General features: G+C 53.4%; 37 protein-coding genes (2 of these 37 cut by a window edge). 21 read left to right on the top strand and 16 right to left on the bottom strand.

Going from position 1 to position 57,671, the window contains the following annotated elements; genetic code table 11:
• The 5 genes from FH871_RS15045 to FH871_RS15025 form a co-directional block, all read left to right on the top strand.
• On the top strand, positions 1-2,226 hold the 3' portion of the coding sequence (locus FH871_RS15045; RefSeq protein WP_138992242.1) for a family 20 glycosylhydrolase. It extends 357 nt beyond the left edge of the window; the window shows 2,226 of its 2,583 coding nt (coding positions 358-2,583); its start codon lies off the left edge, out of view; its stop codon occupies positions 2,224-2,226.
• Positions 2,227-2,325: 99 nt separating this feature from the next.
• Positions 2,326-3,579, top strand: a complete 1,254-nt coding sequence (locus tag FH871_RS15040) for an MFS transporter (RefSeq protein ID WP_138992241.1) — start codon at positions 2,326-2,328, stop codon at positions 3,577-3,579.
• A 63-nt stretch (positions 3,580-3,642) separates the two neighbouring features.
• On the top strand, positions 3,643-4,806 hold the full coding sequence (locus tag FH871_RS15035) for a DNA-binding transcriptional regulator (RefSeq protein ID WP_138992240.1): 1,164 nt from the start codon (positions 3,643-3,645) through the stop codon (positions 4,804-4,806).
• Between the two features lie 104 nt (positions 4,807-4,910).
• Complete coding sequence (locus FH871_RS15030) at positions 4,911-5,363, top strand: DUF1440 domain-containing protein (RefSeq protein ID WP_138992239.1); 453 nt, start codon at positions 4,911-4,913, stop codon at positions 5,361-5,363.
• 32 nt (positions 5,364-5,395) lie between these two features.
• Positions 5,396-6,091, top strand: a complete 696-nt coding sequence (locus tag FH871_RS15025) for a DUF1080 domain-containing protein (RefSeq protein WP_138992238.1) — start codon at positions 5,396-5,398, stop codon at positions 6,089-6,091.
• 7 nt (positions 6,092-6,098) lie between these two features.
• Here the strand turns inward: FH871_RS15025 and FH871_RS15020 are convergent, their stop codons facing one another.
• Both FH871_RS15020 and FH871_RS15015 read right to left on the bottom strand, forming a co-directional pair.
• Entirely contained in the window at positions 6,099-8,417 is a 2,319-nt protein-coding gene (locus tag FH871_RS15020; RefSeq protein WP_229317306.1) for a hypothetical protein, read from the bottom strand.
• 63 nt (positions 8,418-8,480) lie between these two features.
• Positions 8,481-9,710, bottom strand: coding sequence for a DegT/DnrJ/EryC1/StrS aminotransferase family protein (locus FH871_RS15015; protein ID WP_138992236.1), 1,230 nt, complete (start codon positions 9,708-9,710; stop codon positions 8,481-8,483).
• Positions 9,711-9,920: 210 nt separating this feature from the next.
• Here FH871_RS15015 and FH871_RS15010 point away from each other — a divergent pair, with 210 nt between their 5' ends.
• A complete protein-coding gene (locus tag FH871_RS15010; protein ID WP_138992235.1) occupies positions 9,921-11,204 on the top strand; it encodes a hypothetical protein in 1,284 nt (427 codons plus the stop codon).
• A gap of 48 nt (positions 11,205-11,252) precedes the next feature.
• Positions 11,253-11,576: a hypothetical protein gene (locus FH871_RS15005; protein ID WP_138992234.1), complete on the top strand. Its 324-nt coding sequence runs from the start codon at positions 11,253-11,255 to the stop codon at positions 11,574-11,576.
• Positions 11,577-11,620: 44 nt separating this feature from the next.
• Here the strand turns inward: FH871_RS15005 and FH871_RS15000 are convergent, their stop codons facing one another.
• Entirely contained in the window at positions 11,621-12,631 is a 1,011-nt protein-coding gene (locus tag FH871_RS15000; protein ID WP_138992233.1) for an AraC family transcriptional regulator, read from the bottom strand.
• Between the two features lie 133 nt (positions 12,632-12,764).
• Between FH871_RS15000 and FH871_RS14995 the strand changes: the two genes are divergently transcribed.
• Genes FH871_RS14995 through FH871_RS14980 form a run of 4 tightly spaced genes read left to right on the top strand, consistent with a single transcriptional unit; the run spans position 12,765 to position 17,776 of the window.
• Positions 12,765-15,137 (top strand): TonB-dependent receptor, encoded by a 2,373-nt coding sequence (locus FH871_RS14995; protein WP_138992232.1) that lies wholly within the window; start codon positions 12,765-12,767, stop codon positions 15,135-15,137.
• 26 nt (positions 15,138-15,163) lie between these two features.
• Positions 15,164-16,366 (top strand): hypothetical protein, encoded by a 1,203-nt coding sequence (locus tag FH871_RS14990; RefSeq protein ID WP_138992231.1) that lies wholly within the window; start codon positions 15,164-15,166, stop codon positions 16,364-16,366.
• 20 nt (positions 16,367-16,386) lie between these two features.
• Positions 16,387-17,598: a PepSY domain-containing protein gene (locus FH871_RS14985; RefSeq protein ID WP_138992230.1), complete on the top strand. Its 1,212-nt coding sequence runs from the start codon at positions 16,387-16,389 to the stop codon at positions 17,596-17,598.
• Positions 17,588-17,776 carry a hypothetical protein gene (locus FH871_RS14980; protein WP_138992229.1) on the top strand — a complete coding sequence of 63 codons (189 nt, stop codon included), beginning with the start codon at positions 17,588-17,590 and terminating at the stop codon, positions 17,774-17,776. Before FH871_RS14985 ends, FH871_RS14980 begins: the two co-directional genes overlap by 11 nt.
• Before the next feature lie 84 nt (positions 17,777-17,860).
• On the opposite strand, the gene aac(6') is transcribed toward FH871_RS14980, so the two are convergent.
• From aac(6') to FH871_RS14920, 12 genes are all read right to left on the bottom strand, one after another.
• Positions 17,861-18,298, bottom strand: a complete 438-nt coding sequence (aac(6'), locus tag FH871_RS14975) for an aminoglycoside 6'-N-acetyltransferase (protein WP_138992228.1) — start codon at positions 18,296-18,298, stop codon at positions 17,861-17,863.
• Complete coding sequence (locus FH871_RS14970) at positions 18,295-19,095, bottom strand: glycerophosphodiester phosphodiesterase family protein (protein ID WP_138992227.1); 801 nt, start codon at positions 19,093-19,095, stop codon at positions 18,295-18,297. The genes aac(6') and FH871_RS14970 overlap by 4 nt, the downstream gene beginning before the upstream one ends.
• Positions 19,092-20,861, bottom strand: a complete 1,770-nt coding sequence (locus FH871_RS14965; protein WP_138992226.1) for a metallophosphoesterase family protein — start codon at positions 20,859-20,861, stop codon at positions 19,092-19,094. The genes FH871_RS14970 and FH871_RS14965 overlap by 4 nt, the downstream gene beginning before the upstream one ends.
• A 109-nt stretch (positions 20,862-20,970) precedes the next feature.
• The gene (locus tag FH871_RS14960) at positions 20,971-22,347 is read right to left on the bottom strand and encodes a PhoPQ-activated pathogenicity-related family protein (protein ID WP_138992225.1); all 1,377 of its coding nucleotides are present in this window, start codon (positions 22,345-22,347) and stop codon (positions 20,971-20,973) included.
• A gap of 37 nt (positions 22,348-22,384) precedes the next feature.
• Positions 22,385-23,647 carry a hypothetical protein gene (locus FH871_RS14955; RefSeq protein ID WP_138992224.1) on the bottom strand — a complete coding sequence of 421 codons (1,263 nt, stop codon included), beginning with the start codon at positions 23,645-23,647 and terminating at the stop codon, positions 22,385-22,387.
• A gap of 92 nt (positions 23,648-23,739) precedes the next feature.
• Positions 23,740-25,380, bottom strand: a complete 1,641-nt coding sequence (locus tag FH871_RS14950; RefSeq protein ID WP_138992223.1) for a SusD/RagB family nutrient-binding outer membrane lipoprotein — start codon at positions 25,378-25,380, stop codon at positions 23,740-23,742.
• A gap of 23 nt (positions 25,381-25,403) precedes the next feature.
• The gene (locus FH871_RS14945; protein WP_138992222.1) at positions 25,404-28,820 is read right to left on the bottom strand and encodes a SusC/RagA family TonB-linked outer membrane protein; all 3,417 of its coding nucleotides are present in this window, start codon (positions 28,818-28,820) and stop codon (positions 25,404-25,406) included.
• Between the two features lie 152 nt (positions 28,821-28,972).
• Positions 28,973-30,667: a SusD/RagB family nutrient-binding outer membrane lipoprotein gene (locus FH871_RS14940; protein WP_138992221.1), complete on the bottom strand. Its 1,695-nt coding sequence runs from the start codon at positions 30,665-30,667 to the stop codon at positions 28,973-28,975.
• A gap of 22 nt (positions 30,668-30,689) precedes the next feature.
• Entirely contained in the window at positions 30,690-34,286 is a 3,597-nt protein-coding gene (locus FH871_RS14935) for a SusC/RagA family TonB-linked outer membrane protein (RefSeq protein WP_138992220.1), read from the bottom strand.
• A 128-nt stretch (positions 34,287-34,414) separates the two neighbouring features.
• Positions 34,415-35,455 (bottom strand): FecR family protein, encoded by a 1,041-nt coding sequence (locus tag FH871_RS14930; protein WP_138992219.1) that lies wholly within the window; start codon positions 35,453-35,455, stop codon positions 34,415-34,417.
• Positions 35,456-35,635: 180 nt separating this feature from the next.
• Positions 35,636-36,175, bottom strand: a complete 540-nt coding sequence (locus tag FH871_RS14925; RefSeq protein ID WP_138992218.1) for an RNA polymerase sigma factor — start codon at positions 36,173-36,175, stop codon at positions 35,636-35,638.
• Positions 36,176-36,355: 180 nt separating this feature from the next.
• Complete coding sequence (locus FH871_RS14920) at positions 36,356-37,750, bottom strand: metallophosphoesterase family protein (protein WP_138992217.1); 1,395 nt, start codon at positions 37,748-37,750, stop codon at positions 36,356-36,358.
• A gap of 166 nt (positions 37,751-37,916) precedes the next feature.
• On the opposite strand from FH871_RS14920, the gene FH871_RS14915 reads away from it, so the two are divergent.
• From FH871_RS14915 to FH871_RS14895, 5 genes are all read left to right on the top strand, one after another.
• Positions 37,917-40,166: a regulator gene (locus FH871_RS14915; protein WP_138992216.1), complete on the top strand. Its 2,250-nt coding sequence runs from the start codon at positions 37,917-37,919 to the stop codon at positions 40,164-40,166.
• Between the two features lie 121 nt (positions 40,167-40,287).
• Entirely contained in the window at positions 40,288-41,343 is a 1,056-nt protein-coding gene (locus tag FH871_RS14910; RefSeq protein ID WP_138992215.1) for a polysaccharide deacetylase family protein, read from the top strand.
• 4 nt (positions 41,344-41,347) lie between these two features.
• The gene (locus FH871_RS14905) at positions 41,348-42,541 is read left to right on the top strand and encodes an exo-alpha-sialidase (protein ID WP_138992214.1); all 1,194 of its coding nucleotides are present in this window, start codon (positions 41,348-41,350) and stop codon (positions 42,539-42,541) included.
• Positions 42,542-42,567: 26 nt separating this feature from the next.
• Entirely contained in the window at positions 42,568-44,787 is a 2,220-nt protein-coding gene (locus FH871_RS14900) for a hypothetical protein (protein ID WP_138992213.1), read from the top strand.
• Positions 44,788-44,909: 122 nt separating this feature from the next.
• Positions 44,910-47,129, top strand: coding sequence for a hypothetical protein (locus FH871_RS14895; protein WP_138992212.1), 2,220 nt, complete (start codon positions 44,910-44,912; stop codon positions 47,127-47,129).
• 83 nt (positions 47,130-47,212) lie between these two features.
• On the opposite strand, the gene FH871_RS14890 is transcribed toward FH871_RS14895, so the two are convergent.
• On the bottom strand, positions 47,213-47,968 hold the full coding sequence (locus FH871_RS14890) for a DUF2490 domain-containing protein (RefSeq protein ID WP_138992211.1): 756 nt from the start codon (positions 47,966-47,968) through the stop codon (positions 47,213-47,215).
• A 580-nt stretch (positions 47,969-48,548) separates the two neighbouring features.
• On the opposite strand from FH871_RS14890, the gene FH871_RS14885 reads away from it, so the two are divergent.
• The 5 genes in view from FH871_RS14885 to FH871_RS14865 are tightly spaced (at most 17 nt apart) and all read left to right on the top strand, a layout consistent with a single transcriptional unit that may run on beyond the window.
• Positions 48,549-51,716 (top strand): WD40 repeat domain-containing protein, encoded by a 3,168-nt coding sequence (locus FH871_RS14885; RefSeq protein WP_138992210.1) that lies wholly within the window; start codon positions 48,549-48,551, stop codon positions 51,714-51,716.
• Between the two features lie 6 nt (positions 51,717-51,722).
• Complete coding sequence (locus FH871_RS14880; protein WP_138992209.1) at positions 51,723-54,386, top strand: TonB-dependent siderophore receptor; 2,664 nt, start codon at positions 51,723-51,725, stop codon at positions 54,384-54,386.
• Entirely contained in the window at positions 54,383-54,955 is a 573-nt protein-coding gene (locus tag FH871_RS14875; RefSeq protein ID WP_171062853.1) for a GNAT family N-acetyltransferase, read from the top strand. Before FH871_RS14880 ends, FH871_RS14875 begins: the two co-directional genes overlap by 4 nt.
• On the top strand, positions 54,930-57,488 hold the full coding sequence (locus FH871_RS14870) for a HEAT repeat domain-containing protein (RefSeq protein WP_171062852.1): 2,559 nt from the start codon (positions 54,930-54,932) through the stop codon (positions 57,486-57,488). Before FH871_RS14875 ends, FH871_RS14870 begins: the two co-directional genes overlap by 26 nt.
• Before the next feature lie 17 nt (positions 57,489-57,505).
• Positions 57,506-57,671 carry the 5' portion of a sensor histidine kinase gene (locus tag FH871_RS14865; protein ID WP_171062851.1) on the top strand. It continues 3,509 nt past the right edge of the window, so only the first 166 of its 3,675 coding nucleotides appear in the window; its start codon is at positions 57,506-57,508; its stop codon lies off the right edge, out of view.

The raw sequence follows: 57,671 nt of genomic DNA, 5'->3' as shown, positions 1-57,671 counted from the left end.
GAAGCAATCATTAAAAATACGGATTCTCCGCTCGGGCTGTATTTCGTTTTCTACGACCAGGACGGCAAGGAAGAAAACATCGTTCAGGTGACAGAATATACCGTGGTGCCTTTTGCCAAAAAAGAGCAGCAGTTGCGCGGGAAAAACGATTTGATGCCGCTTCAAACGGCGGCCAAACGGTATCAGGACAACCTGGCACTCAGCCTGATCGATGCGTCCCAATTGCAGAAAATCATTCCCTCGCCGGTTAAAATCACAGCGGGTACCGGAACATTTAGTCTCGATAATAAACTTTCCATTTATTACGGGGCCGGTCTGGAAAATGAAGCGAAGTTGCTGAGTCAGAAATTGAAAGTGCTGACCGGCACCGATTTTACGATCAAGAATACCGCGCCATCCGAAAAAGGCATTGTGCTCAAAACCGGGCCGGTTTCGGTGAACGGGATTGCCAAAGAAGCGTATAAACTAAGTATCGACGGCAACGGAATTGCCATCACCGGAAGCGATGCTGCCGGTGTGTTCTACGGCACACAGAGCCTGCTGGCTTTGATTCCAACGGCTACCTACCTGAAACCAGCGGCTGCGGTGGCCCTGAATTACGTTCAGGTGGAGGATGCCCCCCGGTTTCACTTCCGGAGTTTACACGTGGATGTGAGCCGGAATTTCCAGACCAAGGAAACCATTCTGCGCATCCTCGACCTGCTGGCGACCTACAAAGTCAACCATTTTCTGTTTTATACGACCGAAGACGAAGGCTGGCGGCTGGAAATCGACGGTTTGCCGGAGTTGACAAAAGTGGGCGCCCAGCGCGAACACACGACCGGGAAGGAAACTTCCGTGCTGCATCCGTCGTACGGATCGGGGCCGAAAGCGTATGAAGAGGGGAAATACGGCAGCGGTTTTTATACGAAAGCCGATTTCATCGAAATCCTGAAATACGCCAACGAACGACACATCAAGGTGATCCCGGAACTGAATTTTCCCGGACACGCGCGGGCGGCCATTAAGGCGATGGAAGCGCGGTATGAACGCTTGATGAAAGAAGGCAAGGAAGCCGAAGCGAACGAATACCGTCTGATCGATCCGGCTGACAAATCCGTGTATTTATCGGCGCAGGCTTACACCGATAACGTGGTTAGCGTGGCGAAGGAATCGACGTATCACTTCTACGAAAAAGTGGTGGACGAGATCACCAAAATGTACGCGGAAGCCGGTTTGAAACTGGATGTGTTCCATGCCGGGGGCGATGAAGTGGCCGAGGGAGCCTGGACCAAATCACCGCTGGCGGCTCAGTTGCTGAAGGAAAATCCGGCGATCAAAGACCCGAAAAACCTGCAAACGTACTTTTTTGGCCGATTGCTGAAACGGCTCGAAAAGCGGAACCTGGAAATTCACGGCTGGGAAGAAGTGGCCCTGAACAAGTCGGCGGATGGAAAATACATTCCGAATCCAGAGTTCGTGGGTCGCAAAGTGGTGCCATACATCTGGAACAATATTTATGATCTGGATCTGGGCAACCGGCTGGCGAATGCGGGCTATCCGGTGGTGTTGTGCAACGTGACCAACTTCTATTTCGACCTGGCCTACAACAACGATCCGCAGGAACCGGGCCTGTATTGGGGCGGTTTTGTCGACACCCGGGCCAACTGGGCTTTTGCGCCGTTCGACATGTTCAAAACCACCTACAAAACCTCCATGGGAAAACCGCTGGTATTCACCGGTTTGGAGAAGATGAAACCGGAAGCCCGTAAAAATGTCATCGGCCTCGAAGCGCAGCTCTGGAGCGAAACCGTGAAAGGGCGTGACATGCTCGAGTACTACACGCTACCGAAACTGCTCGGATTTGTGGAAAGTGCCTGGGCCGCCGAGCGTCCGTGGGAAACCATCGAAAACCGGGATGCCCGTGAAAAAGCCATCCAGTCGGGCTGGAATGTATTTGCCAACACCTTGGGACAAAAGGACTTGCCGCGTCTGGCAGTTCTGAATGGCGGGTACAATTACCGGATTCCGATGCCGGGAGCTATTCTGGAAAACGGAACACTGAAAGCGAATAGTGAATATCCGGGTCTGGCGATTCGCTACACGACCGACGGCTCCGAGCCAACGGCGCAATCGACTTTGTATACGGCACCGGTGGCGGTTTCGGGGTCCATAAAACTGAAGAGTTTCGATGCGGCTGGCCGGTCGAGCCGGACGGTTGTTGTGACTGTTGGGAAAACGGATTAAACGGATGGGACGGATTTTCTCCGATTAACATTAAAATCCGTTTTTTGATCCGTTCGTTACATCCGTTCAATCGGCGTTCCCATCCAAACCGCCCAGGCCATGAAGCACAACTCCCTGATTGTCATTCTGATTCTGCTGATCTTTTTCGTTATTTCGTTTCTGACCAATATCCTGGGGCCGCTGATCCCGGACATCATCAAAAGTTTTGAGTTGAGCATTGGTCTGGCCGGTTTTCTGCCGTTTGCGTTCTTCGTGGCCTACGGGGTGATGTCGATTCCGTCGGGCCTGCTGGTCGAAAAATACCGGGAAAAACCGGTGTTGCTGGGGGCTTTTTTTCTGGCTTTTGCGGGTGCCCTGCTCTTCGCGCTGATGCCCGGTTTTTCCATTGCCCTGTTCTCCCTATTTCTGATTGGTCTCGGCATGGCGATGTTGCAGGTGGTGATCAATCCGTTGCTGCGGGTGGCGGGTGGCGAAGCGCAGTTTGCGTTCAACTCCGTGCTGGCGCAGCTATTTTTTGGCGCGGCATCGTTTCTGAGTCCGCTGTTATACAGTTATTTAGTAAGCCATGTGCATTCCGGTACAGAATCTTCGTCGGTCATTGCCCTCCTGAATCAACTGGTGCCAGCGAATCTGCGGTGGGTGTCGCTGTATTGGGTTTTTGCCCTGACGGCCTTGCTGATGGTGGTCGTCATTTACTTCGTCCGGTTTCCCGAAGTAGAACTGAAAGAAGATGAAAAAATCGATACCGGCAAAGCGTTTAAAGACCTGCTCGGCAACAAAACCGTGTGGCTGTTTTTCTGCGGAATTTTCGCCTATGTTGGTACGGAACAGGGCATTGCCAACTGGACCTCCCAATTTCTCCAAACCTACCACGGCGTCGATCCGGCCACCACGGGAGCTTCCGTGATCGCGTATTTCTGGGGTTTGCTAACGGTCGGATGCCTGCTCGGCTTGTTGTTGCTCAAGATTTTCGACAGCCGCCGGGTGTTGATGCTGTTTGCCGCCGGGGCCATTCTTTCCCTGCTGGCGGGTTTGTTTGGCACCAGGGAACTGGCGATTTACGCTTTTCCACTTACCGGGTTTTTCGCGTCCGTCATGTGGTCGATCACGGTGTCACTGGCGCTTAATTCGGTGCCGCACCACCACGGGACGTTCTCGGGAATACTGTGTACGGGTATTGCGGGCGGAGCCGTCGTGCCGCTGATCATAGGCGGTCTGGGCGAGTTGATGGGCCTGCGGCTGGCGATGTTGTTTCTGTTGCTGACACTGGGCTATATTTTCAGCATCGGCATCTGGGCGCGGCCGTTGGTGAATAATGCAACGGTGAAGAGTTTTCGGGAATTATTTGAGTAAAAAGGGTTATTTCGCAGAGTTTAGCGGAGTAAATCAGCGAAAAAACTCTGCGAAACATATCTCATGTATAAAATCATCCTCCTGATCGACTTTGCCGAGGACTATAGCAAAAGTCTGTTGAAGGGCGTTACCAAATACTCCCGCGAACATGGCCCCTGGGTGTTTTGCCGAATGCCGCTTTTTTACCGTGAAACCATCGGGATAAAAGGCATTCTGCAATGGGCGCAGGAGTGGGGAGCCGACGGCATTATCGGACAGTTTTATAACGACAGAGAGATTTCAGAAATCATCAAGGCCGGTATTGCCGTTATTGCCCAGGATTTTAAAGAGCGGTTTGACGACATTCCGAACATCACCGGAGCCTACCACGAAGCCGGAGCGATGGCAGCCGATTACTTCCTGAAAAAAGGATTTACTCAGTTTGCGTTTTACGGTTTTAAAGATATTGTCTGGTCGCGGGAGCGGGCGGAAGGGTTTGAAAACCGGATCAAAAGTGCCGGGTATGGCGTCCATTCCTTCGAGCATACGAAGGCGCAATCCAGCGAATTGTGGTATTATAAACCCAGTGCGTTGAGCCATTGGCTGCAATCCTTACCCAAGCCCATTGCGATTATGGCCTGCGACGACCGTCAGGGTCAACACATTACGGAGACGTGTCGGCAAACCGGGATTCGCATTCCCGAAGAAGTCGCCGTGCTGGGCGTCGATAACGATGAAACGATCTGTGAGCTGTCTGATCCGCCCCTGTCGAGCATTGCGCTGGATGCGGAGAAGGGCGGCTACGATTCGGCCAAACTGCTCGACCACATGATCCGGACGGGGGTGACCGGTTTTTACGATATTGTGGTGAAACCGACGCAGGTGGTGACGCGCCACTCGACCGACATCTACGCCACCAACGACCATTACATTGCTTCCTCCCTGAAATACATTCACCAGAACATCGATAAAAACCTCCAGGTGGAAGAGGTTGTCAGACAGGTTCCGCTGTCGCGCCGGGCGCTGGAAAAGCGGTTTCTGACCATTACCGGTTATCCGATTTACAAGTATATCTTTAACCTGCGGATCGAAAAATTTACCCAGAAACTGCTGGAGACCGACATGACGGTGTTTGAAATTGCGCTTGACATGGGACTGACCGACAGCAAGAACATTGCCCGCCAGTTCCGGCAGGTGAAGGGCTGTTCGCCCAGTGAATTCCGGAATCAATACGTAGCTGGTAAATAGAGAAAATAAGATTATTTCGCAGAGGAAAAACGAGTTACCCAGAGAAAATAAAAGTAAAAAACTCCATTAAACTCTTTTTCCTTCTGCAGTAACTCCTTAAACCGATGAAATCTTCTCTGAAAACGATTTTGCTGGCGGGTTTTACCTCCGGAACCCTAGACATTCTTGCTGCCATCATCCTTTTGGGAAAAATGAAACCGGTTCCACTTCTAAAATATATCGCCAGTGGAGTATTCGGACGAGAGGCTTTTACTGGCGGAGATGAAATGGCATTATTTGGGCTGCTTTTTCATTATCTGATCGCTTTTTCCTTTGCCATCGCCTATTTCTTGCTCTTTCCGCAAATCCCGCTGTTTCGGAAACACAAGCTGCTGAGTGGCTTGCTCTACGGGATGGTCGTTTGGGCGGTCATGAACCTGGTGGTTGTGCCGATGTCCAGGGTTTCCCGGGGACCGCTAACCCTGGAAAGCGCCTTCCTGGGCATTGCGATCCTGGTGGTTTGCATTGGTTTGCCAATTTCGTTTATTGTCCACCGATATTATGTTTTGAAGCGCTAAACGTTACTTTTTACACCTAACCCCCTGAATTTATGATTTTTTTGATCGCGGTTTTTCTCGTTACCAGTTCCTTTATACCGTATGAAAACCAACCGAAAACCGGCCAGTCGGATTGGATCTGGCTTTTCGACGGTACCAACACCAGTCAGTGGATCAGTGCGAAATCCGATCAATTTCCGACAGAAGGTTGGTCCATTGACAACAAAACGCTGGTGGCCAATAAAGGCGGAGACAAATCGAAGCGGGGGGGCGACCTCGTTTCGCGCCGGAAATTCAGGAATTTCGACTTGCGGTTTGAGTTCAAACTGACGCCGGGGGCCAACAGCGGGTTGAAGTATTTCGTCAAGAAATACCCCGATGGCGGCTGGCTGGGCTGCGAATACCAGATCATCGATGACCAGGGCAACAAGGATATCGCCGGTGATAAAGACGACAAGCGACGCACGGCGGGCCTATACGAGTTATTTGCTCCGTCGGAACGGAAACTGAAACCCATCGGTCAATGGAACGAAGGTCGCGTGGTCGTGAACGGCAAGCACGTCGAACACTGGCTCAATGGCGTCAAAGTCGTTGACTACGAGCGTGGTGACGAGCGGTTTAAAGCGGCCAAAGCCCAAAGTAAATTCAAAACCGTCGAGGATTTTGGCGTCATGGAAGAGGGCTACCTCCTGTTGCAGGACCACGGCGATGAATCGGCTTTCCGGCAGATTCGGATCCGCGAAATGTAGTTTCGGGTTACTGCTTCAACAACCACACGTCCGAAATCTTCGAGTGTTGGCGCCAGTTGAGGTGCGACTCTTCCGGTTCGTCGAAAGTCACGGAAATGCGACCGTCCTGCGTGAGTGAAAGCGGCACAATCCATTCCTTAAACGTTTCGGTGGCTTTGTTGTAAAGCAAAGGTTTCAGGCGCTGGCCGTCGACCCGCAGCAGGGCGTCGCCGGAACCCGTTACCCGAATGATGTAACGCGCGCCGGGGTCGAGGTTGTCATAGTCCAGGGCCGGTTCGTTCTGGAAGGTTTGCGTCGATAGCCGGGCGCGGCTGGAGCCGTTGTCCCACCAGGCAATGTCCGTGGCGTCTTCGGAAATGGTTTTCACGCGCGGGCTGTTGCCACCACTCGACACATCATCGTAATAACTGCCGACACCGGGCGTTTCCCAGTTGCCAATGACGTGCATTCGTTCCAGTTGCTCTTTCGGCGTTTTCATGGCCCGGATTTTTTTAAATTCGTCGGCCAGCCACCAGCGGTTGTTGAGCGGATAATCGACAAAATCGAGCAAACAGCCGCGTTCATAGTTCTTGGCTTTGTATTTCGGGACGCTGGTTTGCAGACCGATCGATGCGTACAAATCGGCACACAGCGTTTCAATTTTCTTCCGCAACTCCACCGAAACCGGTTCTTTATCCGCCTGCTCTTCCGTAGCCAGGGCCAACGCCAGTGTTTTTTCAATACCGGTTTCGGTGGCCTGCGCCAGCAAGGTGTTGGCGGTTTTTTCCAGTCCCTGCTCGTAAAGCAACCGGCGACGCGTGTAGGCATCGTAGGTGGCCCGTAGGACCAGCATTTGCCAGCGCCAGTTGGTTTTCAGTTCAGGATGAGCGGTTTCCAGATTTTTCCAGAAGGAAAACGTCGCTTCGACCCCGCCATTCTGGGCCAACGGGCCTTTCCAGTTGGCTTCGAGGGCTGCAATGCCGTCGGCGGCATCGCTCGCCAGGGGCCAGCCGAAGAAAAACCGGCTGTAATCGTTCAGAATCTCATTGACGTCTTTGGTCGGGTCCCACCCCCGCTGGCTCCACACCACTTTGTTAATATCATCGTGACAACCATCGGAATACGATACAAAACCGTCGGTGAACGGCGCGTATTTCCCGTGAATACCGGCAAAGAAAAAGGGTCGTGGGTTGATGGCTTCGCGGCCCAGGGTCAGCGTGTAGGCCTGGTCCCAGCGCTCTACCGGAAACTCACAGCGAACGTTGTGGGTGATGTCCGGATATTCGCGGTGCTGGTAGGTTTTGGGCAAGCGAAAACGGGTTTCGGCCATCGGTGGGCTGCTCGGCCCCGACACGACGCCCTGCAACCAGGTGGGCTTATGCTGTTCGAGGTACTTGTAAAAATAATCGATCTGCTCCGTGTTGAACCCCTGCAATGAAATCCAGATTTTGGCTTTCGGGTGGTACTGAACCAGCCTGCCGTGAAGGTCTTTCAGGAACGCCATCACCTCGCGCGGGTGGTTGTCGCCGGGGTCACCGCCGGGGACGAAAATGTGGTCGAGCCGGGGGCAGGATTTGTAAAAAGCCTCATGGTTTTCCAGTTCGGCTTTTCGCTTCGTTTCGTCGGTTAATTCAAATTCCGCCGGGGTCCAGACCCAGTAATCCATGTCGTATTTCTGGCACAACTCGCTCATTCGCACCCGCATCTGGGCTGCCGGTATGGGAAAATGGGGGCTGCCTTTTCCTTCTTCGTGAAACGGAATGCCTTCCACGGCGTTGGTTCCGAAAATGGCCAGTTCGCGGTAATACTGGTCAAACTGGGCTACCGTCCAGGCATCGTACGAATTGGCGGTGTTTCGGTAGCCCAACTGGTGTCCACGGATCGGATAAGCGGGCGCACTGGCGAATTCGACCGGCCCGGCGAGTTCGAGCCGCTTCGCATCCATCTTTACATTCCGCAACAACCAGCCGGAGCCGAACAGAATGCCCCGCGCATCGGCCCCGATGATCCAGAGCGTTGTGCCTGCGGATACGATGCGGAAGCCCTCCGGTTTTTGCTCCGGCCAATCCGTTCCTGTTCGGGCCGGAACCGGTTTACCCGCTACTTCCTGATCGGATGCCAGTGCCAGAACGATCGTCGGTGTTGTACTGACGGGCCAGGATTGGGATTGCTTCAGGGTGCTCTTGGTTCGTTTGGCGATTTCCTCCACCAGCATCTGCGGAGCGGTGGTTCGCATGGGCGACGGAATGGAAGGTGAGACGAGAAGCGTTGCGTTTTTCAGACTAACCGACTGAGCGGCAAGCTGGAATGCGAGGAGTAAGAAAAGGATTATTAAGCGAGAGGTCATTGAGGGCATAGGAAGTAGAGGTTATTTCGCGGAGCTAAGCGGAGGAAAAGAGAGTTAATCCGCTTAACTCTGCGATACAACTCTCTGAATTTTACGAATCGCTTCCGCGAAAGACCGCATGTCTTCCCGGCTCCCCAGCATCGCGTGCTGAAAAATCCAGACGGCTTCTTCGCTGCACGCGCGTTCGGCCGCCGGGCAATGCACCGCCTTGTAATCGACGGATTCCGGAATGGCGTAACACATGAAGTTTTTGTTCTGAAAAACCGGCTGTTTGTAGAGTGGATGCGGGTAGCCGGTCGAGCAGGGAACGCCTTCGGCCGCCAGCCGGGCCACAAATTCGTGGCGGGAAAGTGGGCCGAACGCCGTGGCATCGTATTTGAAAATGTACAGGTGATAGCAATGCCGTACTTCCTCTGCACCCCGGCTGAGGGGCGTGATGCCGGGAATGTCGGCCAGCAATTCATTCAGATAGAGTCCGTTGTCGTTTCTCAAAACCGTCTGTTCTTCCAGCCGGTTGAGTTGTTGGGAGAGCAAAACCGCCTGCATCTGGGTGATGCGGTAATTGCAGCCGGGGTTGAAATGGTCGTACCACTGACCGCCTTCCATCCGCCCGACGTTGCGGAGCGACGCCATCATCCTGTACAGCGTTTCGTCGTTCGTGACCACCATACCGCCTTCACCACTGGTCAGGTTTTTGGACGACTGAAAACTGAAACTACCCGCATCGCCGATGGAGCCCAGTTTTCGTCCTTTGTATTCGGCACCGTGGGCGTGGGCCGCGTCTTCAATCACGCGCAGGTTGTGTCGGCGGGCAATGTCCAAAATGGCGTCCATGTCGCAGCCCAAACCGGCAAAGTGAACGGGAATAATCACCTTGGTTCGTTCCGTAATCGCGGCTTCGATGGCGTTGGGGTCGAGGTTGTAGGTTTCCGGATCAATGTCTACGAAAACCGGTACGCAATTGACTTCCAGCACCGTGGACGCTGTCGCTATAAAGGTATAGGGCGGAACGATGACCTCATCGCCGGGTGTGACTCCACAGGCCATCAGCGCCAGCCGGAGCGACACGGAACCGTTGACACAGCTGACGGCGTATTTCGTGCCGCAATAAGCCGCAAACGCCTGCTCGAAAGCGGCAACCGTATCGCCACAGTCGGGATTTCCCCAGCGTCCGCTCCGAATCACTTCGGCCACGGCCTGCACTTCACTTTCGTCGTAGATGGGCCAGGGGAAGGTCGTCTGCACGGTTTTCTCACCGCCATCGATGGCCAGGGTTTCCAGTGTACTTTTCATTTTCATGCTGTTCAGGGGGGGATTCGGTTTACGGTTTATGGTGGCTGGCGCACGCTTCATACGCGTCAGCCACTGTAAACCGAATACCGTAAACCTTTTAGAATACGGCTGCGACTGGGTTTCGGGCTATTGTTACGGAGAAATTTTCGAGTGAATAGCCTGTTTGGCAGCCTGTAACGTATTAGCTCAGAAACCTTTCCCGAAACCACCATGAATTTGAAGTCTCTTTTTACCAGCCTGCTTGTTGCGGGGATGTCGATGGGTACATCCTGGGCCATCCGGGGTCAGTTTGGTCACGAACAGGGCGCGGCCTGGGCCGGAGCCATCGGCGCACTGAGTGTGCTGTTGGTGGCCAAGCGGTCCGACTGGTATGCGCGGATGTTCAAGGCGACACTGGCGGCTGCTATTGGCTGGGGAATCGGCGGTATCATGAGTTACGGCATTGTGGTGGGCTACGGGCGGGGCATCGACTTCGTAAACGTTTACTATGGGCTGCTGATGTTGTTCGTTATCGGTGGTTTATACGGTTTTATCGGGGGCGGTTTGTTCGGGCTGGCCCTGGCCGATTCGCCGAAAAAACGCGTTTCGTGGCCCCAATTGATCGTTGAAATGGTGGTGGGCGCGATTGTCGTTTACTTTTTCCTGATCGAAGAATGGAGCTGGCTGATGACGCCCCCGCGCTCCGAAATGTGGGCGGCCTGTCTGGGAATGGCGGTGGCCCTAACCTGGTATCTGTACCGGAGCCAGCAGTATTCGGCCTTGCGTGTGGCGGTTTTTGCCGGACTGGGGGGCGGTTTTGGCTTTGCCTTCGGAAACTTCCTGCAAGTGATGGGCGGTTTGTCGGGCATCAAATTCAATTTCTGGAATGTCATGGAATACACCCTGGGCTTTTTCGGCGGCATCGGCATGGCGTATGGTACGTTTACCTCGTCCTGGGAACCGGCCGAAAACCGGGAGAAACGGGCCAACGTGTGGTTCCCACTGTTGATGGTGGTGTTGTTCATCCCGTTTGTGGTCTGGGATCAGACCTTCGAGTTGAAAAAGCTGGAAGAAAACTTTATTAAAATTACAACGGGAGATATTCCGGCGCTGGCGCAAACGGTGCGGTGGGTGGCGCTACTTGCCGTGTTGGCCACCAGCGCGATTTGGTTTGGGAAGTATTACCAGACCCGGAAAAGCGAATGGATTAGCTACGATTACAACGATATTCGGACCTTTTTCCTCGGGCATTTTGGGTTATACATCGCTTACAGCTTTCTGATAACCGGTGCTTTTCTGAGCACCTACCGGATTGAACAATACCTGTATGTCGTGAATCTGCTCGTGGTTACGCTGCTGATCGGGAAAACGAAACCGGGGTTTTCAAACCGGGGGCTGTATGTCGGCAAGTGGGCGATGGGCTTTGCGCTGGTGCTGGTTTTTATCGCGGTGCTTGCGTTCGTGGCGATTCATTCGCACGGGGAGTTAAAAGGCATGAACCGACGGTTTGAATAAGGCAGCTTTTGTTTTACTTTGCTTTGCAAACCCGTTTCAACCCAGGAGATGAAGTCTATTGATCTGACTGAGACCACTCAGTTTTGCATAGAACCCCTTGACAACCAGGTGCGATTGGTGGTGATGAAAAACGGAGCGGAGTGGGTCTGCCGGAAGGAAAGTTATCAAAAACTGGACCGGTTTTTAAAGGCAGATACCGGTCGGCTCTTTAAAGGACGGCTGCAGCTGGTTCATGCCGATACTAATCTGGGAATAGAAGTCAAAGGCGCGGAAGTTGGTACGGTTTCGGTAGACCATTTCCGGCAATATCTTTCGGAGTTGAAGGCCTTCCGGAACGGATCGGACTGCATCAGGTCAATCTCTCCATTTTAACCGGAATCGACACTGTTCCGGTTTCATAAGTGGTGGCAGTGCCTTCACGGAAAGCGGACTGCGCCTTTCAACTCGCGGGGCAAATACCCGAATTTCTTCTTGAAGGCAACGGTGAAATGCTGGTGGTTTTTAAAGCCGATCAGGCTGGAGACTTCGGCAATGGTTTCGAACTGTCCCTTCCGGATCAATTCCTTCGCCCGTTCCATCCGGCAATCGGTCAGGTAACCGAAAATCGTGGTCTGAAACAATTCCTTGAAACCCTCCTGGAGTTTGGTGCGGTTTAGCCCCACCAGCCGCGACAACTGCTCGATGGAGTAGGGGGTCGTGAGGTTCTGGCTGAGGAGTTCCCGGACCTCGTAAAGTTTATCGACATCGGTTTTTTTCAAGGTTGACGGAGCGGTTTTGGCCGTCGTGATCTGGTCGATTTGCAGCGTCAGTAACTCGCATACTTTGGCTTCCAGGAAAATCCGTTTTAAAATGCCGGTATACGGGCAGTCCCTCAGGTCGTCCAGAATTTCCTTCATCCGTGGGGTGACTGGATAACTGCCATTGCCCAGGAGCGCGGGGACATTCTTTTCAATATGCGTACCGAAAAGTCCAAGCTGCTCGAGGTCGTGGTTGAAAAGACGACGCAAAAAATCCAGTGATAATTCAATTTCAACACTGGACGCAAAGGGCGTTTTTAAATACGTTAGATGACCTTTTAAAGCCGGGTAAAAGAGCAGCGAATGCCGCCCGGTCATGATGTTGGTGTCGGGTTCGAACCGGGCGTTGGGCTTGTAGACACAGCCGCCGGTCGTGATTTCAAAATGCATTTGCAAATACGGAAAATCACTTTCAATGTGTTGCGTAAAGGCATTTTCATGCACGACCTGGAACTGACTGATAAAGAGTCCGTTCAAATGGACCCGGTGGGAACGGGAATAAATGCCCGCATAGTTGAACTCCCCCTGGTATTCCGTCATTCCAATTTCGTTCGGAACCGTGTAGCCATCCGTGTATTCACGAATGTGCTGGATTTCTTCAAGGTCCTCTGATTTAAATACAATCTTCATAGAAATTCTGCTTCTCGCGTCATCAATACTGCACCTGACGTTATTCCGCCAGCCCTGAAAAGAATACCTTTGTCGACTATTAAGAATTAGTCTTAATAATCAAAGGTAATGATCTCTATCCTTCTGCCATACAATGGGTAAAAGATTTTTGATTTTATTTCTTTTTCTCATTGCCCGGTTCTGCCTGGCTCAAAGTTCCCTATCCGTCTGGAATGGGTCGGTGAAGGGGGCCAAAGGGAATGCGTTGGCGGGGGCGACGGTGTCGATTGTGGAATTGAAAAAATTCACCACGACGAATTCAACCGGAAATTTTGAGTTTACGGGAGTACCGGAAGGCACGTATCACCTTCAGGTCACCCATGTGGGTTATACCACCGCCTTGAGAGACGTGCCATCGACGGGACAGAAGCGGGTTCGGCTGGATCTGGTGTTGCAGGAAGAAGCCCGCGAATTGACGGAAGTGCAGGTGCGGGGGAAATCGGAAACCCAGCAGGCGAAGGAAATGCCGATCAAAGCGGAGGTGATCAACACCAAAGCCGTGCAGGAACAGCCGTCTACGCTGGTCGAGCTGATGAACCGTTCGGCGGGGATACGCATCCGGCAAACGGGCGGTTTGGGTTCCAATGCGGGCCTGATGATGAACGGTTTTCAGGACCGGGCCATCAAAAACTTCAAAGACGGTATTCCGCTGGATTACCTGGGCGCGGGCTACAACATTGCGCTGGTTCCGGTCAATATGCTCGAACGGGTGGAGATTTACAAAGGCGTTTTGCCCGCCGGTTTGGGGGCCGATGCGCTGGGCGGAGCCGTCAACCTGGTGACCAAACGAGCGCTGTACCGCTACGCCGAGGCCTCCTACGAAATCGCATCGTTTAACACGCACCGGGCTTCTTTGAATGTACTTTATACCGACACGACCCGGAAATTCTTCGTGGGCGCCGATGCGTTTGTCAACCGATCCGATAACAATTATAAGGTCGACGTGACGGTCACCGATCTGGAAACGGCGGCCCGTAGCCAGGCGACGGTACGGTTATTTCACAACCGATTCACGAATTATTACGCCGAAGCCTACGGCGGTTTTGCCAACACCCGCTGGGCCGACGAACTGCGGCTGGGCGTCACCTGGTTTCGGATCGATCGCCAGAACCAGTACGGATCGACCATGTCGCAACCCTTTGGTGCATCGGTCAGTCAGCAATATTCGATCATTCCCACGCTGCGGTATCGCAAGGCGTTTCGAAAATTGAGCCTCGATCAGTTTTTGACCACCAGCACCATTCACGTTCAGCAGATCGATACGGCGCGGGGCGTTTACGACTGGTACGGAAACTTTAGACCCAGCCCCTCGCGAACGGGCGAAACCTCGACGCGGGGATCGTTGTCGGACATTGATTTTTCGTATTTCACATCCCGCTCCAACCTGGCGTACCAGCTTGATGACCGGCATAAACTGGAATTGAATGTCGTGTCGGCGAAACTGGTTCGGCGGGGAAAAGACCCGCTGGGGTTGACCTTCAAAAATGGCACGGACATCCTGGCGCCAGCCGCTCACTATGCCAAGCTGATTACTGCTCTGGGCCTGGAATCGAAGTGGCTGGAGGAGAAACTGGCTACCAATCTGATTGTCAAATACTACCATGCCAGCGTCGATGCAATTGATACCGACTATTATGGAACCGTACTGCCGCGTTCGGAAACCTCAAACCGGTGGGGAATGGCCGGAGCCGCCAAACTGTCGCTCGGGGCCAATGCCTTTGTTCGGGCGTCGGCGGAGGTGGCCACCCGGCTGCCGGAACAGGACGAACTCTTTGGCGACGGGAATTTTCATATTGCCAATTTCGAACTCAAACCCGAACGGAGCACCAATTTCAACCTGGGTTACCGGACTGAAAAACCGGGCCGCTACAGCTTCGAGCTCAATTCATTTTACCGCATTACGCGCGACCTGATCCTGCGCGTGCCGGTGAATATTTTCTTCACCCAGAACCAGAATGTGGACAATGTCAAAGGCTTGGGGGTAGAAGCCGACGCCACAGTCTCTCTGACCCACTGGCTGCGGGCCAACGGTAATTTCACCTGGCAGGATTTTCGGCTGTTTAACACGGGAAACCAGACAACGCAGGGATCGCGGCTGCGCAACACACCCTACTTTTTTGCCAATCTGGGACTGAACGCTACCCTTCCGCGTCTGTTTGCGGGTCACGACCGGCTGAATCTGTACTATTATTTCATGTTCGTTCGGGAATATTACCTGGATTACATTCCAAAATCACTGGAGCCGTCCGGTTTTCTGGGCCTGTGGGGAAAAGCCCGGTTCAACGCGCCGAACATCATTCCAAACCAGCAACTGCATTCGATGGGACTGACGTACAACCCCGTCGATGAGCGGTTTTCGGTCGGTTTGCAGGTCAAAAACATCTTCGATAGCCCGGTTTTCGACAACTTCCGGATTCAGAACGCGGGCCGGAGTGTGCATTTTAAAGTGAATTACATCCTGAAATAAATCGCTTCATTTTATTATCCCTACCCATGAAAAATCTACTGACTCAATTTGCATTCTCCTGTCTGACCCTGGCCCTGTTCGCGGGGTGTTCGAAAGACAATACCGATGATAATCCGACGCCAACCGACAATGCCAAATACGTGCTGATGACGGATGTGGTGCAGTTTCAGGCGCCGGGCTATCTGACAGCTTTTAACGGAATGCCCTCCGGAACCATCGTTGATATTCAACCCAAATCGTTGCAGCTAACCCAGGCGTTTGGGTTTCGTACGTTTGGGAAATGGCTGTTCAACCGCGCCAATGCGGCTGGAGAAGTGGGGCTGCAGAAGTTTACGGTAACCGATGATGGCAGTTTGAAAGATGAAGGGTTTATTGCCGGAGCAACCCAGTTTCTGGTGGTTTCCGAAACCAGCGGCTATTACCTCGACGAAACCCGGGGAACCCTCAAACTGCAGAAATTCAATCCCACAACGATGCAGCGCACGGGCGAAATCGACCTGTCGTCGCTGCAAAAAACGGGCGTCGAATACCAGGTGGTTGGCAAACACACGATTGCCGCCAAGGATGGAAAACTCTACGCCGGAATTACATATGGTACGAAAGCCCAGCAGGGCTACGGTGATGATCTGTACAATTCCGTGGAGTTGGCCGTGATCGACATGGCGACCGACAAGCTGGAAAAAACGATCCAATACGACGGCCAGAAAGGAATTGGCTGGGGTTCGTCCGCCAATAAAATGTGGACAATTGGCGACGATGGCGCACTGTATCTGTACAGCACCGGTTTGACCGACGGGTTTACGAACCCGGCCGTGCTCCGCATCAAAAAGGGCGAAACGGATTTTGACCGGACCTGGAAACTGAAAGGTACTGATTTTCAGACGGCCATGGCGATCTCGATGGGCCTGGTCAAAGGCGGGAAATTTTACACGGAAATCCCATCCGAACCGCTGAAACCGGATTACAGCAACCTGACTGCGATCATCTGGGATTACTACGTAATCGATATGACGACCCTGCAGAAAACGAAAATTGAAGGAATGCCGCAGCACCATTATTCGTATGCCAACGAGCAGGCCATCACCGAGATTGACGGAAAAATCTATTTCTGGGTGAAGAACAAAGACCAGAAAATCGACGGCTATTACGTGCTGGACGGCACCAAAGCCACGCAGGTGTTCAACAACACCCACGACGGTTTTACCTGGGGTTTTGCCAAGTTACAGTAAAACAGTAAATCCGATCGGCCATGAGCAACGTAAAATCCATCCAAACCTGGTTTCAGATTCACAAATGGACCAGCCTGATCTGCACGGCTTTTCTGCTGATGCTGTGTCTGACGGGCCTGCCGTTGATTTTCCACGAGGAAATTGAAGAGCTGGAGGGCAAACAACTGGCGAAGCCAATGCCCGCCAACACCCCCAAAGCGAGCCTGGACCGGCTGGTGGAAACCGGTCTGAAACTGAATCCCACCAAGGTAATCCGGTTTCTGTTCTGGGATGAACACCAGCCGAATACGGTTTCGTTGAGCTTGTCGGATTCGGTCGATGCTCCGCCCGATAACTATAAAGTCGTGATTCTTGATGATCGGACGGCGCAGGTGCTGGAAGAGCCGAATTACCAGGAAGGGTTCATGTATGTGATGCTGCAACTGCACATCGATATGTTCATGGGCATCGGCGGCAAATTGTTTCTGGGGTTGATGGGCATCCTGTTTGTGGTGGCCATCATCTCCGGCATGATGCTCTACGGTCCGATCATGAAGCGGTTTGAGTTCGGGCTGGTGCGCACCGAAAAATCGACGCGGCTGAAATGGCTCGATCTGCACAACCTGCTCGGCGTGGTCACCATTGCCTGGGCGACGGTGGTCGGGCTTACGGGCGTCATCAACACGCTGTCGGAAGTGGTGCTGGGCTTGTGGCAGGTGGGGCAGCTTTCCGAAATGACGGCACCGTACAAAGACGCGGCCCCGTTGACCGGAAAACTCAGTTCGCTCGATCAGGCCTTTGCCATCGCCCGCAAAGCCGATCCCGGCATGGAACCGTACCTGGCGGCCTATCCCGGCACGGGCTTCAGCAGCAAACACCATTACGCGATTTTTGTCAAAGGCAAAACGCCCCTGACCGAACGGCTGATCAAACCCGCGCTGGTCGATGCCAAAACCGGCAAACTGACCGACATGCGAACCATGCCCTGGTATGTCAACGCCCTGTTTATATCGCAGCCGCTGCACTTTGGCGACTACGGCGGTTTACCCCTGAAAATTATCTGGGCGATTTTCGACCTTATTACGATTGTCGTGCTGGGAAGCGGTTTGTATTTGTGGTTTGCGCGCAACAAAGCCACGCAGGCGAAAATTGCCCGACTGGGAAAGTCTGATTCGAAAAAAGCGGTGCAAAAACTGGAAGATTCTGAAATTCTGGCGCTGAGTGGCGGGAAAGGAGAGGGGTATGAATCGTAATTTCTGGCACATCTGGACCATTCCGCTCTTGCTGGCGTTGGTAAGCCTTTTTGGATTGATCGTTGCCCTGATTGGCGACGGTTTTATGGATTTTCTATCCTGGGTTTCGCTGGGGATTCCGTTGGTCGTCGCGGGCTGGTTTGTAAACCGGCCCGCGACCAAACGCAGGGGGCCGTGAACGGTCAACCAACGACGGTCAACGAAAGACATTTCCGCTCTTCTGTGAATCGGTGGGTAGTGTCATCACGGAGCACGGAATGAGTCATAGATTTTTGATGAAACAAACGATCCGGTTGGCTTCCGTAAAGCCAACTTTCTGGTGGAAGTCGATGCTGGCCAGATTCGTCAGTTCCGCATCGGAGGCAAAGTGTCGGCACCCGTTGTTTTTTCCCCATTCTTCGCCCAGACGAACCAGATTACGGCCAATGCCGCGCGTTTGATAGGCCGGTTTTACATAAATCGCTTCCAGGTAAGCCACAGGCGATTCGGTGGCCCCTTCAACGTAATCGGTACGGATGGACAGATGGATGAAGGCAATGTAGCGGTCCTGCTCCCGGACGAGGTAACAGATTTCATTCTCCGCCTTCACAACCCCTGTATAGTATTCGTATTCTTCGTCAAAATTGCAGTCTGGCCAAAGTTCTAAAACCAGTTCCGTTAGGGGTTGAATCGTATCGGTGGATAGGATTTCTATGTTCATGGTGGCGATATTTTTAACGCCTGAGCCACCTTCATCACAAAATCCGTCTGAATGACATCGACACCCAGTTGAGCGGCTTTCTTATATTGCTCCGCATTTTCAAAAAAGCCGAGCGCATCCGAAAACACCTGAATGCCGTTGCCGTGAATTTGCCGAACCAGCTCATGGGTGAGCGAAGGCCAGCGCACATCAAACGCATACGGATGAAGTTTCTCAATTTTAGTGGATAACTCGTCGGCATTCTTTAACGACGGCATCAGCTTTGCTTTCGGAGCAACCTGTTTTAAGGCCGCTAAATAGTCGTCGGAGCCGTAGAAAACCGCATCGGTCAACACGTCAAACTCGGCTAACGCTGCCACTAACGGTTTCGGTGCAACGGCCTTGCAGTCGACATACAGGTTTACCTTCGCAGCATGGCCGGCGTTCCAGTCGCGGATCAACTGGCAGACTTCTTTGAGAGTCGGAATTCGTTCGTCTTTGAATTTTTCATCAAATCCTTTCCCGGCCGAAAGCTGCTTCACTTCCGCCAGCGTCAGGTTCTCGACCGGCCCCGAACCGGTGGTGGTTCGGTCAAGTTTGCCATCGTGGAGGATGATCAACTGACCGTCTCTGGTCGTCCGAACGTCGATTTCGATGTAACTGACGGGCATGGTCAAAACCGCCCGGAACGTCGCCATCGTGTTTTCCGGTGCCACGAGCGACGATCCCCGGTGGGCTGAAATGAAGGGTTGGGCGTTGGCGGTATTCTGGAAAATAGCACCGAAGGCTAGAAACAGGAATGGAAGTAGGCGCATCATTTCACAATTTTCAATTCATCTTTTACCTTCCCATCCTGATCAAAACTCTGGTAAACCAGGGTTTTGCCATCCATCTTCAAGAGCTGGTACAGCGGGCCGTTTTTGTGCCGGACGACGGCGTACTTTTCGTCGGGCCAAACCTTGTGATCGCTCGGAATGCCGATGGAGATCGTGTAAATCGTACCCTGAGCCGGAGAGCCAACCGGTTTTTCGGCCAGCATCGGTTTGGTTCGCAGGTAATAATGCACGTGACCGCTCATCACCATGTCGACGTGGTATTGATCGAACAGGCTACACCATTCTTTGCGGATGCCGGCGTAATCTTCTTCGAAATTATAGGGCGGGAAATGGAAAAAGGCAAACTTCCAGGTGGCTTTCGAACGCGCCAGTTGGTCTTTGATCCAGGCGGTTTGGGCCTCGATCGGCGAGGTCGCGTCGATCATCAGAAAGAGGGCATTCTGGTACGTAAACGCATAGGTCTGTTCCGCCGGAACGTCCGGCGATTTGGGGCCATTTTTCGGCAAACTGAACATTTCCTGATACATCCACGCGCCCAAACCGTCCTGGCTGTCGTGGTTGCCCGGAATCGGCATCAGCGGTTTTTGCTCAAAAATACCGCCGGAATACTGCCACAATTCGTCCCACTCGTCGCGGTGCAAACCGGTGCTGACGAGGTCTCCGGCGATGGAATAAAAGGCAATTTCGGGGTGTTTTGCCAACGTTTTTTGGGCCATCGCCCCCCAATCCGGCGACTTGTGCGTATCGCCAAACCAGATGAACGAGAAGCCTTCGGCCGTGGCGCTCTGGGTTTTGAACGTGGCCGGTTTTGACCAATTGCCGGACGGCGAACCTACCTGATAGCCATACGAACCACCCGGCTTTAGGCCCGTAAGGTTCGCCGTAAGCCGGTTGGCATACCGGTCATTTTGCAACAGGCGGTCTTCCATCCGGAATGCCATCGCCGGAGCGGTCACCGTATCCGTTGTGCCGGTTTGCCAGTATTTTACCCGCCCGTCCGCAACCGTGGATGACGTCCGCCATTGCACATCCATCGTGCTCGTGGGATCACCGCTCATGGTCAGCAGCACCTGATCCGGCTGGTCTGAAGAAGGAGCGATGGTTTTTCGAAAAGCCCCCACCAGATGGGCTTCCCGGGCGCGTCCGCGAATGGTCTGGAAGAGCGTTTGTCCGCGCAACGATTCGGGCACTTCGGTTAATGTCAGGTCACTCCAGTCGTGGTAGGTAAAGGCTCCCACCCGAACGGTATCGAGCGTTTGATGGGTTGGAAATACGTTGGAAATGGTGACTTTTTCGCCCGGTTTCTGTGGCCCCACGCTGATGAAATAAACCGGCCGGTGTTTGTCGAACCCGTTGATTCCCAGCTCTATTTTCCCGGCCGGGAACGCTTTTTGCCAGACTTCGTACGTGTATTCTTCGTTTTTAACGACCCGGTCCGTTTTCTGAAAACCGCTGTCTTTCAGCCAGAATGGCAGCACCTTCTGTTCCTGATGACGCATCAGCGAAACCGTTACCGGCACATTCACGTCGAAGGTCAAATACCGGGTCGCCAGGGCGGTTTTCTCTTCTTCGGTCAGAAACTGAAGCACGTAGGCCTGGCTGATCGTGTCGAGTTGTTCCGGTTTAAGGGTTTGATACAGCCGGGTGACGGCTCCATCCATGACGTCTTTCACCGAGGACGTGGAAGGATTGGAGTTGGTTCTACAGGCTGAAAGAACGAAGAATAAGAAGGCGAATGTTGACTTCATTGGTCAATATGAGAATATGAAACCGCTGTCAGGGTCTTCGACCGCTGACAGGGTTATGGCACTCTGTCAGCGGTCGAAGACCCTGACAGCGGCTAAATTGGTTAAGTTGTCAAAACGAACTGGGTTTCAAAAATACTTCGTCATTGTCCGACACAAACATGCGCGTACTTTCGGTGTAGGTGCCGCCGTTGGGGTTGGCATATTTCAGGTCTACGTAAAAGGCGTGATAACCCGATGCCGGATAGGCTTCTGAAACATCGACTTTGGCTTTGTTTTTAACACCCAGGCTTTTGCTCGTCCAGGTTTCATTCCGGAAATCGGTGTCCGGCGAGTTGGCCGACCAGACAATCACATCGACCAGCGCATCCGCCGTGGTTTTGATCGACACGTCGACGCCCTTTTTGGTACTCGTGGCATTCCATTTGCAAACCGGATACGGTTTTTTCGCCATCGTCATCCCGAAAAAAGCACCCAGCCCTTCGAAGGCCGACTTTCCATCGCCCAGGCTGTGGCCGGCATTTGGCACGTAATGAATCAGGTTTTCGCCCGGAATATCGTCGAAATAATTCTTGATGTTATCCACCACCCAGTATTCATCATTCGTCCCCATGAAAATCATTTTCGGCATCGTTAGGTTTTTGCGGTACGAGTACGGATCGACCATCGTGTTGATCGCATTCCCGCTCTCGGTTTTGGCCGTTTGCGGAATCCCGAGTTTGACATAATCTTCGATCTGAACGCTATAGTCTTTCCACACTTTGACCTGGTAATCCAGACTAACCGGCATGTTCAGAATATCGATCACCATCGGGGCAATGGCCACCACCCGTTTGTCGTTGGCACCCGTCAGCCAAGTGGTCCAGCCGCGTTTGGAAGCGCCCGAAACCACAAACCGGTTGAGGTCGTGCTTCAGCGTTTGTTTCGCAAATTCCTGCACCGCGTCCATGGCCCGCACTGCACTTTTTACCATCGGAAACAGCAGGGGCCAGGTATAATCGCCGTCTTTTTTAAACTGGTGCAGCGTGTATGAAATCAGGGCATCTTCCGTCAGATTGTCATACAGCGGCTGGTTGGGGGCTTGTTTCAGCAGCGTAACAATGGCTTTGTTTTTGGTGGCAATGTCCACCAGACCTTTGATTACTTTGTCTTCCTGGCCTTTGGCATTCCAGTTGGGCTGTTCATTTTTGTTGGAACCGCCGGTGATGAACAGCAGCGAACCATCGTACTTGTTTTCTTTTGGAACCAGAATCGTCAGTTGATGCCGCCAGGTATGTTCGCGCCATTTCTGCGAGGTGAGCAGCAGGTTATAGGCTTTTACATCGCCCATTTCAAACGAATCCTTCAGTTCCCACTGGTATGTTTTATCGCCATTGGTCAAATAACTCTGAAGGGCCGTAGCTGGGGTAATGGGTGCTTTTTTGGGGGAATCAAAGGACAAAAAAGCCAGTGTTAACAGCAGAAGAAATGGGGTTGTGAATCGTTTCATTTGGGTAATTGGTTTTTAGTTATTCGGGATTTAGGGGTTACTCCGGTTTTGGACTTTCCGCCACGGTTTTTAACGCCTGTTCCATGTAAATCTCGCCGGTCATTTCGCCCAGGCTGGTTCGGCTGATGTACTCATACCGTTTGAAACTATTGAAATCGACTTTGGTGAGCATGTAGCCGAAGGCGTCGTTCGTTAAGCCAAACAGAAACGGAAATTTGGTGTTCATGTGCCGTTTCACGTAATACCCAATATTCGGCAAGGCTTCCCCCGGAACCGTCAGGATTTGCGCCGGACCAATGTTCAGCAGATTCAGTTGGGTGGTCACTTTGTCCGAACCGGTAAGTTGATACCCGAGCGGGGAGTTTTTGATGATGTATTTCATCATCTCCGACTCAATCGGAAATTCGACCAGGCGGGTCGCACAATAGACCGATGGATTTTCGAGCGTAGGGGCCGTGCTGACGATCCGCAGGGCTTCGTCGCCCAGCAGTTCACCAATCCGGATGCATTCTTCCCAAGTGTTGGCTTCGGTTCCGCCCTCGCGCCGGACGTCTGCCGTAACCATACCGCCCTGTGCGCCGTTCATGAAAATCGCCATGCCCCCGGTTTTCGACTCAATTTTGTCGTACAATGGCCCGCACAAATCCGGGCTCAGAATGCCGCGTCCCGACCCGATCACCTCGGGGTGGATGGCGTAATTAACCAGCGTTACAATCGGTTTTCCTTTGTTGGCTCCTGCGGAAGCAATGGCCTGAATGACCCCGCAGCGCGGATCGTACAAGTCGGCCGCGTAATAATTAAACGCAATTTTCCCTTTTGCTTCACCCACCGCCACTTTCAGACTCGCCGGTTGCAGGTTCCTGACGGCTTCTTCAACCGCTTCGGCAATCTGGGCCACGCATTTATTCAGGTACGGCAGATCCGCCAGTGCTTTGCCCGACTGATCCGGAAAACCGTAGGCATCCGGGCCGCTGTGGGTGTGTGTGGCCCCAATCAGAACGTTGCCGGGCGGCACACTTTTGATCAGCGCCCGGGATTTATTGCCCAAAACTGAAGGCCAGCCGAGGTTGTCGACGCTGACGATGGCAATCCGGGTGGCGCCTTTTTCGAGCACAAACGCCCGAACAAACAGGTCGCCCTTTTTCTCCGTCGCTTTTTTAGGCGTACCAATCCCGCCGGAAATGGGCAGCAGCGGATTCGGCGTAATCACCCGCAAAGCCGCCCCCGCCCGGAAAGACTGGGCCTGTACCAAACGGGTAACGAGTGATAAAACAAGTACAAGTAGAAATCGTTTTCTCATGAATCGGTTTACTAAGGGGAACAGAGAAGGTAGACAAGAGAATAGAGACGACTGGTCTCTATTCTCTTGTCTAACCTCTTTTCTCTCAAAAACTACCACGGTTTTCCGGTGCCCTGCAAGACCCACGGTTTCGACCAGGGGCTGTTTTTGCCGTCGGCTTCCGAGTTGGGCGTCAATTCCAGGCGACCGAGGGCGGCATCGGAATTGGCTTTGTTCAGGTTCCGCTCATCGAGCATGTAATAAAACCGGACGGGCAGCACTTTGCGTTTGGCGTTGGGGCCGGTTTTGAGTTCTGGGAAACCGGTCCGGCGGTAGTCGAACCAGGCTTCGGTGGCGGCTGTCCAACTGGCAATCCACTTCTGCTCGATGATCTGCTTCTGGGTTCCGTTGTAAGCTACGTCTTTCTGGGCGACGTAGGTCGGGTAGGCACTGGCCAGCCCCCAGGTCTCCAGCGATGTTTTCACCCCGGCTTCGTAGCGGGCTTTGGCATCACCGGCGGCCCAGCCTTTCTGGGCGGCTTCGGCCAGGATGAAGTTCACCTCCGACGCCGACATCAGCCGGGCTTTCAGCAAAGGCCCTTTGGCGGCTTTGTAGATGTCGTTCAGCCACGAAACGTGCGGGTTTTTAGCCGCCTGTTCGGCCGTCGGGCTCAGGTTATAAGCCGAGCCGCCGACAATGGACGTTGGCAGACCAACATACAAGGGATTGGTATTGACTTCTTTTCCCACCACCATGTCGGGGGAGAGGTAACGTTTGCCATCGACAATTTTGTCGGTTTTCGGCGGAAGCGTTGCGTCCACCACCAGTGGAATCTGTACTTTATTGGCCCAGATCGCCAGCCGGGGATCGTTCACTGCCAGCAGGGCTTTGACAAACGTGTCGCTCATTTTCAACCGACGGTAATTGCTTTCGCTGGCGTCGTAGGTCGCGTTGGCCGGCCACGAATCGTCGTTGCTGTTGCCCGCAAACGCCATGGCCGCATCGTCGGTTGATGCCGTAATGATCGGATATTGCGTGGCGTTGGCGACGATTTTTTCGATACCGGCTTTGGCCACATCCGGTTTTTTCGAAGAAATCCGCATGTAATACCGCAAGGCGAGAGAGTTGGCGAGTTTCCGCCATTTGGTCGGGTCGCCTTTGTAATACACATCGGCTGCGTCGGCGTTGCTGGTATAGGCCGCTTTGGATTTGGATAACAGGGTATTGGCTTTTTCCAGATCGGCCAGAATGCCGGTATAAATGGCTTCCTGCGTATCGAAAACCGGGAACGTATTGGCCGCGCCCCCCACTTCCCCTTTCAGGGCCTGGCTGTAGGGCGCATCGCCCCAGAGGTCGGTAATGAGTCCGAACAGCATGGATTTCATGACCAGCGCAATGCCCTGGTGGAGTTCGAAATTGAGCGTTACCGAGCGGTCGTAGACGTACTGATTATTCCGCAGAATGTCGTAATAGCTGCTCCAGCTCTGGCTGCCACCCCAGTCGTAATCGTTGTGGCCACCGCTCCACCCGTCTTTCTGGGTGTGTTGCATCACCCCGGCAATATCCTGATAGCCCAGGTTTACGAAGGCTTTTCCCGCTTCGGTCAGGACGGTCGAGAGCACCAGATTCGGGTGTGCCGTTGTGGGGTCGACCCCGTTGGGATTGACATTCAGGTCCGTGAGGTCCTTGCAGGAAAAGACCGTCAGGGAAAACAGAACAACGAGACCTATAACTTTATGCGTGACAATTTTCATGGTTTTTAGGAAGATCGGATTGCTTAAAATGTTAAACCAAGCCGGAAGCCCACCGGAATAACCCAGGGCGTGACATTATACCGTTCGATGCCCTGCTTGAACTGAATCCCGGAGCTTTGAACGCCGGATTCGAGCTGGAAGGCCATTTCGGGATCGATGCCGATCTTGGCGGCTGTCCACAGAATGATGTTCCGGCTGTAGACCGAAACGTTCGCGTTTTGCAGCCCGATTCGTTTGACAAAATTCTGCGGCAGATCATACCCGAACGATACTTCGCGGAGTTTCAGGAACGATGCATCGAACGTAACCGCCCGCGAGAACGCCCAGGAGGTTGAACCGGCAAACGGCAGCATCAGGGTGCCGGGGCCGCCCAGGTTTTCCTTGTAGCCGGTCGGTTGGCCATTTTCGTCGTAACCGGTTGCCACAACACCCGGAATGAACACCCCGCCGTGGGGAAGGGTGTAGGGGCCATACTTGAACGGATAACCGTTGTAATCGGGCGTTGGGCCACCCACCAGCGGGAAATTATTGCCATTGATTAAAATCATTTTGTCCTGGTTGGCCACGAGGTAGTTGCGGAGCGCGTCGCCGGTCAGACCGTTGGGGTTGATGAGTTTATCCAGGAACAACTGTGAGCGGCCGTCTTCCTCGCCGTAGCGGTAGGTTTGGGAGACAAAATCTCCGCCATTCCGCCAGTCGAACGTCATGTTCAGGCTGAAACCGCGGTAGCTGAGCGAGGTTTGCATACCCAGAATAAACCGGGGGTTAAAATTGCCGATCTTGTTCTTGGTATTAATGGCGTCGATAGACTGCCACTTGCCGGTCTGGTCCAGAATGGGATAACCGTAGTAGGGCGAGTTTTTGTCTTCCACCGTCACGACTTTGGCATCGTATAAATCGCCGATTTCATCCCCCACATACGTCCAGGCGCCCCCTTTGGCGTCGGTCCAGAGCGTGAAGTAGGGGAGATCGTCCGACAGTTTTTTGATGGTCGTGCGGTTGCGGGTCAGGTTGGCGTTGAGGTCCAGTCGCCAGCCGTTCTTTTCAATGGGCGTACCGCCCAGCGTTAGCTCTATTCCTTTGCTGACCAGCAAACCGGCGTTGATGTTTTTCAGGGTATAACCCGATGATGGCGGCAGTTTGGTGCTCAGAATCTGGTTGCGGTTTTCCGACACGTAATACGTGGCACCGGCCCGCAGGCGGTTTCGGAACAGGTTCAGATCAAGTCCAACTTCCGACGAGGTGGCAATTTCCGGTTTTAAGTCCGAAATGAGCAGGGTGCCCGGCACGTTCAGGCGCGGAATCCCGTCCCAGCTTCCGGCGTTGCCCAGCGTACTGAGCAGCATATACGGATTGGCGTCGTTCCCCACCTGCGCAATCCCGCCCCGCAGTTTCAGCAAACTGATGGTGTTGGAAACCGGCAGGATTTCATTGAGCAGCACACTCAGTGAAGCCGAGGGGTAGAAGTAGGAGCGATTGGCGGCTGGCAGCGTACTCGACCAGTCGTTGCGGGCCGTCAAATCCAGATACACCATATCTTTAAAACTCAGGTTGGCCAGACCATACAGGCTGTAGATGCCGCGTTCAAATTTCGTACTGTTGTAGTCGAGGTTGGCCGGAGCGATGTTCTGAATCGTGAAAACGCCCGGAACAATCAAACCGGTGCCGTTGCGGGTGGCGTTGGTGAGGTTCGAGCCTTTCTGGTGGCGGTAGTTCCCGCCCGCCGAAACGGATAGTCCAAAGTTGCCGATGTCTTTTTTGTAGGTGGCCAGAAAGTCGGCGTTGCTTTCGAAGGACCCAATGTTGATCAAACCGTAGGCCCCGCGCGGATCGTTGGTGTAGCTGTTGGCGATCTTGGTTTCCCGTTGTTCCTGGTAGGTGTCGAGCGAATACCGGCCCATGAAGCTGATGTCCTTCGTGATTTGCCAGTCGGCGCGCAGGTTTCCGAAAACGCGGTCGCGGGTGAAACCGTTGTTGACTTCGTACGCCAGAAAATACGGGTTGTTGTAAATCCCGTTGTACTGGGTGCGTTGCTGCAAGCCTTCCTGACCCGGCATCCAGTAGTTTTTCAGTTCGAGCAGGTCGATATGGGGCGAGGTGTTGTAAGCCGCCTGCAACGGGTTGGAACCCCGGTTTCCGGCCGGTCGGTTGTTGGAGTTGTTGCGGCTGATGTCAATGTTGGTGCTCATCCGCAGTTTCTCGCTGAGTTTGAGCGACGAACTGAAATTCAGCGTGTTTTTAAACAGATCCGAGTTGGGAATAATCCCCCGGTTTTGCATGTTCGAATACGAAATCCGGTACGTAATCTGGTCGGTGCTGTTGGCGATGGAAATCCCGTTGGTGGTGGTGATGCCGGTCTGAACGAAGTTTTTGACGTTGTTTTTGTGCGACACCAGCGGCATCGGAATCGGTTTTCCGTTGGCATCCAGCGGGCTGTTCCACTGCACTTCTTCGTAGCCTTTGTCCAGGGCTGCGCCGTAGGTGGCGCCAATTTCCTCCTGAATCAGCTTGCCGAACGGATTGGTCAGCGGGTTTTTGCTGATGGAAACCGGAATGGCCGAATACTGCCCCGAGCCAAAACTGGTTTGCCATTTTAGAAATTTATACGGTTGGTCGAACACCGTATTCGAGGTAATCGTTACCGTCAGCTTTTTGACTTTGGAGCCGTTTTTGGTCGTAATCAACACCACGCCGTTTCCCGCGCGCGTGCCATAGAGTGCGGCTGCGCTGGGCCCTTTCAGGATCGAAATGTTCTCGATGTCGTCGGGGTTCAGGCCCGAAATGGCGTTGCCATAATCGACCCGGTTGTCGTTGCCGACCTGGCTGACGTTGTTGAGCGTGTTGGCAATCGGCACGCCGTCGACCACAAACAGCGGCTGGTTGTCGCTGCTGAGTGATTTGGCACCCCGGATCACCATGCTGACCGACGAGCCGGTTCCGCCGGTGGCACTGATGTTGACACCGGCCACTTTGCCGGCCATGCTGTTGAGCACATTTTCCTGAACGACGCGCGTCAGGTCTTTGCCGTCAATTTTTCCAACCGAGTAGCCCAGCGAGCGTTCTTCGCGTTTGATCCCGAGGGCCGTCACCACGGCTTCCTGCAAAGTTTCGGTGCTTTCAGTCATGGTTACATCGATGGTGCTGCGGTTGCCAACCGGCACTTCTTCGGTTTTGTAACCGATGTAGGAATAGATCAAAACCGGATTGGCACCGCTGACCTCCAGCGAATACCGGCCATTGTTGTCACTGGTGGTGCCGAGCGTGGAGCCTTTGATGAGCACATTGACGCCGGGAATGGGGGAATTGTCGGTGCCCAGCTTGATGGTGCCGCTTACCCGCCGGGATTGCTGCGCCCGGGCCGGAGCGAGGACCATTCCCAGCAACCATGTGGTGACAAACAAACACCGGAGCGTCTTCGAAAAAATAGAGGTTCGGTTCATAGTTTTTGCATAAGAGTTTACAGAAAAAGAGAAAAGGGGAGGTACCAGATTGAGTATACGGTTTATAAAAATAAAGTGCTGAAATATAAATAATTTACGTGAAAAAGGGTGGAATACGATCCACCCTTTTCAATTTGTTCAAAGTAATTTAATCACCAGGGTTTGCCGGTGCCCTGAATCACCCAGGGTTTGGCCCACTGGCTGTTTTTGCCCCGTATTTTGGTATGGGAATTTTCTTCCAGCTTGCTCAGTGCGCTCGTCACATTGGCGTTGTTGTAGTTGGTTTCATTATCGCCGTAAATGAAACGCACCGGCAACACATTTTCAGCCGCAGCCGGTCCAGGTTTAAAGGCGGGCAGGCCGGTTCGGCGGTAATCGAACCAGGCTTCGGGAGCTGCTGTCCAACTGGCAATCCATTTTTGATCCATGAGTTGGGCCAGTGTGTTGTCGAATTTAACACCGGCAGTGGCGATGTAGGTGTTGTATTGCGTTCCAACCCCCCAGGTTTCGAGTGAATTTTTCACCCCGGCATTGTAGTGGGTTTCGGCACTTCCGACCGCCCAGCCTTTCATGGCCGCTTCGGCCAGGATGAACGAGGTTTCGGAAGCTGACATCAGCCGGGCTTTCAGCAAACCACCACTGCTTCCGCGATAGAGTTCGGCAAGCTGTGAAACGTGCTGGTTCTGAACAACTTGTCCCGTCGTTGGGTTGTAGTTGTACGAGCTAGGGTCAATCAAACCGGGCGGAACACCCACGTATTCACGCGTGTCGAGCGCTACGGAAAAGGTGTTGGGGTTGAAGTTCCGGGTAAACTTTGTACCGGCTTTCACCAGGGGCAGGAAAGCGGCATCGGTCAGCGAAACCGTACCCGTCTGAATCACCCCGTTTCGGCGGATAAACGGATCGACCGGGGTGGCGAGGGTCGGATCTGCCACCCACTGCACGTAAACCGGCGCAATCCATACTTTCAGACGCGGATCGTTGAATTGCAGCAGTTTGTCGACCAGCGGTTTCGCGGGTTTCCGACGGCGGTATTCCGAGGGGTCGGCTTCAAACGCAACGGCACCGGGCCAGGAGTTGGCGGCAGTGGCACCAATGTAGTCCATGACAGCATCTTCGCTGGGGGTTTTGATATAAATACCGGAGCTGTAGACGCTCTCGATCCCGGCTTTGGCAATGTCTGGTAATTTGGCCGAAATCCGCATGTAATACCGCAGCAGCAGCGAGTTGGCAAACTTGTGCCAGCTGGCCGCATTGCCTTTGTAGAACACATCGTAGTTGGTCAGGTAGCCCGTTGTTTCGCCGGTGGCAAACAGGGCCGACGCGGCTTTCAGATCCTCGATAATGCCCTTGTAAATTACCTCTTGGCTGTCATACGTCGGCAGGATGTAGTCGTTGGACAAATTGCCCTTCAAGGCATTGGTGTAGGGCGCATCGCCCCAGAGGTCGGTGATCAGCCCGAAAATATAGGCTTTCATGGTCAGAGCCACACCCTGGTGAAATTTAAAGCCCAGTTCCGATGCCCGCTGATACAGAAACTCGTTGTTACGCAGCAGGTTATAATAATTGCTCCAGTCGTTGGGCGTCCAGTCGTAGTGGTTATGTCCGCCAAACCAGCCGTCTTTCTGGGTGTGCTGCACAACCCCGGCAATATCGCCGTAACCAAGTCCCAGATAACTGGTTGCCAGGCCGGTAGTGACCGTTGGCATCAACATGTTTGGGTTGGCCGTAGCGGGGTCAACCACATTGGGGTTTTCATTCAGTTCGGTCAGTTGCTCTTCGCAGGAGGAGAACAGGAACATCGCCAGAATGAAAGCCGCTTTGGAAAAAAGATGAAATCGTTTCATGGTAAATAAGATGTTGGTACGATTACAGACTGAAGCCTACTTTAAAGCCAACCGGAATGGTCCATGGCATGACGTTCTGCAATTCGATGCCCTGACGGAACCGGCCACCATCGGCCTGGAAAGCCCGTTCGGGATCGATCCCGATTTTAGCCGCCGTCCACAGAATGATGTTCCGGCTATAGACCGAAATGTTGGCATTGCGCAGTCCGAACAGTTTCGGAATGTTGTAGCCCAGGGAGATTTCCCGCAGTTTGACAAACGAAGCATCGAAGGTGATTTGCTGGTTAAAGCTCCAGGGGTAGGTGTCGGTGATCGGGTAAATGTTGGTGCCGGTGCCGCCCAGGTGTTCGGTATACGTGCCATCGGCATTCTGAATTACGCCCGGAATAAAACCGCCGTCGTATTCAAGCACACCGTCGCCGTTGGAATCGAAGCCTATACCACCCGTCGCCTGCGTATGTCCCCCGACACGCGGGAAGTTGCCGTTTTCCGGGATGATGTATTTTTCCGGATCCGACTTGAGCAGGTTCACCAGGTCCGTCGATGACATCGTCCCACCCGGAATCAGGTTGTCAATCTGCCGTTGTGACCGCCAGTCCGACTCGCCGTAGCGGTACGTATACGATTGGAAGTTTCCTCCGCTCCGCCAGTCGAAGCTGGCATTCAGCGTAAAGCGTTTGTAGGAAAGCGATGCCTGCATCCCCATCATAAACCGGGGGTTGAAGTTGCCGACTTTCACCCGCTTATCCCGGTCATTGACGGCTGTCCATTCGCCGTTGCGGGTCAGGATTGGCCAGCGGTAATACGGCGAAGATGGATCCTGCACCGTGGCAAAGCCCCGGCTGTAGAGGTTTCCGATTTCTTCCCCCACGAAGGAGAAGGCTCCCCCGTTGTTGTCGTCCCACAATTGGTAGAAATCGATACCCGGTGCCAGTTCCTTGATGGTGGTGCGGTTGCGGGTGAAGTTGACGTTCAGATCCAGGTTCCAGCCGTTGGTGCTCTTGATGGGTGTTCCTCCCAACACGATTTCCCAGCCTTTGCTCACCAGCGCCCCGGCGTTGATCAGCTTGCTGCCAAATCCTGAGGAGGTAGGCGTCGTAACGGTCAGAATCTGGTTTTTGTTCTCGGCGTTGTAATACGTTCCGTCGAACCGCAGGCGGTTATTGAACAGGTTCAACTCTACACCGAATTCAGTCGAGGTCTGAATTTCCGGTTTCAGTTGCGGGTTCAGCAGGGTTCCCGATACGTTGGTCGTAATCAGGCTTCCCCACGAACCGGTTCCCAAGGCCGGAACCAGCCGGTAGGGGTCGGTGTCGTTCCCGACCTGTGCGATGTTGGCCCGGAATTTCAGCAATGATATTTCCGATGGCAGGTTGAAGGTATAGTTGGCCAGCCAGCTCAGCGAAGCCGAGGGGTAGAAGTAGGAGCGGTTGGCGGCCGGCAACGTACTCGACCAGTCGTTCCGGGCCGTCAAATCCAGGTAAAGCTGGTCTTTGAACCCCAGCGATGCCGTTCCCAGCAAACTGTAAATAGCCTTCTCGTACGTGCTGTTGGAGAATTGCAGGGCGGTATTCGGAATATTGGAAATCCGGTACAGGTTCGGGATGGTCAGGATGGCTCCGCCCATGTAGGAATCGCGGTAATTTTGCTTCATGACGTTTCCACCGCCGGAGATGCTCCAGTCGAAATCGCTGATTTTCTTGCGGTAGGTCACCATGGCGTCGGCATTGGTTTCATACCGGGCAATGTCCTGCAGGTAATAGCCACCATTCCGGCCCCGGGAATAGCTCCAGGGAATTTTGGTTTCCCGGTTTTCGGCAAACTGGTCGTGCGAAACCCGGGCGTAAGCCGACAGTTCGGGCGAAATGGTCCAGTCGAGTTTGATATTTCCGAAAACGCGATCGCGGACAAAGCCGTTGTTGAGGGCATAGGCCAGAAAATACGGGTTATCGCCGTTGGAAGAAACCGACCGCTGTTGAATTCCTTCGCTCCCCGGCACCCAATAGTTGGTCAATTGACGCACATCGACGTGCGGATAGAGGTAAACAGCCTCGAGCGGGTTAGCACCCCGGTTGTTGGTGGAAGGGCGGTTGTTCGATTTCGACCGAACGAAGTTGAGGTTCGTGCTCAGTTTGAAATTTTTGCTGATGTCGAACGCCACCGCCGTTGCCAGCGAATTCCGGAATAAGTCCGAGTTCGGAATCAGGCCCTTGTTCGTCATGTTATTGAACGAAATCCGGTAGGTTGTTTTGTCCCCCGAACCCGCCAGTGCAATGTTGTTCGTCGAAGTAATCCCGGTTTCCAGGAAGTTCTTCATGTTGTCTTTGTACGACACCAGTGGTGTAGCCACCTTGTTGCCATCGGCACCCACCGGGCTGTTCCATTGAACGGCGTTGATGCCGGCATCGAGCGCCGGGCCACCCCAGTAGGCCGAGCTTTCGTCCAGGCGGTTATTGCGGTCGCCGTTGCCGTATTTGTAGTGAAAATCCAGGTAGCGGTAGGGCCGTTCGAACACATTGCTGGTCGAGAACGTGATGCCGACCCCTTTGCCTTTGGTGCCCTTTTTGGTGGTTACCAGAATAACCCCGTTCCCGGCGCGTGAGCCATACAGTGCGGCTGCGCTGGGGCCTTTCAGCACCGATATACTTTCGATATCTTCCGGGTTCAGGTCGGAGATGGCGTTCCCGTAGTCGACGTTATTGCGGTCTCCCATGGAGCGGAGGTTGTTCAATCCGTTGGCCACCGGCACCCCGTCGATGACGAACAGCGGCTGGTTGTCGCCCGTCAGCGATTTGGCTCCCCGGATCACGACGCTGATGGAAGAACCCACCCCGCTGGTTTGGTTGATGGCAACCCCAGGCACCCGGCCCGCCAGCGAGTTCATGGCATTTTCCTGCGTTACATTCGTGAGCGCATCGCCTTTTAATTCAGGCACGGCGTAACCCAACGACCGTTTTTCGCGTTTGATGCCAAGGGCTGTCACGACAGCTTCCTGCAGGGTTTCGGCACTTTCGGTCAGGGTCAGATCAACGGTGCTGCGGCTTCCGACGACAATTTCCTGGGTCTCAAAACCGATGTACGAAAAAACCAGTACCGGATTTGAACCCGTAACATCGATCGTATACCGGCCGTTTCCGTCGGTGTTGGCACCGGTTTGCGAGCCTTTCAAAACCACGTTCACACCGGGCAGGGAAGCGCCGTCGACGCTGGACGTTACCCGGCCACTCACTTTGCGGCCTTGCTTGATCTCACTCGGCTCCGACGGTTGCCCGGAACGTTTCCGAATAACGATGTTCTTGTTTACCGCTTTGAATTCCAGCACCGATTGTTGGGAGATGCTGGCCAGGATGCTTTGTAGATTGTTGCCATTCTCGATTTTGACACGCTTTTCGAGTTCGCTTTTCAAGTTGTCCTCATACAGAAATACGTAACCGGTAATTTTGGTAATTTTACCGATGATTTTCTGAATCGATCCTTCCTCCCGGACCAGGGATATTTTAACATTTTCCAGATCGATTTCCGGTCGATCTGCCCATGCTGCCGAGAAACACAACCCCGCCAACAGTGCTACTGTACACAAATGCCTTAGCATTCGTGGAATAATAGAGTTCGAGTTCATAGAAGTATTAATTAAGTAGGAATTATCTGTAGATAAAAATGAATTTAATTTTATCCATAAAGCCGCTTGCCACATCAAATTAAGAGGTGTTTTCGTTCATTTTCATCGTTTCTCTTTTTATGATATTGTTAATTTCGAATGGTCACGGTTTTGCCGTTAATTTCGTATTGTGCATCAATCGCATACGTGATTGATTCTAACATAGAATCAAGACTTTCATTCAGATGAACCCCCGTAAATGACGTATGGTAAAGTGATTTGTTTTCAATGATAATATCGACATCATACCACTTTTCCAGCGTTCGCTCCACGGAAATCATGGGCGTATTATTGAATTGCAGGGAGCCGTTTACCCAACTGCTTTCCTGCACGGCATTGACGTCGGTAATCCGAAACGATTCGGTCGATTTGGAATAGATTAATTTTTGATCTTTTATCAGAATAATGGGTGTCGCTGTTTCGGCATTCAGGTTAACACTAACCCTACCGGATTGGACGGTTATTTCCACCTCATTTTCGTCGTCATAATTCTTTACATTAAAAGACGTTCCGAGTACTTTTATACGGAGATCGCCCACCGAAATGACAAACGGTTTCGATTCGTCCCGTTCCACGTCAAAGAAAGCTTCTCCCTGCAAAGCAACCGTCCGGACGGCCTGACCGAAGGCATTCGGAAACCGTATTTTGGTGTCCGAATTGAGTTTCACCACACTGCCGTCGCTCAGGCGCAGGCTTTTCCGTTTTCCGCGGGGTACGGCTTCTTCTTTGGTGGGCGTATTCGGTGCAAAAGTGGCGGTTTTGGGTTGGTTTAGGGCAATGGGGAGCGTCGAATTGCCGGTGGCGAAAAAGTAGTATAAAGTGCCCAGACTAAACAGGAGGGTGACAAAGGCGGCTATTCCCCGGTAATCGGTATAGAATGCTCGAATCGGCAGGGGCATCCCTTTTGACCGCGTGAGGGCGGCCTCGTCATCCGGTTTTATAGTTGGTTCTGAGTTGGAAGGTGAACGTTCTTCTTCGACCAGCTCATTGAAATAGTTTTCCAGAATCGGCGAATACTCCTGTAGTGTCTCATCTTTTCCCAGCCCCTCCAGCAATTCATCCAATTCTTTCCCCGTCAGCGAGTTGCTGATGAGTTTGTTAATCAAATATTCGGCGCGGGACCGTACCATTCTATCGGTAGTTTGGTAAGTTGCCTATAATACTGTGCCGACTTGCTAAAAGACTATTGATCAGAGAAATATTTTTGATAAAACCGGTCTGAACCGGGGGTGTATAAAAGTTGAAAGCCATTCGAACGGTGGGAGTCGAATGGCTTTCTGAACAAAAAACGGGAATAGGAGTAAGCCGGATTATAAAGCCGCCATGTCAACCTTTTCGCGAAGAAACTGCTTCGCTTTTACCAACTGATTCTTAACGGTATTTTTTGAAATCATCAGCATTTCCGCAATTTCCTGATAGGATTTTCCTTCCTCGATGTTGAGGAATAAAATTTGCTTCCGTTTTTCAGACAGCAGGTTTACTGCCGTGTAGAGGAGCTGGAACTTCATTTCTTTATCTTCCTGTTCTTCGTCGCGGGCTGCTGCCATCTTTTCCAGATACTGCTGTTTAAGCTGGTTGTTCTTCTCCATCTTTTTCAGATGATCGAAGGCCATATTCCGCAGACAGGTAAACAAGTACGAGGTAAAGTTAAGGGTAGGGTTAATTTGTGAGCGTCGATCCCAGATTTTGATAAAAACTTCGTGAATCATGTTTTCGGCCTCTTCTTCGTCCTTCAGAAGCGTGATGCAGAATTTAAGAGCCGGTGTCCGGTAGTACTTATATAACTCCGCAAAAGCAGCCTGATCGCCCTGGATCACTCTGCGGAGAATACGTTCATTTAGACAATCCATTGTCGTGGGTGATTAGGAAACGTTAAAAATTACGGGCGATTGGGTACTCGTTCTCTTCAATGGTGTGACCTGTTCAGCAACTGGCTGTTGTTAAGCTAAAATTGGTCATTTTTTTTGATAGATCCGTCGCAAAATGCGTAAATCTATCCTCAATTTGCGCAAGACGGTTTTTAGGTGAATTTACTGGTTTTTTCGGGCTTTATATTCCTTGTATTTTCGGTTGTATTCTTCCAGTTGTTCCGGTTTGAATCGTTTCTGGTACTCGGTCGGCAGGTCGAGTCGCTCGGGCTTCAAAACCGGCGACCGATCGGTAAGCTGGTTCTTGCCTTTGGCATTTTTAGCCAGTTCGAACGAGTCATAGAGTTCGCCCGTAACCGTAAACGACTGATAGGCCAGCTTCCCGCCGTCGATGGAAACGATCTGGTACAACTGCGTATTGGAAGCCGCCCGGTCCATCCAGTCCTGCAAACCGATGTCGTACATCTTCGGCCCGCTAACCGACACCACATACACCGGTCCGTCGGGATACTTCCGGCTTTTTCCCAGCGGCATGTTCAGGCCGCGCCCGTAAGTATGGTCGTGCCCCTGTAACACCAGATCGACGCCGTATTTTTTATAAAGAGGCTCCATTTTATCGCGCCATTCCTGGTTATCGCGGCCGCTTTTGGTCGAATAAATCGGGTGGTGGTGCGTCACCACTGTCCAGCGGTTGGGGTTGTTGGTCAATACCTTCACAAGCCAGTCGGCCTGCTGATCCAAAACCGTCGAGTCGAGCAGGGCCCCCTGCGAATCCAGCGAGATAAACCGGGTTCCCTGGTAATCGAGGTAATACGCGGTTTCTTTCAGTTTTTCGGGGCCATTTTCGGGCAGTACAAACGATGGTCGCCAGTGCCGCGACACCTTCCGCTGCTCGTCGTCATCCTTAAAATATTCGTGATTGCCGGGCGTGGCCAGCGTCGGCACCATGCCGTTGATCCAGCCACCGGCTTCGAACCATTCGCCCCACTGCCAGTCGGCGTTGGAGGTTGTGATCAGATCTCCCGCGTGAATCATGAAAGCGGCCTTCGGCATGGTGGAATAGGCCCCGCGAATGGCCCGCGACCAGAGCGAGCGAATGTCATTTTGCGCGTCGCCAAAGTAGATAAACGAAAACGGAACCGGGCCGTCGCTGGCCGTCGTAAACTGAAACCATTCGGTCCAGTAGGTTCCGTTGCCCACGCGGTAATTGTATTTCGTGGCCGGTTTCAGGTTTTTGAAATGAACGGTATGGTACAGCTTCGTGGTGCCATCCAGCTTGACCGACTGGGTCGTAGCGGTAACAGTGATGGCTTTCGCGGCTACTTCGGGCGAAGGATCAGCTTCCGCAATCATGCCCACGGCATTGGTGATGGTCGAATCGGTTCGCCAGTTGACCGACTGCGAAGTGGCCGGGTTTTCCTGCCATCCTAACGTCAGCCGATCCGGATAAACCGATGGTGCATACGGTTTGTGCTCCTGGGCATGGGCGAGTTGAATGGATAGACAAAGAGCTAGAAAAGAAGCAGAACGCAGGGTAAACGGCAGGTGAAATTTCATAAGGACTCATTTTTACCAATGGAAATACTGCCAAAATTGCGAAAAGGACTATTACCGCTGTGTTAATCTTTTGGTTTTCAGAAAAGCTGAAATTTGCGTCCCCGGCCCGATAGCCCGGAATTCCGATTGCGGAGTATACTACAGCAGAAACCGTTCCGGACCGTTCATGAACCCAAAACGAAATCTTTACACCCTCCCGCTGTACCTGCTGTTCGGCCTGTTCTGGTCGTGTGAATCGGGCGATCGGGTCGTGGAAGAAGAGGCCGTTTACCAGGATTCCGCTTTCTGGCAGGAATACCACGAAGCGTTTCCGATCGGCACCCGGCCCGACGAAAACGAGGTGCGTAACGTGGCCGTCGACCGGGAGTCCACGGTTTGGGCTGCTACGGCCGCCGGTGTTTTCAGGAAAAAAGCTGACCAGAACACCTGGACGCCTGTGCTGACGGAAGCCGACCAGGGGCCGGCTTTTGCCGTCGAAGTAGCAAACGATTCGGCGGTCTGGCTCGGGACCTGGAACGGGGTGTATCGGTTTAAAGACCAGAAACTGGAGCGGATGACCGGGCCGGTCGCGCCCATTTCTGCTCTATGTGCCGCCAGCGAAGGCGTTTACGCACTCGGCCCCCACGGCGTCTGGCTCCATACGGCTATGGGTTGGCAACCCAAAAAATACCCGATAGCCCGCTCGATTCGGGATGTGATCTCGGATCGGCAGGGCGGTATCTGGGTGGCCACCGATGTGGGATTGTACCACAGCCGGGCCGACTCGACGGTGCATCTTTACAAAACCGATCACCTGATCAGTGCCTACATCAAGGGAATTGCCTTCGATTCGGCGCAAAACGTGTGGGCGGGCGGACTGGGTGGTGTAACCATTCTGAACCAGCATCAGAACGTGAAAACGCTGCGGCAGGAAGAAGGCATTCCGTCCAATTTTGTTACCTGCGTCGAACAAGCGCCCGACCGGTCGATGTGGGTGGGAACGGAGGTGGGGGTCGTGCGGTATCAGCCCGATGGCCGTCATTCGCTCCGGTTCAGCCGACGCTGGCTGCTCGACGATCACGTCAAGGATGTGGCGTTCGATGCCGCCGGAAACGCCTGGATTGCCACGGCGAAAGGCGTGAGCGCGATCAGAAAACGGAAGATGAATCTGGCGCAGAAGAACGATTATTTCTACGACGTTCTGATGAAACGCCACATCCGCGAACCGTGGATTGCGGGGCAGTGTAAGCTACTGACACCCGGCGACACCACGACCTGGGCACCCGATGATGACGACAACGACGGCGAATATACCGGCAACTACCTGGCGATGGAATGCTTCCGGTTTGCCACCACCCAAAGTCCGGATGCGAAGGCGAAAGCCGCCAAAGCCTTCCGGTTTTTGAAACTGTTGCAGGAAGTGACGGACACCGACGGTTTTTTTGCCCGAACCATTGTGCCGGTTCACTGGACCAGCGTTCACGACGGAAACCGCACCTTCAGCGCGCGGGAACGGGCCGACGAACTGGTGAAGGAACCGCGTTTCAAACCGGTGGAAACCCGCTGGCGGAAATCGAAAGACGGAAAATGGCTGTGGAAAGGCGACACGAGCAGCGATGAACTGTGCGGTCACATGATTGGCTATTACCTGTATTATGAACTGGTGGCGGATGAGGCCGAAAAAAACGTCGTCCGCCAGCACATCGCCCGGATTGTGGACTATCTGATCAAACACAATTACAACCTGGTCGATGTCGATGGCAAGCCGACGCGCTGGGCGGTTTGGTCGCCGGAACAACTGAATCACGACCCCGAGTGGACGCCCGACCGCAGCCAGAATTCGATGGAAATGCTGTCGTTTCTGAAGCTGGCGCACCACGTCACGGGTAAGGCAAAGTACGAAACCGAATACCGGCGGCTCATCGATCAGGAGCATTACCTCGATAACATGGGCCAGATTGCGCAGCAGAATCCGGCCTGGTTTATCTATTTCGATGTCATGTTGCAGGCGTATGTCTATCCGATTCTGATCCGCTGTGAGAAAGATCCCAAACTGCGGGCGTTCTACGAAAAACACATGGATGCGTGGATGGAACGGCGTCGGGGCGACCGCAATCCGCTGGTCAATTTCTTTTATTGTTTTTCCCGAAACACGAAAACCGAGCTGGCGGCATCCATGGATTTCCTGGTCGATACGCCCCTGGATCTGGTCAACTGGCCGTTCGATCACACGAAGCGGGAAGACGTTCGGATTTCGCGACACCCGGTTCTGGATGAATTGCAGATCAATGAACTGCCGCCCGCCAGCATCCGGACCGTCGTCCGCTGGGACAAAAACCCGTGGTCGGCCATCAACGGCGACCCCGGCATCGAACGCGAACCGGTTTTCTGGTTGCTGCCGTATTGGATGGGGCGGTATTTGAAAATGATTGAATGAAGGGTTGTTTCGCGGAGTTGAGCGGAGGAAAAGGAAGTGAAGCAGAGAATTTTCTTTAATAAAACTTCGCTTAACTCCCTTTTCCTCCGCTCAACTCCGCGAAACAGTAAAATTTAACGATATGAACAAATTACTAACAATCATCCTCATTCTGGTAACTAGTTCCTACGGGGTCGCGCAGCCTAAAACCACCTACGCCGAGCAGCTTGGCTACCCGAAGGGTAAGAAAATCGTCATCTTCCACGTCGATGATGCGGGCATGTTTCTGTCGGCCAATCAGGGAACCATCAAGTCCATCGAGCAGGGCGTGGCAACCTCGACGAGCATCATGATGCCGTGTGCGTGGTCGGCCAGTTTTATCAAATACGTCCTGAAAAACCCGACCGTCGATGCTGGTATTCACCTGACGCTCACCTCTGAATGGAAAGACTACCGCTGGTCGCCCCTGGCGGGTATCAAGCAGGTGCCGAGCCTGACCGATTCGGAAGGGGCCTTGTGGCCGGAAGTTGCGGACGTGGTGAAGCATGCCAGGCCCGACGAACTGGAACTGGAAATGCGGGCGCAGATCGACCGGGCCATCACAATGGGCCTGAAACCGACGCACCTCGATTCGCACATGGGGACGCTGTTTGCTACCCCGGCTTTCCTGGAAAAATACATTAAAGTGGGTGTCGATTACGGCATTCCGGTCATGTTTCCCGGTGGCAACAACACGTTACTGGTCGACAGTGAAATTCAGCCGGTGATCGACAAACTCAAGGCGGAAGGCAAATACCGGGAAGGCATGAATCTCCCCATTCCGGAGTCGCTCAAACAGGCCCCGGCCATTGGCGAAAAAATCTGGAAAGCGGGCTTGCCCGTCCTCGATGATCTCTACGCCGACACCGGTCAGTGGAAACCGAAAGACGTAAAAGACCCGAGTCCGGAAGCCTGGGGAAAATACAAAACAAAGCGGTTTAAGGAAATCCTGACGAAAATGAAACCGGGCGTGGCCATGATCATCATTCACAGCAACGACCTGAACGAAACCTTTAAATACATCAGCGGTTCCGGTGGTTCGCGGTATGCCGACATGCTGTCGATGATGGACCCCGAACTGAAAGCGTTTATCGAATCCGAAGGCATCGTGCTGACGACCTGGCGCGAAATGATGCAACGCCGGAAAGCGATCAAGTAAAACGATGAGAAAATTTTGTGCGATTTTTTGGGCTTTTGTGCTGGTAACGAACGGGTTGCTGGCCCAGTCACCCGTATCCGTTGTTCGGGAAGAACTGGTTTTTCCGTACCAGAACGAGGACGTTCATGGCAGCAGCCTGGTGGCCCTGCCCAATGGCGATTTTCTGGCTGCCTGGTTTCAGGGCAGTGGGGAACGCTCGGCGGATGATGTGCGGATCATGGGCGCGCGTCTGACAAAAGGGCAAAAAACCTGGAGCAAACCGTTTCTGATGGCCGACACCCCCGGTTTGCCGGACTGTAACCCGGTGCTGTTCCTAAACCGGCAGAATACCCTTTTTCTGGTTTGGATTGCCGTTCAGGCCAACCGCTGGGAGCACTCGATTCTGCGGTTTAAAACCGCTATTGACTATACTAAACCCGGCGCGCCGGTCTGGAATTGGCAGGACAACATTCTGCTCAAACCCGACGAACGGTTTGAAAAGGAAGTGGCCGCAAAATTCAAGAAGCTGCCCGAAAATACCGCCGGATGGGCCGAATACGCGCCAAAGTACGACGACATGATTATTGAAGCCAGCCGCGATTTGCGCAAACGCAGTACCGGCTGGATGACACGCATCAAACCGCTGCTGCTGCCAACGGGCCGGATTCTGCTGCCGCTGTATTCCGACGGTCTGAACCTGTCGATGGTTGCCATTTCCGACGACGACGGAACCAACTGGCGCCCCAGTCTGCCGATTGTGGGTCGTGGCCCGATTCAACCCGCCCTGGCGCAACGGAACGATGGAAGCGTTGTGGCCTACATGCGCGACAGTGGCGACCAGCCCGGCCGGGTTCACATCAGCGAATCGACCGACCAGGGGGAAAGCTGGACGGCCACCGTGAAGTCTGATATTCCGAACACCGCCAGTGTCGAACTGCTCCGGCTCCGGGATGGGAAATGGGCGTTTTTCGGGAATGACATCGACGACGGACGTCACCGGCTGAGCCTTTTTTTGTCGGACGATGAAGGGAAAAGCTGGAAATGGAAGACCCGGATCGAAGACAAGCAGCCCGGCCAGGGCGGTTTTTCCTATCCGTCGATGATTCAGACGCCGGACGGGCTGATTCACCTGACGTATTCCTATCATCTTGAAAAAGGCCGGAAATCAATCAAATATGTAGTTGTCAATCCCACCGCTGGCAGGGTCTCCGACCGCTGACGGGGTGGGCAAAATCCCCAATTTTTATGCGAACACCACTTTACAGTTTTCTTTTTGTCATTTTCTCCAGCGTTTGTTACGCGCAGACGCAGCCGGTTTACCAGGACAAACCCTACTGGCAGGATTACAGCATTAAATTTTATGCGGACAAGCCCAATGGCGACCTGCTGGAAGCGCAGGTCGACCGCAACGGTGCTATTCAGATTCTGACTTCAAAAGGCGACCTGCTGCACCCGCACGACGGTCAGTTTCTCTATCCGGGTACCCTGCAACCCGACAACACCTACCGGTTTATGAAGGACAAAAAGCTCACGGCTTTGGGAAGTTACCAGCAGCAGTTCGTCTACCTCAGCGATCAGGTGGTGTTTGCCAATGCCTGGGCGGGAAAGTTGTTTTCCGCACACGGTCTCCCGAATGCCAAATTCTTTCAGGGCGGCCCTGATTTTACGTTTCTGGTATCCGACGGCACTTCCCTGAATTTGCTGAAAGATTCAAAAAGTCTCTGGAAAGGCAGTTTGCCGGGTGATGAATCTGTGGCGATTCGCTACCAGCCCGGTGCGAACCAGTTCTGGATTCTGGGTAAAAAATCGTTGTACACCTTGGCGGTTTCGGGTACAAAACTAACGAAAGTGCTGGATGGAGCCGGTTTCACGGCTTTCGATGTGACCAATCAGGGCAAAAAAATCATTGTCGGAACGAACGACGGCTACCTGGAGTTCGATGTGGCTACGAAAAAACAAGTGGGAGCCATTCGCCGAAAACTGCCGTGGACCGAAATTACCGCCGTGGTGGAAGTGGACGGTAAACTGTGGTTTGGCTCGACCAAAGGCGCGTTTGCCCTGCGCGCGGACGGCAAGTTCGATTACTACAACGGCGAACGCTGGCTACCGGGCGATGAGGTCACGCACATTTCGAAAGGTCCCAAAAACTCGGTCTTGATTCTGACGAAAGCTGGTTTGGGGCAAATCTGTTTCAAGCAGATGACGCTTTATGACAAGGCCGTCTTTTTTGACAACCAGGTTCGGAGCCGCCACATTCGGGTGGGGTTCAACTCGACGCTGGACCGGATGGAAAAAGGCAATCTGGCGACGGGGTATCTGGACGATTCCGATAACGACGGCCTGTGGACTTCGATGTATCTGGGTGGTGAGATTTTCCGCTATGCTGCTACCAAAGATCCGGAAGCCTTGCAAAATTGCCGGGAGTCACTCGATGCCATGGAGCGGCTTTACACCATCACGCCGGTGCCGGGTTTTCCGGCCCGCTCGTTCGAACGCAGTGGGCATATGAAGGAACTTTCTGATTCGGATCGCTGGCAACACGCCAGTGATAAGGAGTGGGACTGGAAATCGACCACGAGCAGTGACGAGGTGATTGGTCACATTTTCGCCTTCGGCGCAATGGCCGAACTGATTCCCGACAAAAACCTGAAAAGCCGGGCCATCACGCTCATCGACACGCTGATGAGTCACATCATCAGCCATGATATGTACCTCATCGATTTCGACGGAAAACCGACGATGTGGGGCAAATGGAACCCGGCCTACGTCAATTCGTTCCCGACCAACGTGGGCGACCGGAAGCTGAACTCGTCGAATATTACGGCGATGCTGCAAACGGCTTACCATTTCACGAAAAAGGAAAAGTACAAAAAGAAGCTCCTGGAGTTGATGCAGAAACACGGCTATCTGACCAACCAGATGCGGTCCATGAAGGAGATTGGGAAGGCCCCTGCGGATGCCGACGAACACGCCAAACACATGTCCGATGGCTGGAATCACTCGGACGACGAGATGTATTTCGTCGGCTACTGGGGCCTGTATCGCTATGCACTGAACGACACTTTGAAGGCCAAATACAAGCAGCAGATCATTGACCACTGGCAGGCCGAACGACCCGAAAAGGAGGGTGCCTGGAACATCTTCACGGCCCTGACCGGCACGAAGGAATTTGACCTGAACGAAGCTGCCTGGTATCTGCGCGAACACCCGCTCGATCTCATCGACTGGTCGATTCAGAACAGCCACCGCAAAGACATTGAACTGTTGCCGGAAAACTTTCGCAGACAGACGACGAAGGAAGTGCTGCCCCCCGACGAGCGGCCCATCCAGCGGCACAACGGCAACATGTTCAATCTGGATCGCAAAGGCCGCGGTGGCAGCTCGGAAAATAGCGCGGGTGACATCTGGCTCCTGCCTTACTGGATGGGGCGGTATCTGGGCGTTATCAGTGGACCCTTGAAGTAGAAGTTATTTCGCAGGGTTAAGCAGAAGAAATCAGAGTTACACAGAGAAAAAAACAACTCTGATAAACTCTGATTTCCTCCGCTTAACCCTGCGAAATAACTTTTAACCCTAACGCAAGATTTATGAAAGGTTTTCACTTCTTGTTTCTTTTAGTTGTCTTTAAGGCTAGTGCGCAACAGCCAGTTTATCAGGATATTCCTTATACCCAGGACTACAGCGTCAAGCATTATCTGAAAGACACGACCCTCGCACTCTCCCGGGTTTTTGCGGATCGAAACGGCATTATTCAGGTGCTCTCGGCCAAAGGATTGCTGCAACCCAAGGGCGGTCAGTTTCAGTATCCGGGAACGCTGGAACCGGTTCAGGCATATCGACCCATGGCCGATAAAAAGCTGACAGGTCTGGGCGTTGCTCAAAAGCAGTTTGTGTACCTCGACGATCAATCCGTTCTGAGCAATGCCTGGGCCGGGAAGCTGCTGGCCCGGCATGGTTTACCGAAAGCCCGGATTTTCTGTCCGGGTGCCGACCGCTTTTCGTTTCTGGTTTCGGATGGAACGACCCTGAAAATGATTCAGGATTCGGCGGTGGTCTGGACGGGTAAACTGGCCGCAGATCAGGTAAAAGACATCCGGTTCGAAGCCGCCCAAAACCGCTACTGGATTTTGGGCGAGCAGTCGGTAAGCTCTTTTTCGCTGGCGGACAAATCCCTGAAAACGGTCTTCCGGCAGCCCGGACTGACCTGTTTTGAAGTGGTTAAAAACCAGCTTTATCTGGGAACGCACGATGGCTACCTGGTTTTTGATCCGGCCCTGAATAAAACCGTTGGTCCCACGCAGAATAAACTTCCGGTGACGGATTTGGCCACGATGTCGTATGCGCACGGTAACCTCTGGTTTGGCACCAAACTAGGTGCTTTTATGCTGCGACCAGATGGAAAATTCAACTATTACTACGGCGAGCGCTGGGTGCCGGGAAACCGGATTATTCATATTTCGGAAGGACCGGAAAATAGTGTGCTGATCTTGACGGGCAAAGGGCTGGGCGAGATCCGGTTCAGGCCGATGACGCTGTACGACAAATCGCTGGTCTATGAAAAACAGGTTCGTCAACGACACATCCGCTACGGTTTCAACTGCGACGTTTCGACGCTCAAAAACGGTGATTTGTCCACCTTCGAAATGGGCCAGCGCGACAGTGACAACCTCTGGACGGCCATGTATCTGGTCAGCCAGTTGTATCGCCATAAAGTAACCGGCGACCCCGAGGCCCAGCAAAACTGGATGGAGTCGTTCGAAGCAATGGAGCGGCTTTTTACGATCACCGGCATGAAGGGTTATTTTGCGCGGGGCTTCGAGCGGAAAGGCTATTTCAAGTTCAAACCAGAACAATGGGACGGCGGTTTGACCAACGGCTGGACCCACGCCAAAGATGGTAACTGGGACTGGCGCGGTACTACCAGCAGCGACCAGACCGTCGGGCAGTTTTTCGCCCTCACCCAAATTGCCGAGCTCACGGACGGCGATACCCGCAAAAGGGCCATTGACCTGATCGATAAACTGATGACGAATATCATCAACAACAATTGGTATCTGATTGATTTTGACGGAAAACCGACGCTTTGGGGTAAATGGCATCCGGATTATGTGAACGGTTTTCCAACGATGGTGGGCGACCGAAAAATTAACTCGTCCAACATCATCGCGTTTTTGCAGGCGGCTTATCATTTTACCCAAAAGCCGATTTACAAGGAGAAAGCCTACGAGTTGATGCAGAAACACGGCTACCTCGAAAACCTGCTGCGGCCGATGGGCGAGATCGGAAAAAGCCCGGAAAACGCCAGCGACTGGGCCAAAATGCTCTCCAAAGAGTGGAATCACTCCGACGACGAAATGTATTTTCTGGCATACGGGAGTCTGTACCGCTACGCGTTTGACTCAAAACTGAAAACCCAGTTTGGGGCCACGATCAAAGAGCATTGGGAATTTGAACGGCCCGAGAAAAACAGCCTCTGGAACTTTATTTATGCATCGACGGGTGCCAGCGCCTTCGATCTGAAGGAAAGCATCTGGCATTTGCAGGAGTTTCCGCTGGACATGATCGAGTGGAGCGTCGTGAACAGCCACCGGAAAGACCTCGAATTTGTGCCGGAAAACTTCCGCGAACAAACCACCACCTCCGTTCTGCCACCCGATGAGCGTCCGGAACTCAAGCACAACCGCAACCTCTTCAAACTCGACCGGCCCGGCGGCAACGGCATGAGTGAACTCAGCGCCGGCGATTCATTCCTGCTGCCATACTGGATGGGGCGGTATCTGGGCGTCATCTCCGCACCGGTAAAATAGAGTTATTACACAGAGAGAATCAGAGTTTATTAAAGTATTCTCTGTTTACCTCTGATTCTCTCTGATTAACTCTGTGTAATAACTCAAAAATCAAATACCACATTAACCCGAAACCCCTTGTTAAACTCAAAAACCGGGTTGCCAGACACCGGATCGGTTTCTGCGTGCTGTGTGATCTGATTCAAATACCCCAGTTCCAGCTTGAAATGGTCCTGAAACTGGTAGCCCAAACCGCCCAGAATCCGGTTTTGATTAAAAATATTGACCCCCGCATTTTTACCAAAACTGATGAATAGCTCATCGAAAAACGTCAGGTAAAATTCGTTGTCGTCTATAGTGACCCCTTGCAGGGGCAATTCGACGGCAATTTGATACCGCACCCGGTTTTCATAGTTCCAGCCGCTGATGCGCCGGGAACCGGTTTCGGCAATCTGACTGAGCCAGCGCTCCTCAAACCGAAATCGGTGGGAGAGCAGCAACCGGCCCACCGTGTCGTCCACTTGAATGTCCTGATACAGCCGGTGTTCCGGCGTAGGTACACCCTGGCCGGCCACGGGATGGTCACCATAGGGAAACGTTACAAAATGGGTGTAACCGCCACCGAGCTGGACTTTGTCGGTCAGCTTGTAATTGACTCCCAACCGCGCCAGCGACTGTTGCCAGGTTCTCACATACTGGATGCGACGCCATTGATATTCCGTGTGAAGTGACCACTTTTCACTCAGCTTGTGATCGCCAGTGTAGACAAACCAACCGATGGGGTTACGATCGATGATGCGCTTCTGTTGACCAAAACTGGCAATCGACACCAGCCAGAATACCGGTACCCATCCAAACATGTGTAGACTCATCCTTATAGAACCAATCCGAAGCGATAAAGGCTGAGCCATTCAGTAGGATTAAAAAATAAAGCGCAGTTTCGCAGAGAAGACGGAGTTAAGCGGAGAGGGGATTTAAACGCCTTACCTCCGCTCCACTCCGCGAAACTGCCCGGTTTTTAATCCGTTTACTGGTACGTTATTTGTGGTAACATTGAGTATAAGGAGTTCTTTTTTTCGCTGTGGCAATGAACGGTAAATGGGTTCACTTTTTGGACTGGCAAAGCGGGAGATGAATAGCGGTTTTTACTCAGATTTTTGCCTGATGTCTACCGAATGATAGATTACTAAGTAAAAACATGCATTTTTTTGGTAACAATCGGCTCTGGACGTAAATTGAGTTGTTTTTTGGTACAAATACGATAGTGGTTGGGATAATTGCGACACTCTTTTTGGAAAAGGCCCCCTACATTTGCTTCCAACAGCATTTCCATCGGCCTTAGACAACAACACACACACACCTGGGACGAAAGCGAATGGCTGTTTCGAAGGCCGAAACTAAAATGACAACCGGGCTGTCAGGAGTCCGCTGTGACTGGGAATGATTGAAACGTACCATCAAGTTGCTTTTGCAAACCCGTTTCCGGGCTTACGAAGTTTCGAGCCGGAAGACTCCCGGCTGTTCTTTGGACGTGAAAATCAGCTTCACGACTTAAAAGAGCGGCTGGCTGATGCGCATTTTTTAGCCATTGTGGGTTCATCCGGGAGCGGGAAATCATCGCTGGTCAAAGCCGGTCTGGTTCCGAGCCTGCTGACAAACAACCTGCCGTCGGCTCCATTCAAGAGCTGGCAGGTGGTTTCTTTCAATCCCGAAGCAACGCCGAATCGGAATTTCGCTCTGGCGCTTCATCAGACTTTTGCCCGGCAAAACCGCCCGTTTGCCGAACGGTTTTCACCGGAAGAGGTAGAAACGTGGCTGCGAACCAAGCCCGAAGCCCTTTTGGACTGGTGTAAAAACGCGAACCTGTTGCTCGTAATCGATCAGTTTGAGGATGTGTTTCGCTACCAATCGACCGACGACGGCCACGAAGAAGTGGCCGGGTTCATCAACCTGATTCTGGCGTTGAGCCGCCGGCAGAATGAGTCGGTGTATGTCGTGTTGACGATGCGCTCCGATTACCTCGATGACTGCACGGATTATGAAGGACTAACGGAAGCCATCAATCACGGTTCGTATCTGTTGCCCAAGATGAACCGGGACGAAATCCGGAAGGCCATCGTGACACCGATTCAGGTGATGGGGGCCGGTATTTCCGAAGAACTCACCACCCGGTTGCTCACCGACCTTGGAAACCGGGCCGATCAACTGCCAATCCTGCAACACGCGCTCATGCGGACGTGGAACTACTGGCAGCTCAATCGCAACACCGACAATCCCATTGATCTGTCTGATTACGAAGCGATTGGAACAATGCAGAAGGCCATCACGCTACACGCCGAAGAGGTGTACGGGAATTTGCCGGATGAAAAAAGCCAGTTGGCCACCGAAAAGCTGTTCAAAGCGCTGATTGTGCTGGGAGCGGGTAATACGAGCGTAATCCGGCCCATTCCAGTAGGCACCATCAGCGAGATTTCGGGCGTCAATCCATACCTGTTGATCGATGTCCTGAACCGGTTTCGGGAGCGGGATGTCGCGTTTTTAACGCCGTCGATTACGTTGCACGCCGACCCCGATCTGATCATCGACATTAGCCACGAGCGGCTGATGATTTTGTGGGAACGGCTGCAAACCTGGGTCAAGGAAGAAACCGATTCGGCTAAATTTTACAAGCAGGTCAGCCAGTCGGCGATGCTGTATCACGAAGGGAAAACCGGGTTGTGGGTCAACCCCGAGTTGCAGATTGGCCTGAAGTGGCTGGCCGAAAACCGCCCGACGCCCGCCTGGGCCAATCGCTACGATCCGTACCTCGAACGGGCGGTCAACTTTCTGGAATACAGTCGAAATCAATACGAATTTGAAATCCGCAACAAGGAAGAACGGCAAAAACGGGAACTGAAACGGGCGCGTTTTTTTGCGGCTTTCCTGGGCGTGGGTTCGCTGATCTCGCTTTTCTTCCTGATTGTTTCGGCGGTTTTGCGCACGGAAGCCCTCCAGAGCGAAGAAACGGCAATTGCCGAGAAAAAGATTGCTCTTTTTGAGCGAAACCGCGCCGAAGCCCAGACCCGGGAAGCCATCACGCAGAAGAAAATCGCCGAGCAGCAGGAAATCATGGCCGAGCAGCAGAAGCGATTGACCGAAGAACAGCGGGTGATTGCCGTTCGCGGACAGCAAACCGTTGAACTGAAACGCCAGGAGGCCGAAACCGCCCGCCAGCTGGCCGTGGCCCAGACGCAACGCGCCGAAGAAGCCCGGAATGATGCGCAGCGGCAACGCCATCAGGCTGAGGAGGCCCGAAAAGAAGCAGAACAGCAGAAAAGCCGGGCCGAAGGCTCACAGAAAGAAGCCGAAGCGCAGCGGTCGGTGGCGCAGACGGCCCAGCAATTTGCGGAACAGCAACGCGGAAAGGCCGTGGCCCGGACGGTGGCGATTCAGTCGTATCAACTCAACGAAAACACGCAGGATGATCTGCCGGCTTTGCTGGCGCTGGAAGCCTATCGCCTGAATGTGAAGAACGGCGGTTTGCCCGATAATCCGGACATTTTTAATGCCTTATCCAAATCGTCGGACGCCAACACCGTGCTGCGCCCTCATGCCGATGTGGTACGAACGGTGGCAATGCAACCCGGTTCCAGCGGAGCACTCATGGCGACGGGAAGCGACGACGGTACGGTTAAACTGTGGGTAAACGGCGAACTAAATCGTGCGCCAGTATCCTTGAAAACACCCCGCCGAAATGCCAATGGCGTTCGGGCCGTGGCCGTGAGTCCGGATGGAAAAACCGTGTTTGGCGGCAGTGAAAACGGCTGGCTGTACGGCTGGAACACCGAAAAACCGGAGGCCATGCCATCGGCAATCAAGGCTCATGCGGTTCCGGTGCTGGCGTTGCTGTCGGCCGACGGATCATCCCGGCTGATCTCGGTCAGTGGCGATGGGCAGGTTCGGAGCTGGAAACCGGCCGCCAACCGGCTCGATTCGTTGCAGAACAATCATTCCGGATTTGCCATCTACTGCGCCCGGCTTACCCGCGACGGCAAAAGACTGGTGTGTGGTTCGAACAACGGACAGATTCTGAGTTTCGACGCATCCGATCTGACGAAAAAACCGGAGGTGATTGCCCGTCGGCAGTTTGGCAACCGGGTGACGGCCCTGGCCTTCAGTCCGGACGGAACCCAGCTTCTTACCGGCACCTCGACGGGCCTGCTGTATGCCTGGAAACTGACCGGAAATACCCCCGAAGCGGTGGGTAGCCTCTTGTCGGGGCGGCATTCGTCTACGGTCAGCGACATTGTTTTCTCGCCCAACGGCAAGCTGGTGGCCAGCAGCAGCGCCGACTGGTCGATTCACATCTGGGATTACAACAATTTGATCAAACAGCAGCAACCCATTGTCATCAACGATTTTGACTCGTGGGTGATGGCCATCCGGTTTAGCAATGACGGCAAACGGCTGATTGCCTGCGGGGCCGACCGGACGGTGCGCATCCGCAACATCGATCCGGCGGATTTGTATGCCGAACTGGCCCGGAAAGTGAAGCGCAACCTGAGCACGGAAGAGTGGGAGAAGTACATCGGGAAAGATATTCCCTACGAAAAAACGAAGCCTGATTAACTGTACATGACTAAAATTTACCCGATTGGTCTGATACTGAGTTTTTTGCTGTTGGGATGGGCTCGGCTGCCGACCTTTGCGCAGGCCAACTGCGACGAAGCGGCTGTGATCCCGGAAGCTGAAAAACGGTATGCGACCGGTAATTTCGATGAGGTGTTTGCGCTCCTGAATCCCTGTGTCGAGAAGGGGTTTAGCGAATACGCCCGTGTGCAGGCCTACAAGATTCTGTCGATGACCTACCTGGCCATCGATTCTCTGCCGCAAAGTGCGCGGTCGATCAGCCAGCTGCTGACGCTCAATCCGAAGTTTGAACCCGACTTTTCGGCATCTCCGCGCTACAAAACGCTTTTTCAGCAGGTGCGGGAATCGAAAGAGCAGATTTTGCAGGTAACGTCGGTTTCCAAAAAAGCAGAAAATCTGTTGTATGTACCGGCCACGGTGGCGGTGTTGAACAGCAAGGATTTTGCACAGCGGGGTTATAAATCGCTGGAGGACATTCTGCACGATCTGCCCGGTTTTGACGTCATTCGGGGCAACGGCATCGGCTCGACCAACTTCTACCAGCGGGGCTATCGCTCCACGTCCAACGACCGGACGCTGATTTTGATCGATGGGGTGGAGGAGAATGACCTGGTTTCGAACACGGTTTTGATCGCTCCCCAGTATCCCTTGTCGGACATCGAACGGGTGGAGGTGATCTACGGCCCGGCTTCAACGCTGTATGGGGCCAATGCTTTCATGGGCGTTATCAACATCATCACCAAAAATTTCCGGAATCTGCCGGGACCGGCCAAACAGGTGGCTTTCAACGGTCACGCCCGGTCGGGCGCGCTCGGTCGGAATCAGGTCGATGGCGTACTCACGGCCAAAAACGCGGATGTCGCCCTGTCGGTAACGGGCCGCGTTTACCAATCCCGCGAACGCGATTTGTCGGACTATCCGGAATGGAATTTCGATGCCCGGACGGCGGGGGATTACACCGGCCAATTTGATCAGCTTGGCACCGACGCCAGCGGCAATTACCGGGCGCAGCAATACCTTCAGCGAACGAATCTGACCAAACTCTATCCAAACAGCAACCTATACAAAGTCGATTACGCGCCGGATGGCAAGGCTACGGCCTTGCGCCTGACGCCCGAAGGGGCTCAACGAGCCGCCCGGTTGGATAATAATCTGTTTGGCAACACCCTGAACGGCAATGCAGTAGGGTTCAGTAACACCAAACGCGACTGGTTTTTTCGGGGAAAACTGGAGTTCAAGGACCTGACCATTTCGTTTCTGAATTGGAAAACCGACGAAAGCGGAACGCCCTGGTATACCAACAAATCCACGATTGCCACGGAGAAAAACCCGCGTTGGGTGACGCAGGACCGGGCGTTTTCGATCACGTACAACAAGGCGTTCAGTGATAAATTTCAGATCATGAACATCTCGTCGTACCTCCTGCACGAGATCAAGGGCACAACGAATCTGGTGACCTACAACGGCTATTACAACGGGCGACTCGGTTTTCTGGAACTGGAAAAAGACTCAATTCCGAAGGCGACAGCCACTTACCAGTACCGCATTTCGACCCAGTTTCGGAACGAACTCCGGCTTTTCTGGAGTCCTTTGTTCAACCTCGATGTCAGTGGTGGCATTGAATTGCGGAGCGGGTTGATTCAGGGGAATTACATCACCTCGACGCTGGCGTTTGCCGACGAAACCGGCTCGGTGGCCAATGCCTCCGGGCTAGCGGGGGGGAACAACTTCAAAGCCAACGACATCGGGGTGTATTCGCAGGTTACCTACCGCCCGCGCAAAGACCTGAAACTGGTGGGCGGTTTGCGGGTCGATAACAACCGGATTCGGAGCAATGGGGGCTATGGCACCGTGGCAACGCCCCGGCTGGCGGCCATTTATAACCGGGGTAAAGTGATTTTCAAGGCCATTTATGCCGAAGCCTTCAAGGATGCGTCGTTTTTGCAGAAATACGGCACCACGGCCACCCGCCGGTTGCCGAACCCGACCCTGCTGCCCGAACGGGTGAATAACCTGGAAATGAGTGCCTACCTCCAGGCCACAAAGCAGATGTCATTCAATGTGGTCGGTTATTTTGCCAACTACAGCAACGCCGTCGGAACCGCCCAGGTCATGCAGGAAAATGGCAGCATGACGCAGCAGTTTCAGGGCATCGGCCGACGCCGGATCTGGGGGTTGCAGGGCGAAGGCAGCTACCGGTCTGCCAAACTGAACATCTGGTGGAATTTTACGTACACGAACCCGTATGACGAAGACGCCAAACTCCGCATCAGCGACATCGCCGATTTTATGACCAACGCCGGTGCCGATTACCAGTTGACGCCTCGGCTGAGTTTCTACCTGGCGGGCAACTACGTCAGTGCACGAAAAACCGGTGCGGGAACGGCGGGCAGCAACAACCCGGCCCAGCGCTTCGACCCGTTTCTGGTGCTCAAATCGAACCTTACCTACCACAATTTGCTGAATGGTTTGTCGCTGCAACTGTCGGTGAACAACCTGCTCAACAAGGAATATTTTGTTCCGGGAATCCGGGAAGCCGATAATTTTACGTACGCTTCCCGTTTCCTGATGGATCGCCGGATTCTGTCGCTGGCGGTTTTTTACACCCTTAAACCCAAGGAGTCGGGCCCTGTGTCATGGAATCAATGATGGCTGAAAAGTACTGTCTGGAAAAGGTAACGTATCCGGATCGGATGGACGAAATTGGTGTACTTCGCGTGCGGGCCTGGATCAACGAGCCGGGTGCCAATCCCCTTTTCTTTTCCAAACGAACCTGGATCGAGCCCCTCGACCAGACGGCTTACCACTGGGTCATTACCCGAAACGGCGTTATTGTGGCGGCCGCCCGGATGAACATTCACGAAACCATCGAAACCGCTCCGTATTCGTTTCTGCTACCCAAAAACGAAAGTCGGTTTCGGTTTGAAAATCAGACCATTGCGTCGTTCAGTCGCATGGTGATCGATCCCCAATTTCGCGGAAACGGGTTTGCCGAACAACTGGACCGGGCCCGCATCCGGATGGCCGAAAAGAAAAATGTCGATGTGATTGTGGCTTCGACGCAGCTCAACTTTCGGATCAGAGCCTTGACGAAGCTGGGTTTTTCGACGGTTTGCGAACTGAAAAATGCCCCCGAACGACCCGACTGGCCCCTGTATTTTATGCAGTACGACCTTAAAAAACAATTCGCGGATGTTCCGGCGGGACTCAGTCTATAAATTTCTCAACCTCCAGTCGGGCGAAGGCAAAACCGTGTTGCTGTTCGTCGTTTACTCCCTGCTGATGGGAGGAGCGGTCGCCCTGTTTTTCGCCAGTACCACCTCCCTTTTTCTGGTCAATTTCGACCGTACCCAATTGCCACTGGCCTTCATTGCCAGTGGGTCGCTGGTCTATGTACTCGGCCTGGGCGTGCGCTACCTCCGGCGAAAAGCGTCATTCCTGCGCGTCAATGGCTATTTACTGGCGTTTATGCTCCTGTCGGTTGCCGGTTTATTGCTGGCTTCCAGCAGCCTGCACAACAAGTGGCTCTATTTTGTGCTGTACCTCTGGAACCGCGTTTTTGTGTTCATCCACGGCATCACGTTCTGGGCCACCGCCGGTCGCGTTTTCAATTTTGGCCAGAGCAAACGATTGCTCAGTTTCATCACGACGGGCGACGTCATTGCCTCGATCCTGAGTTATTTATCGGTACCGCTCCTGTTGACCTTCGTTTCAACCGACGATTTACTGGTTTTAGCCTTGGTATTGCTGGTACTCTGCGCGTTGCTGATGACCTACATCTACAAGCGATTCCAGCCGCAACTGACAACCGCTCCGTCTGCGCCCGCTGCCGGAAACCAGCCGGTCGAAACCGGTGCGATGGCGAGTAAATCGTATGAATCGATGCTGGCAATCATCGCGTTGCTCACGGTTTTTGGCCTGATTTACGTCGAATTCATGTTCACCATTCTGTCGAAAGAGATTTTTCCCAACAAGGAACTGCTCGCCGGTTTTCTGGGTATGTTTTTTGGAATCTGTGCCGTGATCGAATTGATTATCAAGTCATTCCTGTATAACCGGCTGATCAGTGCGTATTCCATCCGGGCCGGCATTGTGATCCTGCCCATCGCCTTGCTCGTTAGCTACACCGTTGGGGCGGTTTATGGCACCGTGTACGGAACGACCTCCTTGTTCTTTGCGCTGATTGCCCTGAGCCGCTTTTTTCTGAGTTCAGTACGGAGGTCGATCAGCGAACCGGCTTTTCAGGTGCTGTTTCAACCCATTCCGTCGGCCGAACGGACGCTGATCCAAAGCCGCATCGAGGGTGGTCCGAAGGCCGTGGGAAGTATTCTGCCGGGTGTTTTGCTGCTGATTCTGACCAGTTTCAGCGCCATTACGCTCGTTCATTTGAGCTATCTGTTTCTGGTAATCCTGGTTTTCTGGGCGGTGGTTTCCTTCCGGATTCAATCCGAATACCGGGCAACCCTGAATGCGGCCGTGATCCGGTCGGCAACGCTGGCGTATAAAAATACCATCGATCACAAGACGATTCGCCCCAAAGCCGAGCGGTCGCTCAGTTCGGCCCAGGCATTCTCCAGCATGGTGCGGCTGGCCGAATCGGATAACCCCGACGACCGGGCGCTCGCGGCCACGGAGCTGGGTTATTCGGGGCGGTATTATGCCTATACCCACTTACAGACATTGTTGTACGACGAAAATCCGAGCGTTCGGAAGGCGGCTTTGCTGGCTTCGGGGGCGTTGCGGAAGCCGGAATTATGGCCCCGACTTTTCGAACACCTGCTCGATGAATCCTACCGCGATACGGCGACCTCGGCCCTTTTGTCGGTTGGCGACGCCGTGATTCCGTCGCTGGCCCGGTTTTTCAGTCAGGCCAATTTGTCCGGAAAACAACAGGCTCACATCGTCGGGATGATCAACGAGATGGGGGGCGATGCAGCTTTGCGGTTTTTGCGGGCGCAGATCAACCACCCCGTTCAGATGGTGCGCGACAAAGTGTTTGAAGGGCTGAATCACCTGAATCACCGCGCTACCGTGCTGGAGCGTCCCCACGTGCTGCTGCAACTCGACGAGCAGGTGGGCTTGCTGGTCTGGTTGACGGCAGCCCGGCTAGATCTGGATGCGTATCCCCGCAATGCGCCGGTTATCAATGCGTTGCGGGATGAGAAAAACCGGATTGTTCACAACGTTTTCAACCTCCTGGCCACGCTCTATGGCGACAACCGGTTCGATCTGATCAGCCAGTTGATCACGCAAAAAAACGACGAAATCAAAGGCTATCTGATTGAATTGCTTAGTACGGCTTTACCCGAAGAGGTGAAAGGCAGCGTGTTACCACTTTTTTCGGACATCTCATTCGCCGAGCGACTGCGGAGAAGTGCGGTCAATCATCCGCAACAGCAGTTGTCGGTAGAAGCCCGGCTGCACGACATCATCAACAAAGATTTTAACAAGATTACGCCGGAACTCAAAGCCGTCGCCATTCGCGAACTGCTGGTTTGGCACGAAACCGATCCGACGGCCATTCTGGTTGCCAACGTCTCGTCACCGGAAGAGCGGATCGCCGAAACGGCGTTCTTTGTCCTGAAAGAACTCAATCCGACCCGGTTTGGGGAGTTGCACCGGATGTTGCAGCTACAGCCCGGTTCGGAACGCTGCCGTCTTGCCAACCGGGTAGCCGGTTTTCGGTCGGAGGCAGAGCTGTTGGTGAGCCGGAACGAAGCCGTTGCGGTGGAAGAAATGAGTATACATTAATGGTGTCAATAGCGAAAATGATGAGTCGGTTTGGATCATGCCTTTGCTGGATTGCCCTGTTCATGCTGGTAAACGCCGGGATGGCGGTTGGACAGCCTGGCGGGGCGGATGAAGGCGTGCCGCCGACGCGACTGTATTTGCCCGACCAATACAACGCGAACGGGCAGAATTTTGCCGTAACGC

This window comes from Larkinella sp. C7 (genome assembly GCF_006149005.1).
Taxonomy (GTDB): Bacteria; Bacteroidota; Bacteroidia; order Cytophagales; family Spirosomataceae; genus Larkinella.
This window is presented reverse-complemented; position numbering and strand designations above follow the sequence as displayed.

Bases quoted from the DNA above. Each gene is read 5' to 3' on its own strand.
- FH871_RS14940 (WP_138992221.1), bottom strand. From the start codon at position 30,667: ATGAAACGATTTCATCTTTTTTCCAAAGCGGCTTTCATTCTGGCGATG.
- FH871_RS15025 (WP_138992238.1), top strand. From the start codon at position 5,396: ATGATTTTTTTGATCGCGGTTTTTCTCGTTACCAGTTCCTTTATACCG.
- FH871_RS15020 (WP_229317306.1), bottom strand. From the start codon at position 8,417: ATGACCTCTCGCTTAATAATCCTTTTCTTACTCCTCGCATTCCAGCTT.
- FH871_RS14875 (WP_171062853.1), top strand. From the start codon at position 54,383: ATGATGGCTGAAAAGTACTGTCTGGAAAAGGTAACGTATCCGGATCGG.
- FH871_RS14890 (WP_138992211.1), bottom strand. From the start codon at position 47,968: ATGTTTGGATGGGTACCGGTATTCTGGCTGGTGTCGATTGCCAGTTTT.
- FH871_RS14905 (WP_138992214.1), top strand. From the start codon at position 41,348: ATGAGAAAATTTTGTGCGATTTTTTGGGCTTTTGTGCTGGTAACGAAC.
- FH871_RS14910 (WP_138992215.1), top strand. From the start codon at position 40,288: ATGAACAAATTACTAACAATCATCCTCATTCTGGTAACTAGTTCCTAC.
- FH871_RS14900 (WP_138992213.1), top strand. From the start codon at position 42,568: ATGCGAACACCACTTTACAGTTTTCTTTTTGTCATTTTCTCCAGCGTT.
- FH871_RS15010 (WP_138992235.1), top strand. From the start codon at position 9,921: ATGAATTTGAAGTCTCTTTTTACCAGCCTGCTTGTTGCGGGGATGTCG.
- FH871_RS14930 (WP_138992219.1), bottom strand. From the start codon at position 35,455: ATGGTACGGTCCCGCGCCGAATATTTGATTAACAAACTCATCAGCAAC.
- FH871_RS14945 (WP_138992222.1), bottom strand. From the start codon at position 28,820: ATGAACCGAACCTCTATTTTTTCGAAGACGCTCCGGTGTTTGTTTGTC.
- FH871_RS15030 (WP_138992239.1), top strand. From the start codon at position 4,911: ATGAAATCTTCTCTGAAAACGATTTTGCTGGCGGGTTTTACCTCCGGA.
- FH871_RS14935 (WP_138992220.1), bottom strand. From the start codon at position 34,286: ATGAACTCGAACTCTATTATTCCACGAATGCTAAGGCATTTGTGTACA.
- FH871_RS14920 (WP_138992217.1), bottom strand. From the start codon at position 37,750: ATGAAATTTCACCTGCCGTTTACCCTGCGTTCTGCTTCTTTTCTAGCT.
- FH871_RS14950 (WP_138992223.1), bottom strand. From the start codon at position 25,380: ATGAAAATTGTCACGCATAAAGTTATAGGTCTCGTTGTTCTGTTTTCC.
- FH871_RS14995 (WP_138992232.1), top strand. From the start codon at position 12,765: ATGGGTAAAAGATTTTTGATTTTATTTCTTTTTCTCATTGCCCGGTTC.
- FH871_RS14960 (WP_138992225.1), bottom strand. From the start codon at position 22,347: ATGAAACGATTCACAACCCCATTTCTTCTGCTGTTAACACTGGCTTTT.
- FH871_RS14870 (WP_171062852.1), top strand. From the start codon at position 54,930: ATGTTCCGGCGGGACTCAGTCTATAAATTTCTCAACCTCCAGTCGGGC.
- FH871_RS14885 (WP_138992210.1), top strand. From the start codon at position 48,549: ATGATTGAAACGTACCATCAAGTTGCTTTTGCAAACCCGTTTCCGGGC.
- FH871_RS14990 (WP_138992231.1), top strand. From the start codon at position 15,164: ATGAAAAATCTACTGACTCAATTTGCATTCTCCTGTCTGACCCTGGCC.
- FH871_RS14980 (WP_138992229.1), top strand. From the start codon at position 17,588: ATGAATCGTAATTTCTGGCACATCTGGACCATTCCGCTCTTGCTGGCG.
- FH871_RS14915 (WP_138992216.1), top strand. From the start codon at position 37,917: ATGAACCCAAAACGAAATCTTTACACCCTCCCGCTGTACCTGCTGTTC.
- FH871_RS14880 (WP_138992209.1), top strand. From the start codon at position 51,723: ATGACTAAAATTTACCCGATTGGTCTGATACTGAGTTTTTTGCTGTTG.
- FH871_RS15035 (WP_138992240.1), top strand. From the start codon at position 3,643: ATGTATAAAATCATCCTCCTGATCGACTTTGCCGAGGACTATAGCAAA.
- FH871_RS15040 (WP_138992241.1), top strand. From the start codon at position 2,326: ATGAAGCACAACTCCCTGATTGTCATTCTGATTCTGCTGATCTTTTTC.
- FH871_RS14925 (WP_138992218.1), bottom strand. From the start codon at position 36,175: ATGGATTGTCTAAATGAACGTATTCTCCGCAGAGTGATCCAGGGCGAT.
- FH871_RS15005 (WP_138992234.1), top strand. From the start codon at position 11,253: ATGAAGTCTATTGATCTGACTGAGACCACTCAGTTTTGCATAGAACCC.
- FH871_RS15000 (WP_138992233.1), bottom strand. From the start codon at position 12,631: ATGAAGATTGTATTTAAATCAGAGGACCTTGAAGAAATCCAGCACATT.
- FH871_RS14965 (WP_138992226.1), bottom strand. From the start codon at position 20,861: ATGAAGTCAACATTCGCCTTCTTATTCTTCGTTCTTTCAGCCTGTAGA.
- FH871_RS14970 (WP_138992227.1), bottom strand. From the start codon at position 19,095: ATGATGCGCCTACTTCCATTCCTGTTTCTAGCCTTCGGTGCTATTTTC.
- FH871_RS14985 (WP_138992230.1), top strand. From the start codon at position 16,387: ATGAGCAACGTAAAATCCATCCAAACCTGGTTTCAGATTCACAAATGG.
- FH871_RS15015 (WP_138992236.1), bottom strand. From the start codon at position 9,710: ATGAAAAGTACACTGGAAACCCTGGCCATCGATGGCGGTGAGAAAACC.
- FH871_RS14895 (WP_138992212.1), top strand. From the start codon at position 44,910: ATGAAAGGTTTTCACTTCTTGTTTCTTTTAGTTGTCTTTAAGGCTAGT.
- FH871_RS14955 (WP_138992224.1), bottom strand. From the start codon at position 23,647: ATGAGAAAACGATTTCTACTTGTACTTGTTTTATCACTCGTTACCCGT.